The sequence below is a fragment of the Pseudomonas furukawaii genome, from assembly GCF_002355475.1.
GTDB lineage: Bacteria > Pseudomonadota > Gammaproteobacteria > Pseudomonadales > Pseudomonadaceae > Metapseudomonas > Metapseudomonas furukawaii.
Genome location: NZ_AP014862.1, coordinates 1,930,551 through 1,985,685, shown reverse-complemented (window position 1 = coordinate 1,985,685; position 55,135 = coordinate 1,930,551). Strand labels below are relative to the sequence as shown.

Genomic DNA, 55,135 nt, shown 5'->3' with positions numbered 1-55,135 from the left:
GGGACGCTTGCGCCGCCGCCGGGCGTCGCCGAACTGACGACTGGCGAACAAAAGGTTAGGCATTCCTCGAAAGCACAGGTATTGTGTGGGGCGCTGTGATGCACGTGTTCCCGGGAAGCGGTCTGTCGAACAACGATCCCCACTTCATCGGTCGCCGATTAGCTGCACCCAGTGACAGGCTGGAACGTCCAGCCCAGCGATAACCAAGATTCCAGGAGACATTCCAATGTCCGAGCGCCAAACCGGCACCGTCAAGTGGTTCAACGATGAAAAGGGTTTCGGTTTCATTACCACCGATAACGGCCCGGATCTGTTCGTTCACTACCGTTCCATCCAGTCCAACGGCTTCAAGAGCCTGAAGGAAGGCCAGAAGGTCTCCTTCATCGCCGTGCAAGGCCAGAAGGGCATGCAGGCAGACGAAGTGCAAGTGATCTGATCACGAGCCGAAAAAGAACCGGCCTTCGGGCCGGTTTTTTTTTCAGCAGTGGCATTGCAGGACGAACAGAGATATCCAGATGCGCATCAAGACCTCCCACAGCAGCACCCCCAAACCGCCAGCCGCCAGCACCACCCGTGAGGACCTGGAGGCGCAGATCGCCGCCTTCCTCAAGAAGGGTGGCGAGATCCAGGAGATCGAGCGCGGCGTGAGCGCCCAGGTGGCGCCGAGCCGTCATATCCGCATCGGCAACAAGTAAGCCCTCCAGTGCCCGGGCAGGCATCGAACCTGCCGCCGGGCGCTTACCGATCAGCGGGCCGCGGCCGACGTCGGGTCCCACAGGTCTAGACTTCCCCAAGGCCCACTGCGGCCGCGAACCGGGGGAAAAAGGGCCGGCAGGGGGCCCGGCGACAGTCAGATGGGAGGCCTCCCATGCAGCGGCACTACTACATCAGCGACAACCTCAAGGACCTGGAACGGGTCGAGGACGAGCTCGAAGCCCTGGGCATCGACCACGAGCAGATCCATGTGCTCAGCAATCGCGATGCCGAGGTCGGGCGCTACCACCTTCACGATGTCTCCTCCTTCGGCAAACGCGATCTGCTGCATCCGAGCCTGGTGGGCGTCGGCATTGGCCTGGCGCTGGCATCAACCGTGATCCTGGTGGCCTGGCTCGCGGGCTGGACCGGCACCGTCGCGGGCTGGGTGCCTTTCATCTTCCTCGCCGTAGCCTTGTTCGGTTTCTGCACCTGGGAAGGCAGCCTGTTCGGCCTGCAGACTCCAAGCGCGGTGGTCAGGCGCTTCAAGCCCACCCTGGACGCCGGCAAGCATGTTTTCTTCGTGGATGTGAAACCGGCCCAGGAAACCCTCCTTGCGCGGGTCGTCAGCCACCACCCGCTGCTGCGGACGGCCGGCACCGGACAGGCCACCCCGGACTGGGCCGAAAGCCTGCAGCATCGCCTGCATCAGTGGCGCAAGCTGATCTAGCGCGGCCCCTGACCCGGCGTTCCGGAGACGCTGGCCCGCGCCTCGGCCAGCAGCCAGTCGATCAACCGACGCACCTTTTCCGCCGGCGGCGACCTGCGGCTCCAGGCCAGGCGATAGGACCAGGGGGTCGCCAGCCGGCAGCTCTCGCCGAAGGGCAGTACCAGGCGGCCATTGGCGATGTCGTCCGTGGCCAGGGCGGTTGAGCCCAGGGCGAAGCCCTGCCCACTCACGGCGCCCTGGATGGCATGACCGATCAGGCCGAAGCGCATGCCGCCCTTCACCGGCCCCGGCTCACCCACATAGCGGGCGAACCAGTCTTCCCAACTGGGCAGATGCAGATTGGCGGTGTTTCGCCAGTGCGTATGGATCAGCCGCGCCCGCAGCAGGTCGCGGGGCTCGCGGACGGCTCCGTACTGCTCCAGGTAGGCCGGACTGCAGACCGGGAAGAACGCCTCATGGAACAGCAGCTCGCTGGCGGGCATGGGTGTGTCGTCGGTGGTGAAGCGGATGGCCAGGGTGGCCTCGCCCCGCTCGAGGTCCACCAGTTGCTCGGTGGCCTCCAGGCTGAGGGTGATGTCCGGGTTCTCGGCGGAGAACTGGTTGAGTCGGCGCATCAGCCAGTGACTGGCGATGGAAGGGGCGCAGGTGATGTGGATAGGGCCTTCGTCCTGGCCACGCAGTTCATCGGCGCCCCGCGCCAGCAGCTCGAAGGCCTGGGCAACGGTCGCGGCCAGGCGACGGCCATTGTCGTTGAGGCTCACCGTATTGCGCGTGCGGTCGAACAGGCTCACCCCCAGCTCCTCCTCCAGCAGGCGGATCTGCCGACTGACCGCACCGGGCGTCACCGAGAGCTCCTGGGCGGCGTCGGTGAAGTTGCGGCTGCGGGCGGCGACCTCGAAGGTGCGCAAGGCGATCAGGGAAGGAAGGCGCATGGGGTGATTGCTTTGAGTCAAAGTCAAAGCATGATGACAAATCATCGTTTGAATGCAAGGCAGCGGAAGACCATCCTGCCGTCATTCGGGGCCCTGCTGCGGCCCCCCTGCCTTGCGAGTCGATCCGATGAAACCCTCACGCCTGCCCCTGGACTGGTTCGCCTGCGGACTGATGTTCGTCCTCTGCATCTGCTGGGGCTTCCAGCAGGTCGCCATCAAACTGACCCTCGAGGACGTGCCCTCCATCCTGCAACTGGCCATCCGCTCCGGCGGCGCGGCCCTGGTGCTCGGGGTCCTGGTGCTCTGGCGCGAAGGCCGGGGCGCCTTCAGCGACGGCACCCTGCTCCCGGGGCTCACGGTGGGCGCGCTGTTCGGACTGGAATTCCTGTTCATTGCCGAGGCGCTGAACCACACCAGCGCCGCCCATGTATCGGTGTTCCTCTACACCGCGCCGATCTTCGCCGCCCTGGGCCTCCACCTCATGCTGGCGGAGGAACGCCTATCACCGTTGCAGTGGCTGGGCGTGCTGGTGGCTTTCGGCGGCATCGCCTCGGCCTTTCTCGGCAAGGGCGCCGGCCATTCGGGCAGCGGCCTGCTGGGCGACAGCTACGCCATCCTCGGCGCCCTGGCCTGGGGTGCCACCACCCTGGTGATCCGCGGCTCCTCGCTGTCGGATGCCAACCCGGTAAAGACCCTTTTCTATCAACTGGCCGGCGCCGCCGTGCTGCTCTCGGCCACCGCCATCATCAGCGGCCGTACCGAGATGGAACTCACCCAGCGCGCGCTCGTCAGCCTCGGCTTCCAGACCCTGGTCATCGCCCTGGTGAGCTACCTCGGCTGGTTCTGGCTGCTGCGGCGCTACCTCGCATCACGGCTGTCGGTGCTGTCCTTCATGACGCCGCTGTTCGGCATCACCTTCGGCGTACTGATTCTGGGCGAGCGCATCGAATCGTCCTTCGCCATCGGCGCGGCACTGGTGATCGCCGGCATCCTGCTGGTCAGCGGCGCGGAAATGTTGCGCGGCCGCCAGCAGCGCAAGGCCCTGGAGGCGTCCGAGGCATGAACGCCGCCTGGGGAGTCCATCAGCGCCGGCGGATGCGTTCCACCAGCACTCGCCCCTCGCCGTCCAGCCGCCCTCGCACCTCCACGTAGTCGCCCTCACGCGGCGACTTGTCGATCCGGGTACCCGGTCCCACCACCAGGGGGAGGGAATCCAGGGTCCAGCCGGGTCCCAGCACGCCCTGCAGGCGCACCTTGGAACCGGCCAGGCTAGGTGCTGCCCGGCCCTCGGCATCCAGGGCGCCCTGGTCGATCCAGTCCACGATCAGCTGGATCTCCTCCTCGTTCAGGAACGGAGGACCGTCGAAAGGCATCTGCGGCCGGGACTGGCCGCGAATGCGCCGCACCAGTTCACTGGCGGCCGAGCGCCCGGGCACGACCCGCAGCCGCTCGTCCCGGTCGAAGACGCCGGCGTAGCTGTTCAGCAACAATCCCTCGGGCGCCGAGCCCATCAGACCATTGGCCGAATGGCATTTCACGCATCGACTGGCGAAGATCGGCGCCACATGGGCGTAGGTGACAGGCTGGCCCGCCGACGGGCGTTGCAGCGGTGCGGGCGCGAGCTTCGCCGAGGCGGATTGATCGCCCGGCTTGAGGCCGCCGCTGATCCAGGCCTCGAACAGGGCGATTTCCTCGTCGCCGAGAAAGGGCGGTCCGGTCATGGGCATGCGTGGCTGGCTGATGCCCCTGAGGCGCCGGACCAGCTCGCTGCCAGCGGGGTCGCCACGCTTGACCACCTCGCGGTTGGCGCTGCCCTTGAGCAACTCGTCCAGGCTGGTGAGGCGCAGCCCCAGGGGCGCGGCTTCGCCGCTGTGGCACATCACGCAGCGGGCCTGGAGGATGGGACGAATGTCGTCGAAACTCACCTCCTGCGCCGACGCCACGCCCGCCGCCAGCAGGATGCCCAGCATGGCTCCCTTCGCGCCCATCGACTCGCCCCTCCCCTCCCGACCTGGTTCAGGCAAGCCTAGTGAACGCCGACGGATCACGCTGGCCGTTGAACCCCCGAGGGATCCACCGGTCAGTTCTATCGAGGCCGGCGGTCGCCGGCCCAAGGCCTCGGGTTCCTTACAGTCGCCGCTGTGGAACCCGGGGCTTTTTCCTGAGCGCCCGCCTGGAAATGTCCGCATACAGATTCGTCCGGCTGGCAGGTTTCTTCGGCGATCGCTGTAGGCAATCATGGCCGCCGCTCAACGCAACTGGAGAATCACCCCATGAAACCCGCCCCCCGCCTGACCGCCCTGCTGCTCGGCGCCGGCCTGCTGGCCAGCCTCACCGGCTGCGAAATGGCCGAGGAATCAGCCAACAAGCTGGCGGAAAAAGCCGAAGCGGCCGCCCAGGAAATCGCCCGGGAAGCCATTGGCGAAGCGGTCAATGAATTGAACAAGCAGGTGGACGACGTCCAGGCCTCCGCGCGCGAGCTGCTGGGAGAGCCGGAGAAGAAGGAGAAGGCCGCTGAGGATACGCCTCGCGATCCGGCGAACCGGGATGATCGCCAGGGCGGTGAAGCCATGATGCCGGAAGGCGGCGTCGAGACCTGAGCCGCAACCGGGCCGCGCCCCTGGCGCGGCCCCTCCGCCTCAGGCGCGCAGGTAACGCGGCAGCGGCCTGCCGTGCAGTACTTTCAGGGATTCCACCGGCGGCACCTCCCCATACTCCAGCGCCAGGTCGCGGCGTAAGGTGCTGATCAGCCAGTCCAGTTGCGCCGACGCCCCCACGACCCGCTGGAACGAGCGCTCCTCCCGTTGCAGCGTCAACACGAAGCCACCGTCGGGCCTGGCCTTGGTGCTCAGCTCGTAATCCGGAAAGGCCTTGGTCAGTGTGTCGAAATCCAGATCCATGTCTTCTCTCCCAGAAATCAGAATTGCTCCTGCACCCCATTGAAGCGTGCATGCGGGCGGTTCGACACCTGAAACCCCAAATAAATCAGTCGCTTGCAAATTATTTACACACTTTTTCCCATGCATTGCGCACGATCCGGTATCGACCCAGCGTGCAATTTGCACAGGCCATGGAATGCAAAACCCCCGACGGGAGTCGCCTCCGCAGCCGGGGGTTGCCAGTGAAGGCCCAGTAATTCCGGGCCGGCGGGTCGGTTCAGAGCAGCTCGATTCGATCCTCCTCGATGCGGATCAGCCCCTGCTTGAAAAGGCCACCAATGGCCTTCTTGAAATTGCCCTTGCTCACGCCGAAGCGCTGGCTGATGAGTTCAGGGGGACTCTTGTCGGAGAGGTGCAGCACGCCTCCCTCCGCCTTCAGCGCGGCGATGATCTGCTCGCCCAGCCCGGCCACCGCCTGCTGGCCGACCGGCTGCAGGCTCAGGCTGATCTTGCCGTCGGGGCGGATCTCCTTGATGAAGCCCTGCTCGCGCATGCCGTTGCGAACGAACTTGAACACCTCGTTCTTGTGGATGAGGCCCCAGTGCTGGCCCTCGATGATCGCCTTGTAGCCGAGGTCGGTACGCTCCACCACCAGCAGGTCCACCGCCTGGCCGGGGGCATAGCGCGGCGGTACCTGGTCCAGGTAGCGGTCCAGGCGGGCCGTCGCGGTGATCCGGCGGGTGCGCTTGTCGAGGTAGACGTGAACGACGCAGTAGTCGCCCACCTGCAGCGGGCGCTTCTCTTCCGAGTGGGGCAGCAGGAGGTCCTTGGGCAGGCCCCAGTCGAGGAACAGGCCGACACGGTTGATCTCCACCACCTTCAGGCTGGCGAAGCCGCCCACCTGCACCTTGGGCTTCTGCGTGGTCGCGATCAGGCGGTCCTCGCTGTCCAGGTAGACGAAGACGTTGAGCCAGTCCCCCGGTTCCACGGGCTGGTCCTTGGGGACATAGCGCCGGGGTAGCAGGATCTCGCCATCCGCGCCGCCATCCAGGTAGAGACCGAAGTCGGTGTGCTTGGTCACCTGCAGTGAATTGAAACGCCCGATAAGAGCCATGTTCGCGACCTCTGGAAATCGAGGCGGCATTCTACCTGCTGCCCGCGTCCAGGCGTGAGCGCCCCGGACACCTCGCCTTCAGTGCCCGGAATCGTCCGATCATCGTCGGACGACCAGCCTGGGAACACCCTGAATTTTCACTCTGCAAAACTGTCCACTGGTAGCTAGCACGACGATGTTTCAGAATCATGGCGTCGTCACCCCGATTCCCCATGCATTCCGGCATCACCCGACGGATTCTCGCTGCCCTATCTCAGGAGTTCCTGTGCGCCCCATCAGCCGCTGGCTGCCGCAATCCCTTTCGCTCGCCACCCTGGGCACGCTGTTCCTGGTGATCCCCGTGGCCAGTCGCTACGCCCTGGGCTGGTCCAACCCCTTCGGCTACCTGTCGGATCTCGCCATCGGCGGCTTCCTGCTGGTGCTGCTCCATGGCCGCTCACTGCTGCTGGCCCTGCCGCTGATGCTGCTCTGGTGCCTGATGGTCCTCGGCAATGCCGAGCTGGTGGGCGCCGTGGGACGGATGCCGGAACCCGGCGACCTCAAGTACCTGCTGGACCCGCAATTCATCAGCCACTCCACCCAGGGCGGCGGCCTGACCCACCCCATCCTCGCCCTGGCCCTGGGCGCGGCGGTGCTGGCCTCCCTGCTTTGCTGGCGACGCCGCCAGCGCCCGCTGTCATGGAAATGGTTCGCCGCCCCCACCGCCCTGCTGGCCGGCCACATGACCCTGCAATCCACCCACCCCAGCGAGGCCGATCAGTGGCAGCAGTTCAACCTGCCCCACAAGCTGATGGCCAGCGCGGCCAACGGCGGCCAACTGGCCCTGGAGGACTGGCTTGACGGCGACCAGCCGGAAGCGCCGCCGGACATCGCCGGCCTGGCGCGGCTGGACCTGGAGGGCACCTCGCTGCTGGCCGGTCCGGGCCGCGCGCGCAATGTGCTGGTGATCACCCTCGAAGGCATACCCGGCGCCTACATCGCCGCCAACCGCGCCGCGATCAACAGCCGCTACCAGGACGCCCTCATGCCCCGGCTCAGCAGCTGGGCCGAGCGCGCCATGACCACGCCGGACTACGTGCTCCACAGCCACCAGACCATTCGCGGCCTCTACGCCATGCTCTGCGGCGATTACAGCAAGCTGGACTCCGGCACGCCGAAGGGCCTGGAGCTGCTGAACAACCCCGCCCGGGCCAAGGCCTGCCTGCCCTCGCAGCTGCGCCAGCACGGCTTCAGCACCCATTTCCTCCAGGGTGCCGGACTGCGCTTCATGGCCAAGGACAAGGTCATGCCGCAGATGGGCTTCGACAAGACGCTCGGCCGCGACTGGTTTCGCAACAAGGCCTACCTGGAGTTTCCCTGGGGCATGGACGACAGGGCCTTCTTCGAAGGCGCCCTCGGCTACGTGAAGCAACTGCGCCGGCAGAAGAAGCCCTGGATGCTGACCCTGCTCACCGTCGGCACCCACCAGCCCTACTCCGCCCCCCAGGACTACCTAGCCCGCTACCCGGACGCCAAGAAGGCCGCCATCGCCTACCTCGACGATGCGGTGGACGCCTTCCTCACCGACCTGGAAAAGCAGGGCGTGTTGAAGGACACCCTGGTGATAGTCACCTCCGACGAGTCCCACGGCATCGAGAACGTGCGCCTCGCCTCGGCCTGGGGCTTCAACCTGGTGCTGGCGCCCGAACAGGCCGCGCTGCCGCCGATCAAGGGGGGCGTCTACGGGCACGTCGACCTGACCGCCTCGATCCTCGATTACTTCGGCTACCGGGTTCCGCAGAACCTGGCGGGACGCTCGCTGTTCCGCGACTACGAGAACGGCCGCGAGATGATCTCCTACACCAACGGCAAACTGCGCTACCACGACGGCAAGGAGCAGTTCACCGAGTGTGACTTCCGCCAGGTCTGCCGGCGCTACCAGAGCGACGGGTTCATCGCCGATGAAGCCCGCTACCTGGGCAGCTACGGTGGCAAGCAGGCCCGTCTGGTGTCGCAACGGGCGGCGTTGCTGGACCAGTCCCTGCTGGGTGGCAACCCGGGCCAGGAGTACCAGTTCGCGACTCGCGAGCGCATCCGTTTGAAAGAGAAGGCGCGGGATGACTGGGCCGACAACCTGATCGGCGCCCAGTACATGGAGCTTCCGAAGAACAGCCGCACCCGCGTGGAAATGACCATCAAGGTGGTGCAGATGGATCGCAAGGGCGCCGAGCTGCGGCTCAAGGCCAAGGAGTTCGAACGCGATGTGGCCCTGCCCATCCCCGACTTCCCGCCGTTGAAGCCGGGCAAGCCGCTGACGGTGAGCTTCGCCTTCGACAACCCCGAGGCACGCAAGGCCTTCTCCTTCCACCTCCTGGCGGAGGGTCGCGGTGTCATCCAGATTAACGATTTCCGCGTCACCACCGAGCAACTGCCGGAGCCCGCGGTCGCCGTGGACGACCGGGGCCAGGTGGCGCAGAAAGGCCCGCTGTCCCCCCTCACCAGCCTGTTCGGGCTGATGGCCCGTCCCGAGGCGGAACTGGAAGTGCCCGTGGAAGACACCGCCCTGCCCGAGAACACCGAGCTGCGCGTACGGCAGTATCACTGAGCCGCAGCCCTGCGGGAGCGAGGTCGCGAAGCGGGGCCGGTTCGCGACCTCGCCGCTAGGGCAGGGTCGCCCGCGCGGCGTTACGGCTGTGGGCACCGAAGTGGCGGATCAACCGCACCAGCACCTGGTTCAGCTGCCCGTCCTCGGGCAATGGCGCCAAGGTGTTGCCCTGGCTGAAACCTTGCCGAACCTGTGCTCCCGCCAGCCAGTGAGCGATGCGGGCGTCGAAATCATCCGCGAAGTCGTAGGACTCCCGGGACACCACCGCCCGCAACGAATCCTCATCGAAGGCCGGGTAATCCCCATCCGTGCGGCTGTCGGCATAGGCGCGCAGCAGCGGGCTGTCCTGGCCCCCCTCATGCAGCAGCCTGCGCAGCCAGTCGGCCTGATACCGCTCCACCTCGGTGTGCCGGTTGGCGATCCGCTCGATGGCCGCTCGCTTGTCCGCGTCCAGGCCCACCGCCGCCTTCAACGCGATCCAGATCAGCCGGCCCGTGCCCTGTCCCGGCATCGCCTTGGCGTGATAGGGCTGGGTCAGGTCCTGGATGTAATGCAGGCCCCAGCCGAGAAAGCGGTAGCCCCAGTAGGGATGGCCGGTCTCGAACGCGAAACGCGCCAGCCCCAGGTACTGGTAGACGCGCATCTCCGGGTAGGTCCTGGCGAGGAAGGGCGCGGACCGGTAGATGACCTCGTCCTCGTGGTAGTAGCCGATGTGGAAGGGTGCCTGGGAGGAGTACTCGAACCGCGCATCGCCGAAGGGCTGTCGGCCGAAGTCATAGCGACGCCCCACGTCGCCCGGGTTATCGCTGAACAGGTTGATGTCGTGGCCGTAATCCGGCTCGTCGGCAGCGCTGGCCACCACCGCCAGGGCCGGCACGCTGTCACCCGGCGACACCTGGTAGAAGCGCCATTCGCGCCAGATGTCGAGCTTGCGGAACACCAGCACCTGGCTGGCGTCCAGGAGACGGTGCGCGCTCCAGTCCGTGCCGGGAAGGCCCTGGACGAAATAGGCCAGCCTGATCTCAGGGTTCACCCGCAGCGCCATCAGGAACCTGCGGCGGGGATCACCCTGATGGGTGGGAACGAAGCGCAGGTCATCCGGGCGCGCCGGATAGCCGGCGAGGTTCTCGCGGAAGAACTCCTCCTGCTCGTCCAGCAATTGCTCGATGGCCACGCCTTCCTCGGCCAGGAAGGATTCCAGGCTCTCCACCTCCACCGCTGACGCATCCCTGATTTCCGGCATGGCCCCCAACGCCAGGACCGTACCCAGGGCATGGTTGGACCAGGCCAGCGCCGCGTGCGGCAGGCAGGCGAGGCTCAGGCTGAGGACGAGGGCCAGGTACTTCATCCAATGCTCCATGACGGGACTCCAGCGGGGCCCGGCAGGGTAGCAGCGGAGGGGCGCGACTTCAGCGTCCGACGAGGACAGCCGGACTCACCGATCGAGCCGTCGCCCCTCCGGTGCCCGCCGGCTTCCGCCGGACGGGCAGGCGATCAGGGGGCCGTTACTGGATGTCCTCCGGCAGCACCACGATCCAGTTCTTGTCCGCCGTCACCGGCAACCCCTGCTTCGCCTGGGCGTCGGCATGGGTCTTCTGCATGGTGCTGATCTGGTCCAGGTACTTGGCCTTGCGGTTGATCCAGACGTTGATGCCGCCCTTGGACACATCGGTGCCGTGGAACATCATGTAGCCGTCGCTGATGGGGGTGTCGCCCGCCGCCAGGATCGGCTTCTTCCACTCGTCGATGTAGGTGAGGATGGCCGCGTACTTGCCGGACATCCAGGTAGCCGGGGTCCAGAGGTAGGGCGTCAGCTCCAGGTCGAGGTTGGCCTTCTCGTCATAGTGGCCGTCGGTGATCTGCTTGCGGCTGGTGGTGACTGCGCCGGTCTTGCGGTCCTTCAGCAAGGTGGTGACGCCGATGACGTTCTCCGGCTTCACGTTGTAGCCGTACCTGGGGTCGGACGCGACCATGCGCACCAGCTCTTCCAGGGCGGCGGTGATGATGTAGACCTCGATGCCGTTCTCCTGGAGCTTGTTCATCAGCTCCTTCTGGCCGGTGAAGATCTTCGGCGGGTTGATCTCGATGGTCTTCACCTCGTCACCTTCGTAGTAGGTGGCGGGAACCGGCTTGCCATAGGCCATCAGCTCATCCACGTAGCCCTTGAGCTCGCGCAGGGTGAAGCCGGAAAACACCTGGGCCACCCAGGGGTAGCAGACCAGGTCGTCCACTTCGCAGAGGCGGTAGTAGTAGCTGTTCAGGCTTTCCTTGTGACCATTGACGTCCTTGAACGGGATCAGCTTCAGCGAGGGGTCCAGCTTCTCGCGGGTCAGCACGCCCTTCATCTCCAGGAAGGGCAGCAGCGACTCCTCCAGGTCGTAGCGGTAACTGGTGTTGTCCATGTCGAAGACCGCGTAGTTGCCCTGGTTGGCATGCTTGGCGATCAGCGCATCCAGTTGCTTCGCGGCCGGCTCCGGCCAGTGCTTCAGTTCGGTGGCGGCCTGGGCGGCGCTGGCCAACCCCAGGCACAGCAATGCGGACATCAGTGTCTTGGCGATCTTCATCTTCTTTTTCCTTGGATGGGTGTCATGAGGAAGCCCCGAATCCAGCTTCCCGAGCGAACCTAGCAAAGCCTCCGCCCACGACCGCCCCGGGAGCGACCTCGGGCATCCAGATCGCGTCACGGGATCAGTCCCGGGAATGGCGAGCGATTCAGTGGCCGGCGGCCATCCGGAGCTAGACTCAGATCCCCCAGGAATCGCCAGGAGAAACCTCATGCTCAAAGCCGAATACCAGGCCCGTGGCCCGGTGCCCCAGGACGTCATCGACGCGGTGCCGCTCGAACTGCCCCCCATCACCGCCGGCCAGGCGCTGGTGAGGGTGCTGGCGGCGCCCATCAATCCGTCCGACGTGCTCACCCTCACCGGCGAGTACGGCATGCTGCCGCCGCTGCCCGCCATCGGCGGCAACGAGGGTGTGGGCGAGGTGCTGGAAGTGGCGGCCGACGTCACCGGCCTCGAGCCCGGCCAGACCGTGCTGCTGCCGGTGGGATGCGGCACCTGGCGTACCCACCTGATCGCCGAGGCCCAGCAGTTGATACCCCTGCCCAGCGCCGATCCGAAGCAATTGGCGATGCTCACCGTCAACCCGCCCACCGCGTACCTGATGCTGCGGGAGTTCGTCGACCTGCAGCCGGGGGACTGGGTCATCCAGAACGCGGCGAATTCCGGGGTGGGCAGCTACCTCATCCAGCTGGCGAAGATCCGTGGCCTGAAGACCCTCAATGTGGTGCGCCGTGAGTCAGCCGTCGCGGCGGTCGAAGCCGAAGGCGGCGATCGGGTGCTGGTGGACGGCCCCGACCTGCCCAGGCGGGTGCGCGAGGCCACCGGCGGCGCACCGGTGAAGCTGGGCATAGACGCCGTGGGCGGCGCCTCCACCGATCACCTGGCGGCCTGCCTGAGCGAGGGCGGCGTGCTGGTGAACTACGGCCGCATGAGCGGCGAGCCGTGCCAGGTGGGCGTCAGTTCCCTGGTGTTCCGCGATGTCACCCTGAAAGGTTTCTGGCTGGCCCGCTGGTTCCGCCAGGCCAGCCCGCAGCAGCAGAAGCAACTGTTCGGCGAACTGATCCAACTGATCGCCAGCGGCCAGCTCAAGGCCCGCATCGCCGCGACCTACGACATCAGCCAGATCAAGGACGCCGTGGCGGCGGCCGCAGCGGGCGCACGGGACGGGAAAATCCTGCTGGTGCCCTGATCGACCCGGGCCGGCTAAGCCCCGGGGCCTGGCGATCGGCCTTGCACCTCGGCCCCAACCTCAGCCGCTGGCCAGCCAGTAACCCAGCGCGCCGAGGTGCAGGGCCACGATCAGCCAGAACTTCAGCTGGTAGGCGGGCTTGCGGTTCTTGTGGCGGATCAGTCGCTGGGCCAGCAGGCCGCCCGGCCAGCCCCCCAGCAGTTCCAGCAGGTGCAGGCGCGCTTCGGGAATGCGCCGCCGGCCGGCGACGGCCAGGCGCTTGTCCCACCCGTAGCAGGCGAAGCACAGGAGACTCATGACCAGATACAGGACCAACAGGACCTGGGCCGGCCAGGGGATCGCGATGGACACGGGTGGCGACTCCTTACTTCGGATCCAGGCCCACCCGCAGCAGGCGGCCGTCGCCCGCGTCGGTGAGCAGGTAGAGGTAACCATCCGGCCCCTGGCGCACATCGCGGATACGCGTGTCCAGGTCCTCCAGCAGGCGTTCCTCGTGGACCACCTTGTCGCCGTCCAGTTGCAGGCGAATCAGTTGCCGCTGGGCCAGGGCGCCGATGAACAGGCTGTGACGCCACGCGGGGAAGCGCTCCGCGTCGTAGAAGGCCATGCCGCTGATGGCCGGGGAACGCTCCCAGACGTACAGCGGCGGCTCGGTACCGGGCACCGTCTCGCCCTCGGCTTCGGGAATCGGCAACAGCGTGTAGTTGATGCCGTGGGTCGCCCGTGGCCAGCCATAGTTGCGGCCCGCCCGGGGGATGTTCACCTCGTCGCCGCCACGGGGGCCATGCTCGTGGGTCCAGAGCGCGCCGGTCCAGGGATTGAGGGCCGCACCCTGCTGGTTGCGGTGGCCATAGGACCAGATTTCCGGGCGGGCGCCGGCCTGGCCGACGAAGGGGTTGTCCCCTGGCACCCGGCCATCGGGGAACAGGCGGACCACCTTGCCCTGCAGCTTGTCCAGGTCCTGGGCGGTGGGTCGCTGGTTGTTTTCCCCCAGGGCGACGAATAGAAAGCCGTCGCGATCGAACACCAGCCGCGAGCCGAAATGCAGGCCGCTGGAGAGCTTCGGCGCCTGGCGGAAGATCACCTCGAAGCCTTCGAGCCGGGCGCCATCCGCGGACAGCGTGCCGCGCCCCACGGCGGTGCCGGCCAGGCCGCCTTCATCCCCGGCCTCGGCGTAGGAGAGGTAGACCCGACGGTCCTTGTCGAAGTCTGGCGACAGGGCGAGGTCCAGCAACCCGCCCTGCCCCTGGGCGAAGACCCGGGGAACACCGGAGATCGGCGAGGACAGCCTTCCATCGGTGGTCACCAGGCGCAGGCGGCCGGGCCGCTCGGTCACCAGCATCCGGCCATCGGGGAGAAAGGCCAGCGCCCAGGGATACTCCAGCCCCGACGCCACCACCTCGGTGGTGAGGGTACCGAGTTCGCTGGGGTGTTCGTCCGGCGCCGCCTGGACCAGGCCAGTCATCAGGGCCAGCAGGCCCAGCCAGAGGGTTCTCGACATATGCGCTCCCGGGTTGTCCGCAGAATCGACCGGACCGATTGTGCATCAGCCCGGTGGCGGCGCCGACGCCCAACCTTTGCCGCAGATGTCGGGACCGAATCAGTCCTCGACCTTGCGGCGTTTCAGGGGTGCCAGGCCATCGTTGCTGACCACGCGGGATTCCTCGCGGGGCTTGCTCGGCCGGCGTTTGGGCGCGGCGGACTTGGCGCTGGGCTTCTTGTCGCCCTTCTTGTCGGTCTTTTTCTTTTTCACGCCCACGGCCTTGCCGGAGGCCTTCACCTTCTTCGGGCCGTTGTAGCTGCCCTTCAGCTCCTTGATGACGCGACGCTCGAAACTCTGCTTCAGGTAGCGCTCGATGCTCGACATCAGGTTCCAGTCGTTGTGGCAGATCAGCGACACCGCCAGGCCTTCGCCACCGGCACGACCGGTGCGTCCTACCCGGTGCACGTACTCGTCGCCGGAACGGGGCATGTCGAAGTTGATCACCAGGTCCAGGCCCTCGATGTCCAGGCCACGGGCGGCCACGTCGGTGGCCACCAGCACCTTGGTGCCGCCCTGTTTCAGGCGCTCGATGGCCAGCCTGCGGTCCTTCTGGTCCTTCTCGCCGTGCAGCACGAAGGCCTTGTAGCCCGCCGCCACCAGGTGGCCGTAGAAGAGGTCGGCCTGGGCGCGGGTATTGGTGAAGACTATGGCTTTCTGGTAGGTCTCGTTGGCCAGCAGCCAGCGCGCCAGTCGCTCCTTATGCTCCGGGTCGTCGGCCGTGATGATCTGCTGGCGGGTGCCCTCGTTGAGCTGATCGATGCTGTTCAGGCGCAGGTGCAACGGGTCGCGCAACACCTGGTTGGACACCTCGCGCAGGGCGTTGCCGCCGGTGGTGGCGGAGAACAGCAGGGTCTGCTGGCGGTTGGCGCAGAGTTCCGTGATGCGCTGCATGTCCTCGGCGAAACCCATGTCGAGCATGCGGTCCGCCTCGTCCAGCACCAGCACCTCCACTTCGCGGAGGTCCACCGTGCCGGCGTTGAGGTGCTCGATCAGGCGGCCCGGGGTACTCACCAGCACGTCCGGCAGCTTGCGCAACATGGCGGCCTGGACCTTGAAGTCCTCGCCACCCGTGACGATGCCGGACTTGATGAAGGTGAACTGGGAGAAGCGCTCCACTTCCTTCAGGGTCTGCTGGGCCAGTTCGCGGGTCGGCAGCAGGATCAGCGAGCGGATGCGCTCACGGGGCTTGGCCTCGCCGATCAGGCGGTTGAGCAGCGGCAGGACGAAGGCGGCGGTCTTGCCGCTGCCGGTCTGGGCGGTCACCCGCAGGTCGCGCCCTTCCAGGGCCGGCGGAATGGCCGCCACCTGCACCGGCGTCGGCTCGACGAATTTGAGTTCGGCAACGGCCTTGAGCAGACGTTCATGCAGGGCGAATTGGGAAAACACGGGTGCTACCTCGGTCGAGAGCTTGAAAAACAGCTGCATAGGTTACCCGGAGTCGCGCCCGAACGCGCGATTTCCGAATGACAGGGTGCAGGAAACCTGAGGTAGGCTTCGCACCCCGCCTCCACCGCCCGACCCGAGACACCATGACCACCCTGCACATCGCCGCCGCCTGCCTCCTGGACCCCAACGACCGCCTGCTGCTGGTGCGCAAGCGCGGCACGCACGCGCTGATGCTGCCCGGCGGCAAGCGCGAGCCGGGAGAAAGCCCGGTCCAGGCGCTCCAGCGCGAGCTGGAGGAGGAACTCCACCTCCGCCTGGAGGCCGCCACGCTCACCCCGCTCGGCCGGTTCCAGGCGCCCGCCGCCAACGAGGCGGACACCTGGGTGCAGGCGGATATCTTCATCGCCCGCCTGCACCAGCCCGTGGAAGCGGCCGCCGAACTGGAGGAACTGGCCTGGCTGGCGCCCGGTGAGCCCCTGCCGGACAACCTGGCGCCGTTGCTGCGCGATCAGGTGCTAAAGGCCTTGCCTGGCCTGCTTGCGTAGCAGGTTCGCGCTGTCCCAGCCGATCAGCAGCACCGCCAGCCAGATGGGCAGGTAGGTCCAGAGCTGGGCGGGGTTGAACGCCTCACCGAGAAAGGCCACCGCCACCGCGAAGAGCAGCACCGGCTCCACGTAGCTGAGGATGCCGAACAGCCCCAGGGGCAGCAGCCGACTGGAAGCCATCATCGCCGCGAAGGCCAGGGTCCCCAGCAGGCCGAGGCCGGGCATCAGCCACCAGAGCTGGGGCGCCTGGTCGAAGGCGCCGGGAGGCGAGAAGCTGAGGATCAGCCAGATGGCCAGCGGCGCCAGCACCAGCATTTCCAGGATGAACCCGGATAGCGCGTCCAGGCGCATCCAGCGACGCAGCATGAAGTAGGGCGGATAGCCCAGGGCGGTGACCAGGGTCAGCCAGGAGAAGGCGCGGGTCAGCCAGAGCTCGTGGAGCACCCCGGCCAAGGCGCAGATCACCGCCAGCAGTTGCAGGGGCCGCAACCGCTCGGCATAGAACACCCGGCCCGCCAGCACCATCGCGAGCGGCAGCAGGAAGTAGCCGAGGGACACCTCCAGCATCCGCCCCTGCAGCGGCGCCCAGAGGAACAACCCCCATTGCAGGCCGATCAACACCGCCGCCAAGGGCAGCGCCGCCAGCAGCAGCGGCTCACGCCGGAGGCGGCCGAGCACCGCCACGAAGGTCGGCCACTGCCGGGTCAGCAGCAACAGCAGCAGCACTGCCGGAATCGACCAGAGCACCCGCTGGGCGAACACCTGAACCCCGTCGAGGGGCGCCAGCTCACGAACGTAGCCAGGCATCAGGGCAAAGAGTATGGAGGCTGTCACGGACAGCGCGACACCGCGGCCGGAAAGCTTCATCTGCGCCTCGGCGGGTGGGACATAGAAGGAATCATCGGGGCCTCGCAAAACAGCCGGCGAACATACGCCTTCCTTGCGTCCCGCGAAAGATTAGCAACGGGAAATTCTGACCGACCGGGCAGCACCGCCGTCCACATTGTTGAAAACGGCATCCCCGGTGACGGGCCCGCGCTCGTCACGACAGGGGGAACCGCCTGCCCCCATCCAGCAGCAGGGAGCGGGTGCTGGCAGACGCCACCATCATGAAAAAGCCCGATCTGCATCAGATCGGGCAGGGAAGGTGCGCCCAAGGAGCGGTGCGCACCTGCAGGAGCGGGGAGCGTGACCGAATCAGGCCACCTGGGCCAGTTGCGCCTTGGCCGAGGCCAGTCCTTTTTCCTGGAACTCGTTGCCCATGTTCAGGCCTTCGGCATGGATGAAGGTCACGTCATGGATCCCGATGAAGCCCAGGGCCTGGCGCAGGTAGGGTTCCTGGTGGTCCAGCGGGCCGCCGGCGTAGATGCCGCCACGGGCGGTGAGGACGAAGGCGCGCTTGCCGGTGAGCAGGCCCTTCGGACCGGTCTCGGTGTAGGTGAAGGTGACGCCGGCGCGCAGCACGTGGTCAAGCCAGGACTTGAGGGTGCTGGGAATGGCGAAGTTGTACATGGGCGCGGCGAGCACCAGCACATCGGCATCCAGTACTTCCCCGGTCAGCAGGTTGGAGCGGGACAGGGCGGCCTGCTCGGCGGCGCTCTGCTCCTCGGCGGGCTTCATCCAGCCCCCGAGCAGGTCGGCATCCAGGTGCGGCACCGGCTCGGCGGCCAGGTCCCGAACCACCACCTCGTCCACCGGATGCGCCGCCTTCCACTGGGCGATGAAGTCCTGGGTGAGCTGGCGGGAAACGGAACCGTGCTGGCGGGCGCTGCTTTCGATGACGAGTACGCGGGACATGGGGGCTACCTCCATCGGGGGTTGATCGTGTCGATGGGGCGCAGGTTATGACGTCATTAATCGATTAAAAAGCGTAAATTTCCACTTCAATCAATCTATAAAGTTGATTTATTGCAGGCCGGGCACTAGGCTGCTTCCTGTGCCCTCCCCCGAGTGGATCAGCGAGGATTGCAGGTCAGCTTGATCCGCAGCTTGATCACCGCACGATTGAAATTGGCGGTCAGGTAGGCGCTCTTGCCCGCCTCGATCACGGCCTTGCGCACCTTGGGGGTTTCCGGTCCGTTGACGAACACCACCCGGCATTCGGCGGTCGAGCCACCGATGTTCTGGATATTGATGGCGGCCAGGTTGTTGTCGATGTCGGTGGTGTCGTAGACGATCTCCGCGCCGTTGACCTGCTTCTCCACCTCGATGGGATAGGCGAAGGCCAGGGCGGGCAGCAAGGCGATCAGGGCACAGCAGCGTTTCTTCATGGGGCGTTCTCCAGGGCAGAGGGCGCCAGAGTAGCAGAGCGTTACACGGGGCAGCAGCGTCATGGACGCGCCCGATTCGCCGATATCAGTGACAAGAGGAGCAGCAGAGCATGAAAGCCCCCCGCGTAACCCTGGACCAGTGGCGCACCCTGCAGGCGGTGGTGGACCACGGCGGCTTCGCCCAGGCGGCGGAGGCCACCCATCGCTCCCAGTCCTCGGTGAGCTACACGGTGGCGCGCATGCAGGAACAGCTGGGGGTGCCGCTGCTGCGCATCGAAGGCCGCAAGGCGGTGCTGACCGAGGCCGGCGAGGTGCTGCTGCGCCGCTCCCGACAACTGGTGAAGCAGGCCAGCCAGCTGGAAGACCTGGCCCACCACATGGAGCAGGGCTGGGAGGCGGAAGTGCGCCTGGTGGTGGACGCGGCCTACCCCAACGCCCGCCTGGTGCGCGCCCTCACCGCCTTCATGCCGCAAAGCCGTGGCTGCCGTGTGCGCCTGCGCGAGGAAGTGCTTTCCGGCGTCGAGGAGGTGCTGCTGGAAGGGTCGGCGGACCTGGCCATCACCGGCCTGGACATCCAGGGCTACCTGGGGGCCGGCCTCAGCGACGTGGAGTTCGTCGCCGTCGCCCACCCGGACCACCCGCTGCACCGCCTGCAACGCCAGATCAACTTCCAGGACCTGGAAAGCCAGCTGCAGGTGGTGATCCGCGACACCGGTCGCACCCAGCCGCGCGACGTCGGCTGGCTGGGCGCGGAACAGCGCTGGACCGTGGGCAGCCTCTCCACCGCCGCCAACTTCGTCAGCAGCGGCCTGGGCTTCGCCTGGCTGCCGCGGCATATCATCGAGCGCGAACTGCATGAGGGGCAGTTGAAGCCGCTGCCCCTCGAACAGGGCGGCAACCGCTATGCTTCGTTCTACCTCTATTCCAACAAGGACAAGGCCCTGGGGCCGGCGTCGCAGATCCTGGTCGAACTGATCAAGACCTTCGACTCCGTCCCGCTGGACGCCCCCTTCGCCGCCCCGCTCCCCAGCGCCTGACTGGAGGTCGCCCCGATGTCCTATTTCGAGCACGACGGCTGTCAGTTGCACTACGAGGACTATGGCCGCGGCATGCCGGTGGTGCTGGTCCACGGCCTCGGCTCCAGCATCCGCGACTGGGAGTACCAGATCCCCGCCCTGGCTGGCCGCTACCGGGTCGTGGCCCTCGATGTGCGTGGCCACGGCCGCTCCGACAAGCCCCGGGAGCGCTACAGCATCGCCACCTTCTCCGAGGATCTGGTGGCCCTGATCGACCACCTGGGCCTGGTGGACGTGCATCTGGTGGGGATCAGCATGGGCGGCATGATCGGCTTCCAGCTGGCCGTGGACCACCCGGAGCTGCTGCGCAGCCTCACCATCGTCAACAGCGGCCCGGAAGTGAAGGCACACACCCCCGGGGATTACTGGCAGATCGCCAAGCGCTGGAGCCTGTCCCGACTGCTCAGCCTGGAGCAGATCGCCAAGGGGCTCGGCCGCCTCCTCTTTCCCCTGCCGGAGCAGGCTGACCTGCGCCGCAAGGTGGAAGAGCGCTGGCCGCAGAACGACAAACGCGCCTACCTCGCGGCCCTCGACGCCATCATCGGCTGGGGCGTGCGGGAACGGCTGCGGCGCATCCAGTGCCCGACCCTGGTCGTCACCGCCGACCGCGACTACACCCCGGTCGCCCTGAAGGAGGCCTATGTGAAGGAACTGCCGGCTGCGCGCCTGGTCGTCATCGAGAACTCCCGCCACGCCACTCCCCTGGACCAACCTGAACGTTTCAACACCACCCTGCTCGACTTCCTCGACGAAGTGGAGCGCAACAAGGACCAAGCACCATGCTGAAAAAACTGCTCCTGGGCGCCGCCGCCCTGCTCGTCTCGCTCAACCTGATGGCCGCCGACAAGCCCCACGTACTGCTGACCACCAGCGCCGGGGAAATCGAGGTGGAACTGGATGCCGACAAGGCGCCCGTCAGCGTGAAGAACTTCCTCGACTACGTGGACGCCGGTTTCTACAACGGCACCGTGTTCCACCGGGTGATTCCCGGCTTCATGATCCAGGGGGGCGGCTTCGACACCCAGATGGAACAGAAGGAAACCCGCGAGCCGATCCGGAACGAGGCCGACAACGGCCTGCGCAACGCGCGCGGCACCCTGGCCATGGCCCGCACCCAGGACGTGAACTCCGCCACCAGCCAGTTCTTCATCAACCACAATGACAACGCCTTCCTCGATCACGGCGCCCGCGACTTCGGCTACGCCGTGTTCGGCAAGGTGGTGCGCGGCATGGATGTCGTGGACCAGATCGCCAAGGTCCCCACCGGCAACCGCGGCATGTTCCAGAACGTGCCCCTGCAACCGGTGGTGATCATCTCCGCCAAGCGTCTCTGACGCACGCGTCGGTCCGGGCAGGACGCCCGGGCCGATCCCCTCCCGGATGGATTCGTCATGCTCTTCCAACGCTTCGAGCGCCTGATCGACGTCTTCCGCCCGGCGCCTGACCAGATGCCCCCGCGCAGCGTGCTGCGCTTCTATATCCACTACCTGCGCCAGGTCTGGCCGCTGTTCGCCGCCCTGCTGCTGGTGGGCCTGGCGGTCGCCCTGATCGAGGTTGCGCTGTTCAGCTTCCTCGGCCGTATCGTCGACCTGGTCCAGGCCACGCCCACGGGCGAGCTGTTCCGGCGACACGGCGCGGAACTGGCCTGGATGACGGTGGTGGCGCTGGTCCTGCGGCCCCTGTTCAACGTCCTGCATGACCTCTTGGTGCACCAGAGCATCACCCCCAGCCTGACCAACCTGATCCGCTGGCAGAACCACCGCTATGTGCTCAAGCAGAGCCTGGGATTCTTCCAGAACGACTTCGCCGGACGCATCGCCCAGCGCATCATGCAGACCGGCAACTCCCTGCGGGATTCCTCTGTCCAGGCCGTCGACGCCCTCTGGCACGTGGTGATCTACGCCCTCAGCTCGCTGGTGCTGTTCGCCGAGGCGGACTGGCGCCTGATGCTGCCGCTGATGGCCTGGATCGCCGGCTACGTCGCCGCCATCGCCTGGTTCGTGCCCCGGGTCAAGCTCCGCTCCATCGCCTCCTCGGACGCCCGCTCGCAACTGATGGGGCGCATCGTCGACGGCTACACCAACATCACCACCCTCAAGCTCTTCGCCCACACCCGGGAAGAGGAGGACTACGCCCGCGCCGCCCTCGACGAGCAGACCCGACGGACCCAGGCCATGGAGCGGGTCATCACCACCATGGACGCCACAGTCACCACCATGGGCGGCCTGCTGATCGTCGGCACCTGCGGCCTCGCGCTGTGGCTCTGGGACCAGGGGCTGATCAGCGTCGGTGCCATCGCCCTGGCCACGGGACTGGTGATCCGCATCATCAACATGTCCGGCTGGATCATGTGGGTGGTGACCGGCATCTTCGACAACATCGGTCAGGTCCAGGACGGCATGCAGACCATCTCGGTGCCGCGCCAGGTGGTGGACCGGGCCGATGCCCAGCCCCTGCGGGTGGAACGGGGCGAAGTGCGCTTCGAGGAAGTGAGCTTTCACTACGGCAAGGGGAGCGGCGTGATCGAAGGCCTGGACCTGGTGGTGCGGCCTGGCGAGAAGATCGGCCTGGTGGGCCCGTCCGGCGCCGGCAAGTCCACCCTGGTCAACCTCCTGCTGCGGCTCTACGACCTGGAGGGCGGGCGCATCCTGATCGATGGCCAGGACATCGCCGGGGTGACCCAGGAAAGCCTGCGGGCGCGCATCGGCATGGTCACCCAGGACACCTCGCTGCTGCACCGTTCCATCCGCGACAACCTGCTCTACGGCCACCCCGGCGCCAGCGACGCCGACCTGCAGGATGCGCTGCGCAAGGCCCGCGCCGACGGCTTCGTCCCGCAACTGTCGGACGCCAGCGGTCGCCATGGCCTGGACGCCCACGTGGGCGAGCGCGGGGTGAAGCTCTCCGGCGGCCAGCGCCAGCGCATCGCCATCGCCCGGGTGCTGCTCAAGGACGCCCCGATCCTGATCCTCGACGAGGCCACCTCGGCCCTCGACTCGGAGGTGGAGGCCGCCATCCAGGAAAGCCTGGAAAGCCTGATGCAGGGCAAGACGGTGATCGCCATCGCCCACCGCCTGTCCACCATCGCCCGCATGGACCGCCTGGTGGTGCTGGACCACGGGCGCATCGTGGAAAGCGGCACCCACGCCGAGTTGCTGGCCCACGGCGGCCTCTACGCACGGCTCTGGCAGCACCAGACCGGCGGTTTCGTCGGGGTGGAATAGCGCGCCTGGCCCCTGCAAGGGGATCTCTCGCAGCAGGCGTCCGGTTGGTATCCCGCTAGACCCGATCCGGAAAAATTTCCGAACCTGCGACAAACGGTCGCAACCTCTCAAGCACGGGCACGCCCGGGCGATCAAAAAGCGACCAGGCCGGGACCGCCGGAAAGGACCGCTGAACTAACCGTTCTCGACGGGTCAGATGAAGTCCCTTGTCAGCGAAACCCAACAGAGGAATACAAGCCCTATGAAAATGGCCTCGGTTGTCAGCGCCCTGCTCTCCAGCCTCGCGCCCAGCGTATTCGCCCAGGAAGGCCTGCAGAATCCGGGAACCGGTGTCGCGCCGGTGGATTATCACTACGGAATGGAAATCGACGTCCAGAAGGTGCTGCACCGCACCGATACGTCCGACAAGATCGGCGTCGTCCCCGTGACCCTCGTCTACGAAGACAGCGAGGGCGAAATCCACAAGATCCGCTTCCTCGAATGGGGCGGCACCAGCGGCAGCAACGCCACCAGCCAGATCAGCTGATCAGGCCCGCCGAAACGGCAGCAGGTCCCGCGCCTCCTCGGCGTAGGCCCGCACCCCCGCCCGCTCCTGCACCAGGAAATCCTCCACCGCGGCCCGCAGCCCCGGATGGACCAGCCAGTGCCAGGAGCGGGTGATCACCGGCTCGAAGCCCCGGATCAACTTGTGCTCTCCCTGGGCGCCGGCATCGAAACGCTGGAGCCCGGAAGCGATGGCCAGCTCGATGCCCTGGTAGAAACAGGCCTCGAAGTGCAGCCGGTCGAACTCCGCCAGGCACCCCCAATAGCGCCCGTAGAGGGTGTCGCCTCCCAGCAGCGAAAAGGCCATGGCCACCGGCCGACCCTCCTGCCGCGCCAGCACCACGCGAATCGCCTCCGGCATCCGCCCGGCCAGCAGGCTGAAGAACATCCGGGTGAGATAGGGCGCCTGCCCCCGCACCCGGTAGGTGTTGGCGTAGCAGGCATGGATGAAGTCCCAGTCCGCCTCCAGCAGCTCATGGCCGGAGAGCCACTGGAACTCGATCCCCTGCCCCGCCACCTGATCCCTTTCCTTGCGAATCTGCTTGCGCTTGCGCGAGCTCATCGCATCGAGGAAGTCCTGGAAATCCCGGTAGCCGTGGTTGCGCCAGTGAAACTGGCAACCCAGGCGCTCCAGCCAGCCGGTGCGCCCGGCCAGGTGCCGGTCGACAAGATCGTCGGTGAAATTGATGTGCAGGCCGGACAGGTCGTCGTCGATCACATCGGCCACCGCCGACTCCAGCAACTCCACCGCCGCGCCGTCGTCCACCGCCAGCAGGCGCGCGCCACTCACCGGCGTGAAAGGCACGGCCACCAGCAACTTGGGGTAATAGCGGATGCCGGCTCGCTGGCAGGCGTCGGCCCAGGCCCAGTCGAACACATACTCACCGTAGGAATGGCCCTTGAGATAGGCCGGCATGGCCGCCCGCAACCCGCCCTGCCCATCCCGCAGCACTTGATGCGCCGGATCCCAGCCGCTGCGACCGCCGACGCTGCCGCTGTCTTCCAGGCTGGACAGAAAGGCGTGACGCAGAAAAGGCTGCTCATCCGGCAGCAGGGCATCCCACTGCAGGGGGTCGAGTTCGTTCAGGCGGGAGAGTGTCTGGATCGGCATGGCGCCAGTCTGGCGCGGGCCGCGAAGGAAGAAAAGCGGGAACAAAAAAATGGGCGACCGAAGTCGCCCGAGGTGCCTTGCGTGCCTGTAAACCCGGAGTGACTCAACGCGACTTGCGTTTGTGGGAGTCCTTCCAGATGAAGTAACCAACGCCGGCGAAGAAGGCGACCATAAGACCCACGGTGCCGATGCCTGCGAGTACCACTGTATCGACGAACATGATCTGCCTCCTGCGTTTGGCGTTGTTGCTTCGATGGGTTCAAGTTACCGCCGGCCCCCGGTTTGAAAATTGACCTGGATCAATGGCCGCCGAGGGCCTGAGGGGAGCCTGCCGCGATACTGATCCAGGTCAATTTTCAGGGGGTGTGGGGAGGGAGGGACTTCCCGGGGAAAGGGGCCGTCCGTAGGGTGTGCCATGCGCACCGCCCAGATTCCGCCTTGCCCCCGGATCTCATCCTGACAACGGCTGAGCGCAGCCGAGCCCCGGTGTCCCGGACGGGGTGCGCAGGGGTTTCACTTGTAGCGGAGCCACCCTGCAGGCTCCGCGACTCGACTCGTCACCAGCAGCGCCGATGGCTCGTTGTCACGCTTCAGGACGGCCGTGCGCCGCGCCCGAGAGAACGGGGCTCAGCGCTTCTTCGGCTTCTTGCCTTTCTTGCCCTTGGGCAGGGGCATGGCCTGCTCGAACGCCTTGCGCATGTCGTTCAGGCGCCGGTCATGGACATCATGGATGCGCTTGTCGCGCTCGGCGCCGAAGTCGATCAGGTTGTCGTCGTTGCTCATCTGCGGATCCAGCGGAAGGTGAGGTTGAGGCGAGGGGCGCAGGGGGTGCGGGTCCTGGCCACCTGATGCTGCCAATAATGCTGCGTCGGCCCGCTCATGACCAGTAGGGCGCCATGCCCCAGCTCCAGGGAGTGCTCGATGCGGCCGCTGCCCTTGCGGCGCAGGTCGAAGCGCCGGGTGCCGCCGAGGTTGAGGGACGCCACCAGCGGGTTGCGCCCCAGCTCGGGCTCGTCATCGCTGTGCCAGCCCATGGCGTCCTGGCCATCGCGGTAATGGTTGAGCAGCACGCCATTGAGCGGCTGTCCCACCGCCTCCACCACCCGTGCGCGAATCTCCGCCAGCAGTGGCGTCCAGGGCAGCGGGTCGTGGGTCAGGCCGGAATAGCGGTAGCGTGCCCCGGGGTCGCCGTACCAGGCGACCTGCCGGGGCACTGGATGGTAGCGCCCATGAAGCTGGACGCAGGGCTGCTCCCAGGGTGTCTCGAGCAGGAGCCGGGCCAGCCAGTCGCTGGCCTCCGTCGCGTCGAGGAATCGGGGCTCGAAGCGCAGTTCGGCATCGGGAAGCTGGAGAGGCATATCGTCGAACAGGTCCAACGGCGTCGGCTCCTGAGGTGGGGAGAACAGTCTGCGACCGTCAGACCTCGATATCCACCCAGAGCCCCTGCCTCGGCAGCTCCTCCAGCCCCGCGCGGTCCTCCGTGGCCACCTCGCCGTCCGCCAGCTCCTGGGGCGTGTAACCGCGCCGCTGTCGCCGCCGCTGCTCTTCGCGCAACAGCTCCTCCGCCTCCTGGGGATGGCGCTTGTCCAGGTTGACCGCGCTCTCCTGGGCGCTTTCCTGAAGGGGTGTGACAGGGGGGATATCCGGGCGCGGCTTGACCGCATCGTGCTGGGCGGAGACCGGAAGCAGGCTCTGGGGAATGGGCGGCAACATGGGATGGGCCCTCCTTTAGTCAGTCTGTCGGCCGTTGCGGGTGCTTCTTTACCGGCGGTCGCTACACTTTGGCGGATGGTCGGTCCGACTCCGGCGTCGCCCTGCGCCCTCGGTTCCGTTAACATACGCGGCTTTTTTCATCTCAGGGAGACACGCATGGCGCAGCAGTATCAACCGGGGCAACGCTGGATCAGTGACAGCGAAGCGGAGCTGGGGCTCGGGACCATCCTGACACTGGATGACCGACTGCTCACCGTGCTCTACCCGGCCACTGGCGACACCCGCCAGTACTCGCTGCGCAACGCGCCCCTGACCCGCGTGCGCTTCGCCCCCGGCGACGAGATCACCCATTTCGAAGGCTGGAAGCTGAACGTCCAGGAAGTCGAAGACGTCGACGGGCTGCTGGTCTACCACGGCATCACCGCGCAGAACGAGCCGCGGACGCTGCCCGAGACCCAGCTGAACAACTTCATCCAGTTCCGCCTGGCCAACGACCGCCTGTTCGCCGGCCAGATCGACCCGCACAAGTGGTTCGCCCTGCGCTACCACACCCTGGAGCACCGTTCGCGCCTGCTGCAGTCCCCGCTCTGGGGGCTCTCCGGCGCCCGCGCCCAGCCCATCGCCCACCAGTTGCACATCGCCCGTGAAGTCGCCGACCGCGTCGCGCCCCGCGTCCTCCTGGCCGACGAAGTGGGCCTGGGCAAGACCATCGAAGCGGGCCTGGTGATCCATCGCCAGCTGATTTCCGGCCGCGCCAGCCGCGTGCTGATCCTGGTGCCGGAGAACCTCCAGCATCAGTGGCTGGTGGAGATGCGCCGCCGCTTCAACCTGCAGGTGGCCCTGTTCGACGCCGAGCGCTTCGCCGAAAGCGACGCCAGCAACCCCTTCGAGGACAGCCAGTTGGCGCTGGTCTCCCTGGAGTGGCTGAAGTCCAGCGAGCGCGCCCAGGACGCCGCCTTCGCCGCCGGCTGGGACCTGCTGGTGGTGGACGAAGCCCACCACCTGGTCTGGCACCCGGAACAGGCCAGCCCCGAATACCGCCTGGTGGAGCAACTGGCCGAGGTCGTCCCCGGCGTGCTGCTGCTCACCGCCACCCCGGAGCAGTTGGGCCAGGAAAGCCACTTCGCCCGCCTGCGCCTGCTGGACCCGAACCGCTTCCACGACCTGGAAGCCTTCCGCGCGGAAAGCGCCAACTACCGCCCGGTGGCCGAAGCCGTCCAGGAGCTGCTGGACCAGGGCCGCCTGAGCGACAAGGCCGAAGCCACCATCAAGGGCTTCCTCGGCGAGGAAGGCGAAGACCTGCTCAAGGCCCTGGCCGCCGGCGACGCCGAGGCGGCTCCGCGCCTGGTGCGCGAGCTGCTGGACCGCCACGGCACCGGCCGTGTGCTGTTCCGCAACACCCGCGCCGCCGTGCAGGGCTTCCCCGAGCGCCAGCTGCACCCCTACCCGCTGCCGAACCCCTCCGAGTACATGGAGCTGCCCATCGGCGATCACCCGGACCTCTACCCGGAAGTCAGCTTCCAGGCCCAGCAGGACGGTGCGGACGAGAACGAGCGCTGGTGGCGATTCGACCCGCGCGTCGAGTGGCTGATCGACACCCTGAAGATGCTGAAGAAATTCAAGGTGTTGGTCATCTGCGCCCACGCGGAAACCGCCCTGGACCTGGAAGACGCCCTGCGGGTGCGTTCCGGCATCCCCGCCACCGTCTTCCACGAGGGCATGAGCATCCTCGAGCGGGACCGTGCGGCCGCCTACTTCGCCGACGAGGAGTTCGGCGCCCAGGTGCTGATCTGCTCGGAAATCGGCTCCGAGGGCCGCAACTTCCAGTTCGCCCACCATCTGGTGCTGTTCGACCTGCCGGCCCACCCTGACCTGCTGGAACAGCGCATCGGCCGCCTGGACCGCATCGGCCAGAAGCACACCATCCAGTTGCACGTGCCCTACCTGGAGAACAGCCCCCAGGAGCGTCTCTTCCAGTGGTATCACCAGGCCCTGAACGCCTTCCTCGCCACCTGCCCCACCGGCAGCGCCCTGCAGCACCGCTTCGGCCCGCAGCTGCTGCCGATGCTGGAAGGCGGCGACGACGGTGCCTGGGACACCCTGGTGCAGGAAGCCGAAGCCGAGCGCAAGCGTCTGGAAGGCGAGATGCACAACGGCCGCGACCGCCTGCTGGAGCTGAACTCCGGCGGCGCCGGCGAAGGCGAACGCCTGGTGGAAGACATCCTCGAGGTGGACGACCAGTTCGCGCTGCCTATCTATATGGAGAGCCTGTTCGAGGCCTTCGGCATCGACAGCGAGGACCATTCCGAGAACGCCCTGGTGCTCAAGCCCGGCGAGAAGATGCTGGACGCCGGTTTCCCCCTGGGCGACGACGAAGGCGTGACCGTCACCTACGACCGCAACCAGGCCCTGTCCCGCGAGGACATGCAGTTCCTCACCTGGGAACACCCCATGGTGCAGGGCGGCATGGACCTGGTGCTGTCCGGCTCCATGGGCAACACCGCCGTGGCGCTGATCAAGAACAAGGCGCTGAAACCCGGCACCGTGCTGCTGGAGCTGATCTACGTCAGCGAGGCGGTCGCTCCCCGCGCCCTGCAATTGAGCCGCTTCCTGCCGCCCAAGGCGCTGCGCTGCCTGCTGGACGGCAACGGCAACGACCTGGCGGCCAAGGTCGGCTTCGACACCCTGAACGACCAGTTGGAATCGGTGCCCCGTGGCAGCGCCAACAAGTTCGTCCAGGCCCAGCGTGACGTGCTGGCCAAGCAGATCAACGCCGCCGAGGCCAAGGTCGCGCCGCGCCACATCGAACGCGTCACCGAGGCCCAGCGCCGCCTGAAGGCCGAGCTGGACGAGGAGCTGGCCCGCCTGACCGCGCTCCAGGCGGTCAACCCGACCGTTCGCGACAGCGAGCTGGAGGCCGTCCGCCACCAGCGTGACGAAGGCCTGCAGCTGCTGGACAAGGCGGCCCTGCGCCTGGAGTCGATCCGGGTGCTGGTGGCCGGCTAAACGGCTCCCGGGACGTAGGAGCCGGCTTGCCGGCGAAGGACGCGGACCGCTTCGCGGGCAAGCCCTCACCACCGACCGCCCTCAGGCCGCCGCCAGCCCCGCGCGCATGATCGCCGCATCGCGGACGAAGCAACGGGACGCCTGGAACAGCGCCAGCAGGGTCAGGGTCAGGGCCACCGGCACCAGGTACAGGGCGTTGTGCAGGCCCTCCGCCTTGAAGGTCTCGTTCATCTCGGTGGCGCCCGCCGCCAGCATGGCCACCTGGGAGTAATGGTCGGACAGCAACCCCACCACCACTGGCCCCAGTCCACCGCCCAGCAGGTACAGCCCGGCGAAGAACAGCGCCATCGCGGTCGCCCGCAGGCGCGGCTCCACCACGTCCTGGATGGCGGTGTAGACGCAGGTGTAGAAGTTGTAGGCGAACAGCCAGCCGACACTGAACACCCCGACGAACAGGCCGATGTCGATACGCCCGGCGATCAGCGCGTAGCCGGTGCAGGCCGCCGCCACCGCCATGCTGAAGGCCGCCAGCAACAGGCGCCCCCGCTCGGACTTCTGATGCACCTTGTCCGCCACCCAGCCGCCCAGCGTCAGCCCCACCAGTCCGGTGAGCCCGGTGATCACCCCGGTGGCGATGGCCGCCTGCTCCAGGGGCATGAGGAAGTAGCGTTGCAGCATCGGCACCAGGAAGGAGTTGGTGGCGTAGGTGGCGAAGTTGAAGGTCAGGCCCGCCAGGGTCAGCCACCAGAAGGTGCGAATGGCCAGGACGCGACGCAATGGCCTGTCCAGGGGGGCGACGGCGGCCGACCGCACCGCTTCGGCGGCGCCCCGGGCCGGCTCCTTGATGAAGAACATGAACACCGCGAGGATCAGCCCCGGAACCGCCGCGATGAAGAAGGGCGCGCGCCAGCTGTCGAAGGCCTTGACCATGGCGCCGATAGTGAAGAACGCCAGCACCAGTCCCAGCGGCAGGCCGAGCATGAAGATGCCCATGGCCCGCGCGCGCTTGTGGGCCGGGAACAGGTCGCCGATCAGCGAGTTGGCTGCCGGCGCGTAGCTCGCCTCGCCGATCCCCACGCCCATGCGTATCAGCAGGAAGCTCCAGAAGTTCCAGGCCAGGCCATTGACGGCCGTCAGCGCGCTCCAGATCGCGAGCCCCCAGCCCATGATCTTCCGCCGCGCGCCGGTGTCCGCCAGCCGCCCCAGGGGTACGCCGGCAACGGCATAGACCAGGGTGAAGGCGGTACCGATCAGGCCCAGCTGAAAATCGCTCAGGCTCCACTCATGGCGCACCGGTTCGATGATGATGGCCGGGATGGTGCGGTCGAAGAAGTTGAACAGGTTCGCCAGGAACAGCAGGAAGAGCACACGCCAGGCATTGGTCGCTTGAGGGGTTTGCTGCATGGGACATCGGTCTCGTTATTGTCGTCAGGTGCCCGGGTAACCGTATGGCGGGCGCGAAGCAGCAATCTAGAGGCTTCCCTCGGCGGCTGTCTGCGACCATTCGTAGTCTTTATGTAACCCGATGCTGAAAGGGGGCCGCCCCCGCCCCGACCGACCATCCCGTCGTATCGACCACTCGGCGCCAGGCCACGCCCGGCGGGGGCTCGGCGAGCACGCTGGCTATACTGGCAGCATTGTGCCAGCAACCCCCTCACACCTCCCCCCGTTCAACCGTCAGCAAGGGAATGCGCTCTATGGACTGGCTGGGCCTGCGCTTCGGCAATGAACTTCCGGCGGACGGCCAGGTTCTCCTGGCCTGCAGCCACAACACCTGGCTGGTGCTGCTGGCCTTCCTGGTGGCCTCGGCGGCGGGCTACTGCGCGTTCGACATGGCCGAGCGGGTGGCCAACGCCCAGCAGCCCGAGAATCGCCGACGCTGGAGCTGGCTGGGCGCCGGCTGCCTGGGTGGCGGCATCTGGGCGATGCACTTCATCGCCATGCTGGCCTTCGAAGCACCGGTGAGCATCCAGTACGACATCCCCACCACCGCCCTCTCCCTGCTACTGGTCACGAGCGCCTGCCTGGTGGGCATGCATATCCTCGGCCGCCCCCGCATCACCACAAGCCAGCACCTGTCGGCCGCCCTGGTGATCGGCCTCGGCATCACCGCCATGCACTACACCGGCATGGCCGCCGTTCGTTCTCCCGCCACGCTCCACTACCAACCCACCCTGGTCGCACTGTCAGTAGCCATCGCCATTGGCGCCAGCCTCGCGGCCACGCTGCTATCCGCCTTTTTCCGGAACCCGGACGAAGGCCGCCACCTGCTGAAGATTCCCGCCAGCCTGGCGATGGGCATGGCCATCTTCAGCATGCACTTCACCGGCATGCAGGCCTTGCAGATGACCGTTCCCGTCGGTACGGCGCTGATCCCGACCGCCACCGACAACGCCCAGGGCCTGGGCCTCGGCCTCGCGGTGATCGCCGGCATGGTGCTGCTCTTCTCCCTCGGCGTGGCCTGGACCGACAAGAAGCTGCAGAGCAAGGAGATCGACCTGCAACGGGTCAACGGCCTGCTGCGGGAGCTGGAACAGGTGAAGGTGGCCCTGCAGAACGTGGCCCATGTGGACCCCCTGACCAGCCTGCCCAACCGTCGCGCCTTCAACGAGTTCTTCGCCGAGAAACTGGAGCAGCATGCCCGGCACCAGCATTCCCTGGCGGTGATGTTCCTCGACATTGATCACTTCAAGCGGGTCAACGACAACCTGGGACACGACGCCGGCGACCAGTTGCTCAGGGAAGTCTCGGAGCGGGTCCGTGCGGCGCTACGCCGCGAGGACATGCTCGCGCGCCTGGGCGGCGATGAGTTCTGCGTGCTCGCCAGCCTGGAGAACCTGGCCGAAGCCAAGGCGCTGGCCCAACGCATCATGGAGCAGATGAAGGCCCCCATCACACTCGCCGGTCGCACCTTCAGCATGACCACCAGCATCGGCATCAGTCTCTACCCCGATGATGGCGAGACCTGCGAGGAACTGCTCAAGCACGCGGACCTCGCCCTCTACCAGGCCAAGAGCAGCGGGCGCAACAACCTGCATTTCTTCAGCCGGCACCTGAAGAACAAGGCCACCTTCGAACTGCAGCTGGAAGAGGAGCTGCACCTGGCCCTGAGCCGGGACAACGGCCTCTTCCTCACCTACCAACCCATCCTCGACCTGCGCAATGGCCAGGTGGTCAAGCTGGAGGCACTGGTGCGCTGGCAGCATCCACAACTGGGATTGCTGCCGCCGGACCGGTTCATCGGCGTGGCCGAGGCCAACGGCTTCATCGCCGAGCTGGACGCCTGGGTGCTGCGCCGCGCCTGCCAGGACCTGGCCATCCTCGCCGGCGAGGGGTTTCCCGACCTGCGCGTGGCGGTGAACTGCTCGGCGCTGAACCTCTGCCGCGACGACCTGGTGGACGAGGTGAAACACACCCTCCAGGCGCATGACATCCACCCCAGGCGGCTGGAACTGGAGGTCACCGAGAACGCCCTGATGAGCAACGTCAACCAGGCCCTGTACCTGCTGGAGTGCATGCGCAGCCTGGGCCTCTGCATCTCCATCGACGACTTCGGTACCGGTTACTCCTCCCTCGCCTACCTCAAGCGCCTACCGCTGGACACCCTGAAGATCGACCGCTCCTTCATCATGGACCTCCCCGGCAGCCACGCCGACATGGAGATCGTCCAGGCCATCATCGGCATGGCCCATACGCTGCACTTGCAGGTGGTGGCGGAGGGCGTGGAAAGCCGCGAGCAACTGGACTTCCTGAAAAGCCACGGGTGCGACTTCATCCAGGGCTACCTGATCAGCCGTCCCCAACGCCTGGATGGCATCACCGACTTCCTGCGACAGCAACAGGGCTCCGTCGCCAGCAACGTACTGCCCCTGCGGCCCAATCCCACCTGAAGCGCGCGGATTGGTTCGCGGGCAAGCCCGCCTCGTGGGAGCCGGCTTGCCGGCGAATGGCGCGGCCCGGTTCGCGGACAGGCTCCTAGCGCGCGGGACGCCGCTGCCGCAGGTACTCCAGCACCGCCTCTTGCTCGCCGGCGAACTCGATCCGCGACGCCTTGTTCTCCCGCTGGTAGGCGTACATCGGGTCGTAGTATTCCCGCAGCAACCCTTCGATCCAGCCACGGTGCAGGTCCACGGCCCCGCTGGCCCGCTGCTCCGCCAGCGCCTGGTCCATCAGCGCCGCCATGCGCTGGTGACGCTCGCCGCCCAGGCGCTTGAGGATGTTGTCGAGGCTCTGCCGCAGGCGCTCGGCGAAGCGGGGGAAGCCCTCCTCATCGCCGTGGGCGTCGATGAACTCGGCACAGAGGTTCACCACGTAATCCCGCAGGATGCGCTCCACCCGGTCCTCGAAGCTGTCTTCCAGCCAGACCATGGGGAAGCGTTGCATGCCCTGGTAGAGCTCCAGCGGCAGCGAGCAGCTGCCGACGATGCGCCCTTCGTCCTCCAGCACGAACTGTTCGTGCCCGGCGGCGCGCTTCTTCAGGATGTCGATGGCCAGCCGGTTCTCGAAATCGATCTGCGCCGGCTGTGGCGTGGCGCGCTTGCCGAAGCTGGAACCCCGATGGTTGGCGTGGCCTTCCAGATCCAGGCTGTTGGCCAGCTCGGCGACCACATCGGTCTTGCCGGTGCCGGTCAATCCACCCACCAGGACGAAATCGCACTGCCCCACCGCCTGCTGGGTGGTTTCCACCAGGAAGGCGCGCAGGGCCTTGTAGCCGCCGCTGACGCGGGGGTAATCGATTCCCGCCTCGCTTTTCAGCCACTGCTGGACGATCTGCGAACGCAGCCCGCCCCGGAAGCAGTAGAGATAGCCCTGGGGGTTGGCCCGCGCGAAAGCGGCCCAGGCCTCGATGCGCTCGGCCTTGGTGGCGCCACTGACCAGTTGATGGCCCAGCTCGATGGCGGCCTGCTGGCCATGCTGCTTGTAACAGGTGCCGACCCTCTGCCGCTCGATGTCCGTCATCAGCGGCAGGTTCACCGTATGGGGGAAGGCGCCCTTGGCGAACTCCACGGGCGCGCGGGCGTCCATCATCGGCCGATCGTTGAGAAAGATATCGCGGTAGTTCGAGGTATCCGGGCGCATCAGACCACCTCGACCGCGAGACGCTGTCGCTCGCGCATCTGGCCGATGGGCGCCAGGGCCAGGCCCAGCTCCTCGGCCACGGCGAGAAACTCCGCCTCCCCCTCGGGCTCCACCGCCAGCAGCAGGCCGCCGCTGGTCTGCGGGTCGCACAGCAGGAGTTTCTGCACCTCGGAAAGCGGCGCCAGGCGGTGGCCGTAGCTCTCGAAGTTGCGCAGCGTGCCGCCGGGCGCGCAGCCTTGCTCCAGGTAATGCTCGACGCCCGGCAGGCTCGGTACCCTGGCGAAATCCAGCTGGGCGGTCAGGCCGCTGCCATCGGCCATCTCCACCAGGTGGCCGAGCAGGCCGAAGCCGGTCACATCGGTCATGGCCTTCACCCCCGCCAGCTTGCCGAAGCGGCTACCGGGCTTGTTCAGGGTGCACATCCAGTCGCGGGCGAGGCCGATGTCCGCCTCGCGCAACTTGCCCTTCTTCTCCGCCGTGGTGAGGATGCCGATGCCCAGGGGCTTGGTCAGGTACAGCTTGCAGCCGGCGGTGGCGGTGTCGTTGCGCTTCATATGGCGCTTGTCCACCACGCCGGTCACGGCCAGGCCGAAGATGGGCTCGGGTGCGTCGATGGAGTGCCCGCCCGCCAGCGGGATGCCCGCCTCGTCGCACACCGCGCGCCCGCCCCGGACCACCTCCCGGGCCACTTCCGGCGGCAGCACATTGACCGGCCAGCCGAGGATGGCAATGGCCATCAGCGGATCGCCGCCCATGGCGTAGATATCGCTGATGGCGTTGGTGGCGGCGATGCGGCCGAAGTCGTAGGGGTCGTCGACTATGGGCATGAAGAAATCGGTGGTGGACACCACGCCGCGCTCCTCATCGAGGGCGTAGACGGCGGCATCATCCCTGGAGGCGTTACCCACCCACAGCTTGGGGTCGAGGTTCTGCGCGCCGCTGCCGGCGAGGATCACATCCAGCACCTTGGGCGAGATCTTGCAACCGCAGCCAGCGCCGTGGCTGTACTGGGTCAGGCGAATAGGGTCGGTCATGGGGTCTCTCTAGTCGTATCGTTCGGGACAGCTGCGGGGCGAGGCCGAGTGCCTTCGCTCCCGCCGCGATATCCGGCGCAAACAGGAAAAAGCGGGGTCAGGCCCAGCGGGCCTTCCATTCCGGCAGCCAGCCCAGGCTGTCGGCGGTGACGCCGCTGGGCTTGTACTCGGCGCCCAGCCAGCCGGGGTAGTCGTCCTCCTGCAAGGCGCGCAGGACCGGTTCGAAATCGACCTGGCCGCTGCCCGGCTCGCCCCGGCCGGGTACATCGGCGAACTGCACATGGCCGATGCGCCCCGCCAGGAGGCGAATGCCCGCCGCCATGTCCACGCCCTGCCGGGCCATGTGGTAGAGGTCGTACTGGGCCTGGAGGTTGGGGTGGTCCACATCCCGCAGCAGGCGGTCCAGCTGCTCTGGCGTATTCACCAGGAAGCCGGGCATGTCCAGCGGGTTCACCGCCTCGCAGACCACGCCGATGTGCAGCACGGCGAAGGCCTCGGCGGTCTTGCGCAGGTTGCTGGCCAGGCAGGCCAGTGCGCGCTCGCGGCTGAGCCCATCGGCCAGGCGCCCCGGCAGCACGTTGACGAAGCGCGGGCGGGTCATGGCGGCATAGGCCAGGGCCTGCTCCAGCGCGGTATCGAACTGCTCCTGGCGCTCGGGAACGGCGGCCAGGCCGGGGCCGCCTTCCATCAGGTCGCCGGCGGGCAGGTTGAAGAGGATCAGGGGCAGGCCGGCCGCCTCCAGCACTTCCTTCATGCGAATGGCCGGCAACTCGTAGGGAAACTGCACCTCGACGCCGTCGAAACCGGACACGCGGGCAGCGATGACCCGCTCGATCAGCGGGCGGTCGGTAAACAGCAGGGACAGGTTGGCGGCGATCTTCATTCACGGTTCTCCCGATACATTTCCACCAGCGTAGCCGGATCACGCTCCAGGTTGCCCTGGCTGCCATGCAGGCGCATCAACTGGGCGGCGAGGCCGCTGAGCGGTGTCGCCGAATCGTGCTCGCGGGACAGGCGCACGGCCGTGTCCAGGTCCTTGAGCAGGGTGCGCACATGCCACTTGATGGGCTCGAAATGGCTCTCCGCCATCTGCGGGGCGAGGATCTGCAACGGCCGGGAATCGGCGAACCCGCCCGCCAGCGCCGGCGCGATCAGGCGGGCGTCCACCCCGGCCTTCTCCGCCAGGGCCACCACCTCGGCGATCACCAGCGCGTTGCAGGCGACGATCATCTGGTTGCACACCTTGGTCACCTGGCCGGCACCCACCGCGCCCATCCGGGTCAGGCGCTGGCCCAGGTGGGCGAGGATCGGCCGCACCCGCTCCACATCGTCCTCATGCCCGCCCGCCATGATGGCCAGGGTGCCGGCTTCGGCGCCGGGCGTGCCGCCGGACACCGGCGCATCCATCCAGCGCATGCCGGTACGGGCTTCCAGTGCAGCGGCCATTTCCCGGGTGGCGGCCGGCTCCAGGCTGGAGAAGTCCACCAGCAACTGCCCGGGCCTCGCGCCCTCGACGATGCCGCCCTCGCCGAACACCACCTTGCGCACCACGCGGGTATCCGCCAGGCAGAGCATGAGGATATCCGCCCCGGCGCAGAGCTCGGCGGGCGTCCCCACCTGACGGGCGCCAGCGGCGACCAGCGGGGCGCACTTCTCCGGGGAGCGGTTCCAGACGGTCAGCGGATAGCCGGCAGCCAGCAGGCGGCGGGTCATGGGCAGGCCCATCAGGCCGATGCCGGCGAAGGCGATGGAAGGCAGGGAAGCGGTCATGCCGGGACTCCAGGCGATGGGTGAAGGCGCACATCTTAAACGCCTGATGCGTGACGTGAAGCTTCCAAGTGCACCGGCGGCCACTATAATCCGCCAGCCTTTTCCGCTATTGAACCGGAGAATCCCATGTTCAAACGCTCCCTCGCCCTCGTGGCAGGCGTCGCCCTGTCCCTGTCCACCCTGATGTCTCAGGCCGCCGAGGTCCTCAAGGTCTCGGCCATTCCCGACGAAGCCCCCACCGAACTGCTGCGCAAGTTCAAGCCCCTCGGCGCCTACCTGGAGCAGTCGCTGGGCATGAAGGTCGAATTCGTCCCCGTCGCCGACTACGCTGCGGTGGTCGAGTCCCTGGCGGCCGACCGCCTGGACATGGCCTGGCTGGGCGGCTTCACCTTCGTCCAGACCCGCCTGAAGACCGGCAACGCCATTCCCCTGGTGCAGCGTGAGCAGGACGAGAAATTCACCAGCAAGTTCATCACCGCCGACGCCAGCGTGAAGAGCCTGCAGGACCTCAAGGGCAAGACCTTCGCCTTCGGCTCCGTGTCCTCCACTTCCGGCAGCCTGATGCCGCGCTACTTCATGCAGCAGGACGGCATCAATCCCGAGCAGTTCTTCTCCCGCGTCGCCTACTCCGGCGCCCACGACGCCACCGTGGCCTGGGTGCAGGCCGGCAAGGTGGACGCCGGCGTGCTCAACGCCAGCGTCTGGCAGAAACTGGTGGACGCCGGCAAGGTCGATACGGCCAAGGTCAAGGTGATCTCCACCACCCCGACCTACTACGACTACAACTGGACCGTGCGCGGCACCCTCGACCCGGCCCTGGCGGAGAAGATCAAGCAGGCCTTCCTCGCCCTCGACCCGGCCAACCCGGAGCACAAGGCGATCCTCGACCTCCAGGCCGCCACCCGCTTCATCCCCACCAAGCCTGAGAACTACACCGGCATCGAGGAAGCCGCACGCTCGGCCGGCCTGTTGAAGTGAGCCTGGCGCTTTCCGGCGTGGACCTGGTCCACGCCAACGGCCAGCCCGCGCTCAGGGGAATCGATCTTTCCATCGCCAGCGGAGAACGGGTCGCCATCATCGGCCCCTCCGGCGCCGGCAAGACCAGCCTGCTGCGCCTGCTGGCCACCGGCCTGAAACCCGCCGCCGGGCAGTTCGAACTGCTCGGCGTCGCCCCCTGGTCGCTCTCCGGCCGCGAGCGCCAGCGCCTGCGCACGCGCGTCGGCCTGATCCACCAGGCCCCGCCCCTGCCGCCCCGGCAGCGGGTGGTCACCGCGGTGCTCGCCGGCAAGCTCGGCCAGTGGCCACTGGCCAAGGGCCTGCTCAGCCTGCTCTATCCCCTGGACAGCGCCGGCGCCCAGGCCGCCCTGGCTCGGCTGGACCTGGCCGACAAGCTCTTCCAGCGCTGCGACCAGCTCTCCGGCGGTCAGCTGCAACGGGTCGGCATCGCCCGGGTGCTCTACCAGGCGCCGGACCTGATCCTCGCCGACGAACCGGTGTCCGCCATGGACCCGGTGCTGGCCGACCACACCCTCGGCGTGCTCTGCGCCGACGCCAGCCGTCGCGGCGTGACCCTGCTGGCCAGCCTCCATGCGGTGGAACTGGCCCTGGCGCACTTCCCCCGCATCGTCGGCGTGCGGGACGGGCGCATCGCCTTCGACCGTCCCCGGGCCGAAGTGACCCAGGCCGACCTGGACGCCCTCTACGCCAACGAACAACTGCGGGGCGACCTGCCGGCCTCGCCGCCCGTGGCGCCGACCGTGCTGAATATCCCGCGATGCTGAGTAGCGCCCCTCGCGACCCGGCGGCCCTGCCCCGCCTGCTGCTCAGCCTCCTGGCCCTGGCCCTGCTCTGGCCCGGCCTCGAACTGAGCGAGCTGAACCCGGCCGTGCTGCTGAACGAGGACAACGCCCGCACCATGGGGCAGTTCGTCTCGGCCTTCTGGCCACCGGAGCACGGCGAGGAATTCCTGCTTCTATTAGGGCGTTCCACCCTGGAAACCCTGGCCATCGCCACCGCCGGCATGAGCCTGGCCCTGCTCATCGCCCTGCCCGCCTCCTTGCTGGCCAGCCGCGCGCTGTCCTTGTCCGCCGTGCATCGCGCCGGCCGCCCGGCCTGGTGGGCCCAGGCCCTGCGCTGGCCGGTGCGCGGCCTGCTGATCTTCCTGCGCAGCGTGCCGGAAATCGTCTGGGCGCTGCTCTTCGTCCGCGCCGTGGGCCTCGGCCCCACCGCTGGCGTACTGGCCATCGCCATCACCTACGGCGGCATGCTGGGCAAGGTCTATGCGGAAATCTTCGAATCGGTGGACCCGCGCCCGGCCCGCGCCCTGCTCACCGCCGGCACCCCGCGCCTGGCCGCGTTCGCCTACGGTGTGCTGCCCAACGCGGCGGCGGAAATGATTTCCTACACCGTCTACCGCTGGGAATGCGCCATCCGCGCCTCGGTGGTGATGGGCTTCGTCGGCGCCGGCGGACTGGGCCAGCAGATGGACCTGTCCATGCGCATGTTCGCAGGCGGCGAAGTGGCCAGCATGCTGCTCACCTTCCTCGCTCTGGTGCTGCTGGCCGACCAGCTCAGCCGTTTCTTGCGCGGGAGGTTCGCATGAGGTCGGGCAACCTGCTGGTGATCCTGCTCCTGCTGGCGGCGGTATTCGCCTCCTTCGCCTGGCTGGGCATTGACCTCGGCGCCCTGGTGAGCGGCGACTCGCTGTCGCAGATGGGCCGCTACGCCGCGCGCTTCCTGCAACCGGACCTCTCCGCACCGCACCTCGCCGCCATCGGCCAAGGCGCCCTGGAAACCCTCGCCATGTCGGCCCTGGGCACCCTGCTGGCGGCCCTGCTCGGCCTGCTCCTGGCCCTGCCCGCCTCCGGCCGCTTCGGGCTTGTAGCCCAAAGCGCCTCACGATTCGTGCTGAACGCGCTGCGGGCCGTGCCGGAACTGGTCTGGGCCGCCCTGATGGTGCTCGCCGCCGGTCTCGGTCCCAACGCCGGCACCCTGGCCCTCGCCCTGCACACGGCGGGCGTGCTCGGCCGGCTGTTCGCCGAAGCCCTGGAAAACACCCCGCCCGAACCCGCCGAAGCCGTGCGCCTGGCCGGCGGCGGGCGCATCGCCGCCTTCTGCTACGGCACCCTGCCCAGCGTCTGGCCGCAGCTGGTGGCCTACATGCTCTATCGCTGGGAAAACAATATCCGCATGGCCAGCGTGCTCGGCTTCGTCGGTGCCGGCGGGCTGGGGCAGATGCTCTACATGAGCCTCTCGCTGTTCCAGGAGGCCCAGGCCGCCAGCGTCATCCTCGCCATGCTCGCCCTGGTGCTGGCGGTGGACGCCACCAGCGGCTGGATGCGCCAGCGCTGGGTCAGCGCCTAGGGTGCCGTTGCCGGCGAATCACACGGGCGCGGTTCGCGAGCAAGCTCGCTCCTACAGACCTGTGTGGCGCCGGGCTTCGTAGGAGCCGGCTTGCCGGCGAAGGCGCGGCCCCGTTCGCGAGCAAGCTCGCTCCTACAGACCTGTGTGGCGCCGGGCTTCGTAGGAGCCGGCTTGCCGGCGAAGGCGCGGGGCGATTCGCGAGCAAGCTCGCTCCTACGGGCAAAGAGCGGCGGTCAGAAGCCGTCCTTCTCCAGGTGATCGAAGTTCACCGTTTCGCCGGGCGCGGCGCCCAGCACGCGGCGGATGTCGGCGAATACCTGGTCGTATTCCTGGTGGTTACGCATGATCAGGGTGTTGTTGGGGTGCAGGCCGTTCTTCACGGCCACCTTGGAGATCACGCTGGCGAAGTTGAAGGCGGTGTCGCGGTGCATCTCGAACTCTTCCTCGAAATGCCGGCCGTCGATCTCGCCCACCATGCGCAAGTGCAGCATGGTGCCTTCCTTGGGGTTCGGGCGCGCTTCGTAATAGACGTCGATGGAGAACTGCTGCCCCGGAAAACCGGGCAGGCTGGCCCGGTGCACATGGCCTGGTTCGAACATGATGATGCTCCCTGTAGCTGACTGGAATGGGGAAGGTGAAATCAGTCTAGCTCGCCCAACAGGCTTTGCCGCAGCGCCCCGAAGCGGTGCGGCGGTTGACCCGGGGCACAGTCCTGGATCAACTCGACAAGGCTCTGGAATGGGCCTTTCAGTGGCGCGTAGGCGCCTCGTCCCGCTCCTGGATCAGCACCCAGGGCGCCACCACCACGGCCCAGAGTTTCGGGTCCCGGGCCAGCAGGTCCTGCGCGCGGTTCTCGTCCACCTTCGACAGCTTGCCTTCGGTCAGCAGCGCCGCGACGCGGGTCTTGTCGTCCTCGGCCACCGCCAGGGCAACGCCCACCAGGTCTTCGGCGCCATCGACCCAGAGCAATGCGCCACGGGCGAAGAAGGGCTGCAGCTCCTCCCAGGTAATGGCGGCGGTTTCGCCGAGCAGCTTGGCATAGAGGGTGCTAGCGTTATCGTTCATGGCGTGTTTCGTGTGGGTTGGTAACAAAGGGATTGGGGGGCGCAATGATAGCGTCGGTCAACATTCACACAAGCCCGGCCTGACGTTCCCCACTCCGCACAAGACACGCCGTATTTCTATACGTTTGTTTCGATATAGCGACACGAGCTCATTCCGCCATCACCCCCCTGCTTTTCAAGCCGCAAATCGGCAATCTACACTGTTCCGGTACAGTTGCCGGGGGGTGACGGCGGGGAGCAATTCCCTGTCCCGTAGCTTCGGCAAACAGGACAACAACAACGAAAAACACAAGAGTGGAGCACTATGAACAAGGCTACCAAGCAGATTTCCAAACTGTTCGCCGCCATGGCTCTGGCCGGCGTCGCCAGCTACTCCGTAGCGGCCGACACCATCAAGATCGCCCTGGCCGGTCCGGTAACCGGTGCGGTTGCCCAGTACGGTGAGATGCAATTCATTGGCGCCAAGATGGCGATCGAGCAGATCAACAAGGCCGGCGGGGTGAACGGCGCTCAACTTGAAGGTGTGGTCTACGACGACGCGTGCGACCCGAAACAGGCCGTCGCCGTGGCCAACAAGATCGTGAACGATGGCATCCACTACGTGGTCGGCCACCTCTGCTCCAGCTCCACCCAACCCGCCTCCGACATCTATGAAGACGAAGGCATCCTGATGATCACCGCGGCCTCCACCAGCCCGGACATCACCTCCCGTGGCTACCAGCTGGTGTTCCGCACCATCGGCCTGGACAGCCTGCAGGGCCCGACCGCCGGCAATTTCATCGCCGACCACGTCAAGCCCAAGGCCGTTGCCGTCCTGCACGACAAGCAGCAGTACGGTGAAGGCATCGCCACCGCCGTCAAGCAGACCCTGGAGAACAAGGGCGTGAAAGTCTCCCTGTTCGAAGGCATCAACGCCGGCGACAAGGACTTCTCCACCATCATCTCCAAGATGAAGCAGGCCGGTGTGGACTTCGTCTACTACGGCGGCTACCACCCGGAGCTGGGCCTGCTGCTGCGCCAGTCCGCCGAGAAGGGCCTGAAGGTCAAGTACATGGGTCCGGAAGGCGTGGGTAACAAGGAACTCTCGGCCATCGCCGGCGAAGCCTCCGAAGGCCTGCTGGTGACCCTGCCGAAGTCCTTCGACCAGGATCCGAAGAACCAGGCCCTGGTAGAAGCCTTCAAGGCCAAGAACGAAGACCCGAGCGGTCCGTTCGTGTTCCCGGCCTACGCCGCTGTGAAAGTCATCGCCGACGGCATCGTGAAAGCCGGCGAAGACGACACCACCAAGGTGGCGGCCGCCCTGCGCGCCAACACCTTCGAAACCCCGACCGGCAACCTGGCCTTCGACGAGAAGGGCGATCTGAAGGACTTCAGCTTCGTGGTGTACGAGTGGCACAAGGACGGCACCAAGACCGAAGCTAAATAAGCTTCCCGCCTGAACGCAAAGCCCACTGCCTCAAGCAGTGGGCTTTGTTTATCCGTGTTTTATCGGACTCCGCCGCGCCACAAGCGTCGCTTTACGTGATGTCCGAGGGAGTTAGGGAATGCCTGATCTCTACCACTATCTACAAACGCTGGTTAACGGCCTGACCGTTGGCAGCACCTATGCCCTGATCGCCATCGGCTACACCATGGTCTACGGCATCATCGGCATGATCAACTTCGCCCACGGCGAGGTTTACATGATTGGCTCGTACGTAGCCTTCATCGTGATTGCCGGGCTCACCATGCTCGGTCTGGACAGCCTGCCGATCGTCATCTTCGCGGCCTTCGCCGCCAGCATCATCGTGGCGAGCGCGTATGGATACAGCATCGAGCGGGTCGCCTACCGGCCCCTTCGCGGCAGCAACCGCCTGATCCCGCTGATCTCCGCGATCGGCATGTCGATCTTCCTGCAGAACGAAGTGCTCCTGACCCAGGACTCCAAGGACAAGGCCATCCCCAACCTGATCCCGGGCAACTTCATCCTGGGTGAAAGCGCCATGAACGGCGTGGTCATCTCCTACATGCAGATCCTGATCTTCGTGGTCACCTTCCTGGTGATGTACGGGCTGACCCTGTTCATCTCCCGTTCGCGCCTGGGCCGCGCCTGCCGTGCCTGCGCCGAAGACATCCGCATGGCCAACCTGCTGGGCATCAACACCAACAACATCATCGCCCTGACCTTCGTCATCGGCGCCACCCTGGCCGCCGTGGCCGCGGTGCTGCTGGGCATGCAGTACGGCGTGATCAACCCGCACATCGGCTTCCTCGCCGGCATCAAGGCCTTCACCGCAGCCGTGCTCGGCGGCATCGGCAGCATTCCGGGCGCCATGCTCGGCGGCCTGGTCCTCGGTGTGGCCGAAGCCTTCGGCGCCGACCTCTTCGGCGACCAGTACAAGGACGTGGTGGCCTTCAGCCTGCTGGTGCTGGTCCTGCTGTTCCGCCCGACGGGCATCCTCGGCCGTCCGGAGGTTGAAAAGGTATGAGTACTCGTCTCAAGACCGCATTCTTCAGCGCGCTGCTGGTGCTGGCCGTGGCCTACCCCATCCTCGGCCTGAAGCTGAGCGTGGTCGGCGTGGGCCTGGTGGTGACCGGTGCCGACAACGCCACCCTGCTGGCCATCGGTGCCTGCGCCGTGGCGATGTTCTTCTGGCAACTGCTGCGCGACAAGGTGCAGGGCGCCTGGGCCGCCGCGCCCAAGCTGCCGGGCCTGTCCAAGAACGCCAGCAACTTCCTCACCCTGCCCTCGACCCAGCGCTGGTTCATCCTCGGCCTGATCGTCCTGGCGCTGGTGTGGCCGTTCTTCGGCTCCCGCGGCGCGGTGGATATCGCCACCCTGATCCTCATCTACGTGTTGCTGGGCCTCGGCCTGAACATCGTGGTGGGCCTGGCGGGCCTGCTGGACCTGGGTTACGTCGGCTTCTACGCCGTCGGCGCCTACAGCTACGCCCTGCTGTCGCACTACTACGGACTGGGCTTCTGGATCTGCCTGCCGATCGCCGGCCTGATGGCCGCCACCTTCGGCTTCATCCTCGGCTTCCCGGTGCTGCGACTGCGCGGTGACTACCTGGCCATCGTGACCCTCGGCTTCGGCGAGATCATCCGCATCCTGCTGCGCAACATGACCGAGCTCACCGGCGGCCCCAACGGCATCAGCAACATCGACAAGCCGACCCTGTTCGGCCTGTCCTTCGAGCGCCGCGCCGAGGAAGGCCTGCAGACCTTCCACGAGTACTTCGGGTTCGCCTACAACTCCATCAACAAGGTGATCTTCCTCTACCTGGTCGCGCTGCTGCTGGCCCTGCTCGCACTGTTCGTGATCAACCGCCTGCTGCGCATGCCCCTCGGCCGCGCCTGGGAAGCCCTGAGGGAAGACGAGATCGCCTGTCGCGCGCTGGGCCTGAACCCCACCGTGATCAAGCTTTCCGCCTTCACCCTGGGCGCCTGCTTCGCCGGTTTCGCCGGCAGCTTCTTCGCCGCCCGCCAGGGCCTGGTGACGCCCGAGTCCTTCACCTTCATCGAGTCGGCGATCATCCTCGCCATCGTGGTGCTGGGTGGCATGGGCTCGCAGCTGGGCGTGATCCTCGCGGCCATCGTGATGATCCTGCTCCCCGAACTCATGCGTGAATTCAGCGAGTACCGGATGCTGATGTTCGGCGCCCTGATGGTGCTGATGATGATCTGGCGCCCGCAAGGCCTGCTGCCGATGCAACGTCCCCACCTGGAGCTGAAACAATGAGCCGCCCGATTCTCGAAGTAAGCGGCCTCACCATGCGCTTCGGCGGCCTGCTGGCCGTCAACGGGGTGGGCCTGACCGTCAATGAAAAGCAGGTGGTGTCCATGATCGGCCCGAACGGCGCCGGCAAGACCACCGTGTTCAACTGCCTCACCGGCTTTTACCAGCCCACCTCCGGCAGCATCCGCCTGGACGGTGAGCAGATCGAGGCCCTGCCGGGCCACAAGATCGCGCGCAAGGGCGTGGTGCGGACCTTCCAGAACGTCCGCCTGTTCAAGGAAATGACGGCGGTGGAAAACCTGCTGGTGGCCCAGCACCGTCACCTGAACACCAACTTCCTCGCCGGCCTGCTGAAGACCCCGGGCTTCCGCCGGAGCGAGCGCGAGGCCATGGACTACGCCGCCCTGTGGCTGGACAAGGTCAACCTCACCGACGTGGCCAACCGCCCCGCCGGCACCCTGGCCTACGGTCAGCAGCGTCGCCTGGAAATCGCCCGCTGCATGATGACGCGCCCGCGCATCCTCATGCTGGACGAACCCGCCGCCGGCCTGAACCCGAAGGAAACCGACGACCTCAAGGCGCTGATCGCCATGCTGCGCAACGAGCACAACGTGACCGTGCTGCTGATCGAGCACGATATGAAGCTGGTGATGAGCATTTCCGACCACATCTACGTGATCAACCAGGGCACTCCCCTGGCGGACGGCACGCCGGAGCAGATCCGCAACAACCCCGACGTGATCAAAGCCTACCTGGGGGAGTCCTGAGTCATGTTGACCTTCGAAAAGGTGTCCACCTTCTACGGCAAGATCCAGGCCCTGCACGACGTCAGCATGGACGTGAAGAAGGGCGAGATCGTGACCCTGATCGGTGCCAACGGCGCCGGCAAGTCCACCCTGCTGATGACCCTGTGCGGCTCGCCGCGCGCGGCCAGCGGCAGCATCCGCTACGAGGGCGAGGAACTGGTGGGCCAGGAATCCTGCGACATCATGCGCAAGAGCATCGCCGTCGTGCCGGAAGGCCGCCGGGTGTTCGCCCGCCTGACCGTCGAAGAGAACCTGGCCATGGGCGGCTTCTTCACCGAAAAGGGCGATTACCAGGAGCAGATGGACAAGGTGCTGCACCTGTTCCCGCGCCTGAAGGAACGTTTCGAGCAGCGCGCCGGCACCATGTCCGGCGGTGAACAGCAGATGCTCGCCATCGGCCGCGCGCTGATGAGCAAGCCGAAGCTGCTGCTGCTGGACGAGCCCTCCCTCGGCCTCGCGCCCATCATCATCCAGCAGATCTTCGACATCATCGAACAGCTGCGCAGGGATGGCGTGACCGTGTTCCTCGTGGAGCAGAACGCCAACCAGGCGCTCAAGCTGGCGGACCGTGGCTATGTGCTGGAGAACGGCCGCATCGTCATGCAAGGCAGCGGCCACGACCTGCTGAACGACCCCAAGGTACGCGACGCCTACCTGGGCGGCTGACGCTTCCTGCGGTACGGAAAACGGCCCCTCGCGGGCCGTTTTTCTTTTCCTTCGCCCCCACCGGCATCCGTAGGGTGCGCCACGCGCACCGGAACCCCGGTGCCGTGCTTGCGGTGCGCAGGGCGCACCCTACCCAAGGCTCGCCCTTGAGCCATCGCAAGGCAATTACCCGCCGCAGGGGCTACCCTGTGCAGCTACCTGATAACGAGGAGTCCGCATGAGCCTGTCCCTGTTGAGCCGCTACGCCTTCTTCGCCTTCTGCGTGCTGTTCACCCTGTTCAGCCTGCCCTTCACCGACCACGACTGGATCTGGCCCTTCACCCTGCTGACCGCCGCCCTGAGCGTCCTGGGGATCTTCGACCTGCTGCAGGTGCCCCACGCCGTGCGCCGCAATTACCCGGTGCTGGGCAACATTCGCTACCTGGTGGAAAGCATCCGCCCGGAGATCCGCCAGTACCTGCTGGAGAGCGACGACGACCGACTGCCCTTTTCCCGCGCCCAGCGCTCGCTGGTCTACGCCCGCGCCAAGAACGAGGGCGCCGACAAGCCCTTCGGCACCCTGATCGACGTCTACCGGACCGGCTACGAATTCATCGGCCACTCCATGCGACCGGCGCCCCTGGCCGACCCCGGCAGCTTCCGCGTGGTGGTGGGCGGTCCCCAGTGCACCCAGCCCTACTCGGCCTCGGTGTTCAACATCTCCGCCATGAGCTTCGGCTCCCTCAGCGCCAACGCCATCCGCGCCCTGAACCGGGGGGCCAGGCTGGGCAACTTCTACCACGACACCGGCGAGGGCAGCATCAGCCCCTACCACCGGGAGAACGGCGGCGACCTGGTCTGGGAACTGGGCAGCGGCTACTTCGGCTGCCGTACCAGCGACGGCCAGTTCGACCCGGAACGCTTCGCCGCCCAGGCGACCAATCCCCAGGTACGGATGATCGAGATCAAGTTGAGCCAGGGTGCCAAGCCGGGACACGGCGGCATCCTGCCCAGGCACAAGGTCACCGAGGAAATCTCCCTGACCCGGGGCGTGCCCATGGGCGAGGACTGCATCTCGCCGTCTCGCCACAGCGCCTTCTCCACACCCATCGAGATGATGCGGTTCATTGGCAGGCTGCGTGAACTCTCGGGCGGCAAGCCGGTGGGCTTCAAGTTCTGCCTGGGCCATCCCTGGGAATTCATGGGCATCGCCAAGGCCATGCTGGAGACCGGCATCCTGCCGGACTTCATCGTGGTGGACGGCAAGGAAGGCGGCACTGGCGCCGCCCCGCTGGAGTTCACCGACCATATCGGCGTGCCCCTGCGCGAAGGCCTGCTGTTCGTCCACAACACCCTGGTGGGGCTGAACCTGCGGGACAAGATCAAGATCGGGGCGAGCGGCAAGATCATCAGCGCCTTCGACATCGCCAGCGTGCTGGCCATCGGCGCCGACTGGGCCAACTCGGCCCGAGGCTTCATGTTCGCCATCGGCTGCATCCAGTCCCAGAGCTGCCATACGAACAAGTGCCCCACCGGCGTCGCCACCCAGGACAAGCTGCGCCAACGCGCCCTGGTGGTGCCGGACAAGGCCCAGCGGGTGCAGATGTTCCACCGCAACACCCTGAAAGGCCTGGCCGAGATGCTCGCCGCCGCCGGCCTGGAGCACCCCAACCAGCTGGAACCCCGCCATCTGGTGCGCCGCGTCTCGGACAAGGAGATCCGCCTGTTCTCGCAGATCCACGTCTTCCTCAAGCCGGGCGACCTGCTCAAGGACAGGATCGAGGCGGACTTCTACGAGCGCATGTGGGCCATGGCCCGGGCGGACAGCTTCGAGCCGGCGACGCCCTGGTAGCGCCGCCGCCCGCGAACGACCGACGCCCAGGGGTGCGTTGCGCGCACCGGCCCCGGCACCGAATCAGACCGCCCGCACCACATGCTTGAGTTCCTGGAAGGCCGCCAGGCCCCAGGGGCCGAGCTCGCGGCCGATGCTGCTCTGCTTGTAACCACCCCAGGCGGTCTGGGGGAAGATCACCTGGGGCGAGTTGATCCACACCATGCCGGCCTGCAGGGCGTTGGCCACCCGCTCGGCGGCGTCGAGATCACGGCTCACCACGCTGGCCACCAGGCCGAACTCGCTGTCGTTGGCCAGGGCGATGGCCTCCTCCTCGCTGGCGAAGCTGCGCACACAGAGCACCGGGCCGAAGATCTCCTCGTTCCACAGGGCACTGTCCTTCGGTACCTCGGAGAACACCGTGGGCTGGAGGAAGAAGCCGCGTTCGAGGCCCGCCGGACGCTCGCCGCCGCAGACCAGGCGCGCGCCGGATTCGATGCCGCGCTGGATATGGCCACGCACCCGCTGGTACTGGGCCTGGTTGACCAGGGCGCCCATCTCCACGCCCTCGCTGAAGGGATCGCCGACGCGGATGGCGGCGGCTCGGGCGCTGATCCGGGCCAGGAAGTCCGCCACCAGGGGCTCGGCCACCAGCACGCGGCTGGTGGCGGAACACATCTGCCCGGCGTTGAAGAACGCCCCGCCACAGGCCAGCTCCACCGCCAGGTCCAGGTCGGCCTGCTCCAGCACCAGCAGCGACGACTTGCCGCCCAGCTCCAGGCTGATGCCCTTCACGGTCTCGGCCGCCCGCTGCATCACCTGGATGCCGACCGCGTTGCTGCCGGTGAAGGAAACCTTGGCCACTTTCGGGTGGGACGACAGCGGTGCACCGACGGCAAGCCCCGTGCCGCACACCAGGTTGAACACGCCCGCCGGAACGCCCGCGTCATGGATGATGCGCGCCAGCTCCAGCTCCGGCAGCGGCGTGACCTCGGAGGGTTTGAGCACCACCGCGCAACCGGCGGCCAGGGCCGGGGCCAGCTTCCACGCAGTGGTCACCATGGGGAAGTTCCAGGGCACGATCAGCCCCACGACGCCGCAGGGTTCACGGCGCAGGCGCGCGGCGAAGTCCTCGCTGGGCAGCTCGACGGGGCTGTTCTGCCGGGCGTCCAGGCCCTCGGCCAGGCCGGCGTAGTACTCGAAGGTGCCGATCACATCGTCCACGTCGATGGCCGCCTCGAACAGCGGCTTGCCGTTGTTCGCCGACTGCAGCCGGATCAGGGTATCGCGACGCTCGCGCACGCCCTCGGCGATTCGCCGCAGCAGGGCACCACGCTCGGCACCGCTGCTGCGGGCCCAGCCCGGGAAGGCCTGGCTGGCGGCCAGCACCGCAGACTCGACATGCTCGGCATCGCCGCTACCGATGCGTGCCAGAACGGTTTCGGTGGCCGGGTTCACCACCTCCAGCTCGACACCGCCAGGCAACCACTGGCCATTGATGTAGACGCCGGCCTGGGTGTCAGTGAAGGGGGGCAGGGTATTCGACATGGTATTGGCTCCTGGAAAGGCGAGGCGATGGGGTCTTGCCCGAGCTATCGGCAGACCCCTTGGATGGCGCCCATTGAGCCGTCACCCCCAGGGACTGACAAGGCAAAAATCGTCATACTAGCCATGACTCAAGATCATGGCTCATCCAATGAAACGCCTGCCTCCCCTGCCCGCCCTGCATACCTTTCTGATCACGGCACAATGCTGCAACTTCACCCGCGCGGCCGAGTTGCTGCACATCACCCAGGGGGCGGTCAGCCGGCAGATCGCCGGCCTGGAGGCGCACCTCGGCTACCCGCTGTTCCTGCGCCAGGCCCGGGGCCTGGCGCTGACCGATCAGGGGCGCGAGTTCTACCCGCGCATCCAGCAGGTGTTCGCCCTGATCGATGAAGCTGTCGAGGAGGTCGGCGCAAGGCGCAAGGCCCTGCAACTCAAGGCCCCCACCTGCGCCATGCGCTGGCTGCTGCCACGACTGATGAAATGGCAGGCCCTGCGCCCGGACGTGCCGGTGGAACTCACCACCACCATCGCCTACGGCGTGGACTTCCGCCGCGAGGAGTTCGACGCCGCCATGATCTACGCCCAGGCCCCCGGCCACGGTGTGGTGGCGCGCCACCTGTTCGACGAGCGACTGACGCCGGTCTGCACCCGCCAGGTACTGGAAGGCCCACTGCCGCTGGACACACCGGCGGACCTGGAGCGCCACGTCCTGCTGCACCCCGCACGGGACAAGCACGACTGGGAAAACTGGCTGCGGGCCGCAGGGCACAACCCTGGCCCCCTCTCCGGCGGCCACCACTTCGACACCCTGGACCTCGCCCTGTCCGTCGCCAGCCAGGGCACGGGAATCGCCCTGGGGGACTGGTCCCTGATCGGCGATGAACTCGACAAGGGTCACCTGGTCGCGCCGTTCGACCTGCGGGTCCCCACCGGCGGGGCCTACTACCTGGTCTACCCGGAGCGGCGCGAGCCCGACCCGAAATTGCGGGAGCTGCTGGACTGGCTCTGGCGTGAAGCGCATGTCGACAAAATAGATTGATAGCCAGTTGCCATTTATTGCCTGTTCAGTCAATTATTGTCGCGCACCACCCTGGTGCATACCGAGACGCAAGCAAGGATCGCTGCCCCTCCCGCCCCGAGTCGATTGTGCGAAGGATCGCCCGCGCCATCCCGCCCCTTCTCCTCGCCGCGAGACCGGCCAAGGTCCCCGCAGGAGAGCCCCCCTTGTCCATACAACGCCTGTTCTCGCTGATCTTCAGCGCCATCATCCTCTGCACCGCCCTGCTCTGCCTGCTGGTGGTCCTGCTCATCGGCAACCAGCGGCAGCTGGGCGAACGCCAGGAGAACCGCTACCAGTCCTACCTGCTCGCCGACGAACTGCGGCAGAGCTCCGACGACCTCAGCCGCATGGCGCGCACCTACGCGGTCACCGGCGACGAACGCTACGCGCGGCTCTACCAGCAGGTGCTGGCCATCCGCAATGGTCAGCAGGCACGTCCCCTGGACTACCAGCGCCCCCACCTCGACTTCCTCGCCGCCGACCAGGACGTCGCGCGCGGTGACGGCCAGGCCGTGGCGCTGCAGGAGCTGATGCGCCGCCGGGGTTTCAGCCAGGACGAGCTGGCCAAGCTGGCGGAGGCGGAACGGGCCTCCAACGAACTGGCCGGCCTGGAGGCCCAGGCTTTCGAGGCGGTCCGGGCCGGCGACCTGGCAAGGGCCGGCGAGCTCGTCCACAGCCCGAAGTACCACCAGGAGAAAGCCCGGATCATGCACCCGGTGGATGACTTCTTCGTCATGCTGGATCAGCGCACCCAACGGGAAGTGGACGAGCTGCATGCCACCGGCAGCACCTACATGACCCTGGTGAGCGCCATGGTCCTGCTGCTGATCCTGATTTCGGTGATCGGCATCTTCAGCATCCGCCGCAAGGTCAGCGGTGCCCTGCTGCGCCTGTCCGGGGACGCGCGCCGGGTGGCCGACGGCGACCTGGCCACCCAGCTGGATGCCCGCAGCTCCGGGGAGTTCGGCGTGCTGTCCCACGCCTTCGGGCAGATGGTCGGCAAGCTGCGGGACATCGTCAGCAATGTGGTGCACTCCAGCAGCCAGCTGAGCGTCTCCGCCGAGCGGCTCACCCGCACCTCGCAGGAGACCCTGGAGAACATCCGCCAGCAGGAACTGCACACCGTGGAAGTGGCCACCGCCATCACCGAAATGGCCGCCACCGTGCAGGAAGTGGCACGCCACTCCAGCCAGACCGCCGAGGCCGCGCAGCAGGCGGACCGCTCCGCCAGCAGCGGCCGCCAAGTGGTGGATGCGATGGTCGGCACCATCCAGCGCCTCTCCGGCGATATCGGCGAGGCGGCGGAAGTGGTCCAGGACCTGGCCACCAACACCGCCAGCATCGGCGGCATCCTCGACGTGATCCGCGGCATCGCCGACCAGACCAACCTGCTGGCCCTGAATGCGGCCATCGAGGCGGCCCGGGCGGGTGAGCAGGGTCGCGGCTTCGCCGTGGTGGCGGATGAAGTGCGCAGCCTCGCCAAGCGCACCCAGGACTCCACCCGGGAAATCCAGGAGATGATCCAGCGTCTGCAGGAGGGTGCGCGCCAGGCCGTGGAGGCCATGGCCCAGAGCCGCGACCAGGCGGAAGCGGGCGCCCGCCAGGCGGACGACGCCGGCCAGGCCCTGGAAAGCATCACCCACGCCAACCGGGTGATCAGCGACATGGCGGTGCAGATCGCCAGCGCCGCCGAGGAACAGGCCGCCGTGGCCCACGACATCAGCCAGCGCATCGAGCTGATCCGCGACCTGGCCAGCCACAATGCCGAGGGCTCCGACCAGGTCAGCAGCGCCACCCAGGGCCTGGCGCGGCTGGCGGACGGCCTGCACGCCCAGGTCAGCCACTTCAACCTGGGGCGGACCTGACCCTGGCCCCGGGGGTGCTCGTGCCGGTGCGCACGGCGCCCCCCGGATGGCCAGACCGGGATCAGCCCAGGGCGATCACCGCCTTGAGCATGGTCTTGAAGGTCTCCACCTGCTCCGGGCTGAAGCGCGCGAACACCTTGTCCTGCTGCTCACCGGCGATGCGCCAGAGCGCTTCCGCCTGCTCCACCCCGGCGGGCGTCAGCAGCACGCGGTCGTCGGCGTCCGCCACCATGCCCTTGCGCTTGAGGATGGCCACCGCTTCCTCGATCTCCCGCATGGGCATGGCCACCTCCCGCTGCAGGTCCGCCAGGCCCAGACCCGCGTCGTTCTCCAACACCATCAGCATGCGCGCCTCGCTGGTGCGCAGGCCGCTGGACAGTTGCCGCGGCTGGTAGTCGGACTGGTAGCCACGCACTGCCTGGGTCATCAGGTAATAGAGATTGTGCGAGAGCCGGCCCTGGAAGGCACTGGAGGCGGGCTGGCCGTCGTCCTTGCGGGTCATGCGGGTATGGGGCAGGACCATGGAGTAGGCGCCCTGGTGATAGAGCAGCGGCGAACGGCCGAAGTCGTCGAAGCGCACCACCTTGCCGATGAGGATCCAGTGATCCCCGCCTTCCACCCGCTGGTGCAGCTCGCACTCGAAACGCGCCGCGCAATCGGGCAACAGCGGCGTGCCGCCGATACCGGACTCGACCGCGATCCCCTCGAACTTGTCGTCGCGGGGCCGAGCGAACTGGTTGGACAGCTCGATCTGGTCGGCGGCGAGGATATTCACCGCGAAATGGCGGGCCCGCTCGAACACCGCCAGGCTGCTGGAGCGCTTGTCGATGCTCCAGAGGATCAGCGGCGGCTCCAGGGACACCGAGTTGAAGCTGTTGGCGGTGACGCCAACGCGGGTGCCATCGGGGGCGGTGGCGGTGACCACGGTGACGCCGGTGGCGAAGTTGCCCAGCGCACGGCGAAAGGCACGGGAATCGAACAGGGTTTCCTGGGAGGACATGACGCAACTCCTGGCGGTCGCCTCATGGGACGGCCGCGCGATGATTCGAACAAGTGGCACGCAGGTGGGAATGGCGGAGCGACAGCTCACACCATGGAAGGATCAGGCTCCAGCCCCATCAGCTCACGGCCGAGGATCTGCGCGCAGACGTCGTAGTCGGTGTAGGCGTGGGCACCGGTCATGTGGGAGTCGCGGAACAGGCGCTGCATCTCGTTGCTCTCGAACCAGGAGGTGCCGCCGGCGGCCTCGAACAATCGGTCCACCGACTGGATGCACATCTTCACCGCATAGGCCTGGTTGGTACGCCAATAGGCCAGGGTCTCGCGGCTCGGGTACTGGTGGCGCTCGCCATGCTCGGCATGTTCCTGCCAAGTCTTCTCCAGGAAGGCGCGGGCGGCGGCCACCTGGTGGGTGGACTCGGCCAGGCGCATCAGGGCCGGCGTGGCGGTGCCGACGCTGGCGCCGGTGTAGGCGCGGACGCGGTTCTTCGTCTTCTCCTTGTAGGCCTCCAGCATGCGCTCGGCGATGCCCAGGCTGATGGCCGCGAAACCGCTGGCGAAGTACGGGCGGTAGGGCGCGTAGAAGATCTTGCTGTCGGGGTAGAGGCCGAAGCCGTCGGAGCGGCCTTCCATCATGTCCCTGGCGGCCTGGATGCGGTAGTTGGGGACGAAGGCGTCCCTGATCACCAGGGTCTTGGTGCCGCTGCCCTTCATACCGGCGGCGAACCAGTCGTCGCGGATCTCGTAGTCGCTGCGGGGCAGCACGGCGAAGCAGTACACCGGCTCACCTTCGGCGTTCTTGCGACGGCAGCCGACGATGGCCCATTCGGCATGGTCGCTGCCACTGCTCCAGCCCATCTCGCCGTTGAAGATCACCCCGCCCTCCACCTCCTCCACCTTGCCGAAGGGCGCGATGGAACTGCTGGCGGTGGCATCGGGGTTCTCGCCCCAGACCTCGTCCTGCAGGCGCGAGGAGAACATCGCCAACTGATGGCTATGGGTGCAGAGCAGGCTGAACGCCCAGGCGGTACTGGCGCAGGCGCCGGCCAGGGCCACCACGCAGTCGGCGAACTCCGGCAGGGAGATTTCCAGGCCGCCGTAGTGCTTCGGTTGCAGCGCGCGGTGCAGGCCGATGCCCTTGAGCAGCGCGATGTTCTCATCCGGCACCCGACGCAACTGCTCGGCCCGGGCCGCGTTGGCGGCAATGGCCGGCAGGATGGCCTTGAGGTCTTCGAGAAGGGGGTTTGGCTT

Annotated in this window: 54 protein-coding genes (1 of these 54 running past the window's edge); 27 read left to right on the top strand and 27 right to left on the bottom strand. The window is 67.0% G+C overall.

All coding sequences use genetic code 11. The features are described 5' to 3' along the window. Positions 1-226 precede the first annotated feature (226 nt). The 3 genes from KF707C_RS09220 (at position 227) to KF707C_RS09210 (ending at position 1,423) form a co-directional block, all read left to right on the top strand. The gene (locus tag KF707C_RS09220) at positions 227-436 is read left to right on the top strand and encodes a cold-shock protein (protein WP_004422170.1); all 210 of its coding nucleotides are present in this window, start codon (positions 227-229) and stop codon (positions 434-436) included. A gap of 79 nt (positions 437-515) precedes the next feature. Beyond that, a complete protein-coding gene (locus KF707C_RS09215) occupies positions 516-695 on the top strand; it encodes a hypothetical protein (RefSeq protein ID WP_004422168.1) in 180 nt (59 codons plus the stop codon). Positions 696-868: 173 nt separating this feature from the next. After that, the gene (locus KF707C_RS09210) at positions 869-1,423 is read left to right on the top strand and encodes a hypothetical protein (protein ID WP_004422165.1); all 555 of its coding nucleotides are present in this window, start codon (positions 869-871) and stop codon (positions 1,421-1,423) included. Here KF707C_RS09210 and KF707C_RS09205 read toward each other — a convergent pair. Beyond that, positions 1,420-2,355: a LysR substrate-binding domain-containing protein gene (locus tag KF707C_RS09205; protein ID WP_004422163.1), complete on the bottom strand. Its 936-nt coding sequence runs from the start codon at positions 2,353-2,355 to the stop codon at positions 1,420-1,422. The two genes, KF707C_RS09210 and KF707C_RS09205, sit on opposite strands and share 4 nt — an antisense overlap. 127 nt (positions 2,356-2,482) lie before the next feature. Between KF707C_RS09205 and KF707C_RS09200 the strand changes: the two genes are divergently transcribed. Next, complete coding sequence (locus KF707C_RS09200; protein WP_004422162.1) at positions 2,483-3,418, top strand: DMT family transporter; 936 nt, start codon at positions 2,483-2,485, stop codon at positions 3,416-3,418. Between the two features lie 19 nt (positions 3,419-3,437). Here the strand turns inward: KF707C_RS09200 and KF707C_RS09195 are convergent, their stop codons facing one another. After that, on the bottom strand, positions 3,438-4,343 hold the full coding sequence (locus tag KF707C_RS09195; RefSeq protein WP_100244220.1) for a c-type cytochrome domain-containing protein: 906 nt from the start codon (positions 4,341-4,343) through the stop codon (positions 3,438-3,440). A gap of 285 nt (positions 4,344-4,628) precedes the next feature. Here KF707C_RS09195 and KF707C_RS09190 point away from each other — a divergent pair, with 285 nt between their 5' ends. Then, positions 4,629-4,955 carry a hypothetical protein gene (locus KF707C_RS09190; protein ID WP_004422159.1) on the top strand — a complete coding sequence of 109 codons (327 nt, stop codon included), beginning with the start codon at positions 4,629-4,631 and terminating at the stop codon, positions 4,953-4,955. 39 nt (positions 4,956-4,994) lie between these two features. Here the strand turns inward: KF707C_RS09190 and KF707C_RS09185 are convergent, their stop codons facing one another. Both KF707C_RS09185 and KF707C_RS09180 read right to left on the bottom strand, forming a co-directional pair. Further along, entirely contained in the window at positions 4,995-5,255 is a 261-nt protein-coding gene (locus tag KF707C_RS09185; protein WP_004422157.1) for a DUF3509 domain-containing protein, read from the bottom strand. Between the two features lie 256 nt (positions 5,256-5,511). Beyond that, positions 5,512-6,348, bottom strand: a complete 837-nt coding sequence (locus KF707C_RS09180; RefSeq protein WP_036994096.1) for a CvfB family protein — start codon at positions 6,346-6,348, stop codon at positions 5,512-5,514. A 265-nt stretch (positions 6,349-6,613) separates the two neighbouring features. Here KF707C_RS09180 and KF707C_RS09175 point away from each other — a divergent pair, with 265 nt between their 5' ends. Then, the gene (locus KF707C_RS09175; protein WP_004422153.1) at positions 6,614-8,932 is read left to right on the top strand and encodes an LTA synthase family protein; all 2,319 of its coding nucleotides are present in this window, start codon (positions 6,614-6,616) and stop codon (positions 8,930-8,932) included. Positions 8,933-8,987: 55 nt separating this feature from the next. Here KF707C_RS09175 and KF707C_RS09170 read toward each other — a convergent pair whose 3' ends face one another. Together KF707C_RS09170 and KF707C_RS09165 are read right to left on the bottom strand one after the other, a co-directional pair. Continuing rightward, positions 8,988-10,280, bottom strand: coding sequence for a phospholipase C/P1 nuclease family protein (locus KF707C_RS09170; protein ID WP_004422151.1), 1,293 nt, complete (start codon positions 10,278-10,280; stop codon positions 8,988-8,990). Positions 10,281-10,437: 157 nt separating this feature from the next. Continuing rightward, complete coding sequence (locus KF707C_RS09165; RefSeq protein WP_004422150.1) at positions 10,438-11,496, bottom strand: HAD family hydrolase; 1,059 nt, start codon at positions 11,494-11,496, stop codon at positions 10,438-10,440. Positions 11,497-11,707: 211 nt separating this feature from the next. Between KF707C_RS09165 and KF707C_RS09160 the strand changes: the two genes are divergently transcribed. Next, positions 11,708-12,685 carry a zinc-dependent alcohol dehydrogenase family protein gene (locus KF707C_RS09160; RefSeq protein ID WP_004422148.1) on the top strand — a complete coding sequence of 326 codons (978 nt, stop codon included), beginning with the start codon at positions 11,708-11,710 and terminating at the stop codon, positions 12,683-12,685. A 60-nt stretch (positions 12,686-12,745) separates the two neighbouring features. Here KF707C_RS09160 and KF707C_RS29580 read toward each other — a convergent pair whose 3' ends face one another. The 3 genes from KF707C_RS29580 to KF707C_RS09145 form a co-directional block, all read right to left on the bottom strand. Next, complete coding sequence (locus KF707C_RS29580; RefSeq protein ID WP_004422146.1) at positions 12,746-13,036, bottom strand: DUF1294 domain-containing protein; 291 nt, start codon at positions 13,034-13,036, stop codon at positions 12,746-12,748. A 13-nt stretch (positions 13,037-13,049) separates the two neighbouring features. Then, positions 13,050-14,186: a PQQ-dependent sugar dehydrogenase gene (locus KF707C_RS09150; protein ID WP_004422145.1), complete on the bottom strand. Its 1,137-nt coding sequence runs from the start codon at positions 14,184-14,186 to the stop codon at positions 13,050-13,052. 99 nt (positions 14,187-14,285) lie between these two features. Continuing rightward, positions 14,286-15,614, bottom strand: coding sequence for a DEAD/DEAH box helicase (locus tag KF707C_RS09145; protein WP_004422143.1), 1,329 nt, complete (start codon positions 15,612-15,614; stop codon positions 14,286-14,288). A gap of 143 nt (positions 15,615-15,757) precedes the next feature. Here KF707C_RS09145 and KF707C_RS09140 point away from each other — a divergent pair, with 143 nt between their 5' ends. Continuing rightward, positions 15,758-16,159 carry an NUDIX hydrolase gene (locus KF707C_RS09140; RefSeq protein WP_004422142.1) on the top strand — a complete coding sequence of 134 codons (402 nt, stop codon included), beginning with the start codon at positions 15,758-15,760 and terminating at the stop codon, positions 16,157-16,159. Here KF707C_RS09140 and rarD read toward each other — a convergent pair. The 3 genes from rarD to KF707C_RS09125 form a co-directional block, all read right to left on the bottom strand. Next, positions 16,130-17,026 (bottom strand): EamA family transporter RarD, encoded by an 897-nt coding sequence (gene rarD, locus KF707C_RS09135; protein WP_004422140.1) that lies wholly within the window; start codon positions 17,024-17,026, stop codon positions 16,130-16,132. The genes KF707C_RS09140 and rarD overlap by 30 nt on opposite strands. Positions 17,027-17,356: 330 nt before the next feature. Continuing rightward, positions 17,357-17,956, bottom strand: coding sequence for an FMN-dependent NADH-azoreductase (locus tag KF707C_RS09130; protein ID WP_004422139.1), 600 nt, complete (start codon positions 17,954-17,956; stop codon positions 17,357-17,359). 158 nt (positions 17,957-18,114) lie between these two features. Further along, complete coding sequence (locus KF707C_RS09125) at positions 18,115-18,429, bottom strand: hypothetical protein (RefSeq protein ID WP_004422137.1); 315 nt, start codon at positions 18,427-18,429, stop codon at positions 18,115-18,117. A 110-nt stretch (positions 18,430-18,539) separates the two neighbouring features. On the opposite strand from KF707C_RS09125, the gene KF707C_RS09120 reads away from it, so the two are divergent. The 5 genes from KF707C_RS09120 (at position 18,540) to KF707C_RS09100 (ending at position 23,255) form a co-directional block, all read left to right on the top strand. After that, positions 18,540-19,466, top strand: coding sequence for a LysR family transcriptional regulator (locus KF707C_RS09120; protein ID WP_004422135.1), 927 nt, complete (start codon positions 18,540-18,542; stop codon positions 19,464-19,466). 15 nt (positions 19,467-19,481) lie between these two features. Continuing rightward, complete coding sequence (locus tag KF707C_RS09115; RefSeq protein ID WP_004422133.1) at positions 19,482-20,291, top strand: alpha/beta fold hydrolase; 810 nt, start codon at positions 19,482-19,484, stop codon at positions 20,289-20,291. Next, positions 20,285-20,839, top strand: a complete 555-nt coding sequence (locus KF707C_RS09110; protein WP_004422131.1) for a peptidylprolyl isomerase — start codon at positions 20,285-20,287, stop codon at positions 20,837-20,839. Before KF707C_RS09115 ends, KF707C_RS09110 begins: the two co-directional genes overlap by 7 nt. Before the next feature lie 57 nt (positions 20,840-20,896). After that, positions 20,897-22,729, top strand: a complete 1,833-nt coding sequence (locus KF707C_RS09105) for an ABC transporter ATP-binding protein (protein ID WP_004422129.1) — start codon at positions 20,897-20,899, stop codon at positions 22,727-22,729. 241 nt (positions 22,730-22,970) lie between these two features. After that, positions 22,971-23,255: a DUF2790 domain-containing protein gene (locus KF707C_RS09100; protein WP_004422127.1), complete on the top strand. Its 285-nt coding sequence runs from the start codon at positions 22,971-22,973 to the stop codon at positions 23,253-23,255. Here KF707C_RS09100 and KF707C_RS09095 read toward each other — a convergent pair whose 3' ends face one another. From KF707C_RS09095 to KF707C_RS09080, 5 genes are all read right to left on the bottom strand, one after another. Further along, positions 23,256-24,383 carry a GNAT family N-acetyltransferase gene (locus tag KF707C_RS09095; protein WP_004422125.1) on the bottom strand — a complete coding sequence of 376 codons (1,128 nt, stop codon included), beginning with the start codon at positions 24,381-24,383 and terminating at the stop codon, positions 23,256-23,258. Between the two features lie 103 nt (positions 24,384-24,486). Continuing rightward, positions 24,487-24,603 carry a cytochrome c oxidase subunit CcoM gene (ccoM, locus tag KF707C_RS30010; RefSeq protein WP_003456538.1) on the bottom strand — a complete coding sequence of 39 codons (117 nt, stop codon included), beginning with the start codon at positions 24,601-24,603 and terminating at the stop codon, positions 24,487-24,489. A gap of 407 nt (positions 24,604-25,010) precedes the next feature. Continuing rightward, the gene (locus KF707C_RS29440; protein ID WP_003456537.1) at positions 25,011-25,166 is read right to left on the bottom strand and encodes a hypothetical protein; all 156 of its coding nucleotides are present in this window, start codon (positions 25,164-25,166) and stop codon (positions 25,011-25,013) included. Then, a complete protein-coding gene (locus KF707C_RS09085) occupies positions 25,163-25,759 on the bottom strand; it encodes an alpha-ketoglutarate-dependent dioxygenase AlkB family protein (RefSeq protein ID WP_003456536.1) in 597 nt (198 codons plus the stop codon). The genes KF707C_RS29440 and KF707C_RS09085 overlap by 4 nt, the downstream gene beginning before the upstream one ends. 40 nt (positions 25,760-25,799) lie before the next feature. After that, positions 25,800-26,096: a hypothetical protein gene (locus KF707C_RS09080; RefSeq protein WP_003456535.1), complete on the bottom strand. Its 297-nt coding sequence runs from the start codon at positions 26,094-26,096 to the stop codon at positions 25,800-25,802. Positions 26,097-26,252: 156 nt separating this feature from the next. Between KF707C_RS09080 and rapA the strand changes: the two genes are divergently transcribed. Next, positions 26,253-29,102: an RNA polymerase-associated protein RapA gene (gene rapA / locus KF707C_RS09075; protein ID WP_003456532.1), complete on the top strand. Its 2,850-nt coding sequence runs from the start codon at positions 26,253-26,255 to the stop codon at positions 29,100-29,102. Between the two features lie 81 nt (positions 29,103-29,183). Here rapA and KF707C_RS09070 read toward each other — a convergent pair whose 3' ends face one another. Then, positions 29,184-30,506, bottom strand: coding sequence for a spinster family MFS transporter (locus KF707C_RS09070; protein WP_003456529.1), 1,323 nt, complete (start codon positions 30,504-30,506; stop codon positions 29,184-29,186). Positions 30,507-30,799: 293 nt separating this feature from the next. On the opposite strand from KF707C_RS09070, the gene KF707C_RS09065 reads away from it, so the two are divergent. Beyond that, positions 30,800-32,992 (top strand): putative bifunctional diguanylate cyclase/phosphodiesterase, encoded by a 2,193-nt coding sequence (locus tag KF707C_RS09065; protein ID WP_003456527.1) that lies wholly within the window; start codon positions 30,800-30,802, stop codon positions 32,990-32,992. Between the two features lie 85 nt (positions 32,993-33,077). Here the strand turns inward: KF707C_RS09065 and mnmH are convergent, their stop codons facing one another. The 4 genes from mnmH to KF707C_RS09045 form a co-directional block, all read right to left on the bottom strand. After that, positions 33,078-34,181, bottom strand: a complete 1,104-nt coding sequence (mnmH, locus tag KF707C_RS09060) for a tRNA 2-selenouridine(34) synthase MnmH (RefSeq protein WP_003456526.1) — start codon at positions 34,179-34,181, stop codon at positions 33,078-33,080. Then, on the bottom strand, positions 34,181-35,215 hold the full coding sequence (gene selD, locus KF707C_RS09055; RefSeq protein ID WP_003456525.1) for a selenide, water dikinase SelD: 1,035 nt from the start codon (positions 35,213-35,215) through the stop codon (positions 34,181-34,183). Before selD ends, mnmH begins: the two co-directional genes overlap by 1 nt. A gap of 97 nt (positions 35,216-35,312) precedes the next feature. After that, entirely contained in the window at positions 35,313-36,098 is a 786-nt protein-coding gene (locus KF707C_RS09050) for a hydroxypyruvate isomerase family protein (RefSeq protein ID WP_003456524.1), read from the bottom strand. After that, on the bottom strand, positions 36,095-36,985 hold the full coding sequence (locus KF707C_RS09045) for an NAD(P)-dependent oxidoreductase (protein WP_003456523.1): 891 nt from the start codon (positions 36,983-36,985) through the stop codon (positions 36,095-36,097). Before KF707C_RS09045 ends, KF707C_RS09050 begins: the two co-directional genes overlap by 4 nt. 126 nt (positions 36,986-37,111) lie before the next feature. Between KF707C_RS09045 and KF707C_RS09040 the strand changes: the two genes are divergently transcribed. Genes KF707C_RS09040 through phnE form a run of 4 tightly spaced genes read left to right on the top strand, consistent with a single transcriptional unit; the run spans position 37,112 to position 40,348 of the window. After that, the gene (locus tag KF707C_RS09040; protein ID WP_003456522.1) at positions 37,112-37,963 is read left to right on the top strand and encodes a putative selenate ABC transporter substrate-binding protein; all 852 of its coding nucleotides are present in this window, start codon (positions 37,112-37,114) and stop codon (positions 37,961-37,963) included. Beyond that, on the top strand, positions 37,960-38,766 hold the full coding sequence (locus tag KF707C_RS09035; RefSeq protein WP_003456521.1) for a phosphonate ABC transporter ATP-binding protein: 807 nt from the start codon (positions 37,960-37,962) through the stop codon (positions 38,764-38,766). Before KF707C_RS09040 ends, KF707C_RS09035 begins: the two co-directional genes overlap by 4 nt. Next, entirely contained in the window at positions 38,760-39,587 is an 828-nt protein-coding gene (locus KF707C_RS09030; protein ID WP_003456520.1) for a PhnE/PtxC family ABC transporter permease, read from the top strand. Before KF707C_RS09035 ends, KF707C_RS09030 begins: the two co-directional genes overlap by 7 nt. Further along, entirely contained in the window at positions 39,584-40,348 is a 765-nt protein-coding gene (gene phnE, locus KF707C_RS09025) for a phosphonate ABC transporter, permease protein PhnE (RefSeq protein ID WP_003456519.1), read from the top strand. The genes KF707C_RS09030 and phnE overlap by 4 nt, the downstream gene beginning before the upstream one ends. A gap of 233 nt (positions 40,349-40,581) precedes the next feature. On the opposite strand, the gene KF707C_RS09020 is transcribed toward phnE, so the two are convergent. Further along, the gene (locus KF707C_RS09020; protein ID WP_003456518.1) at positions 40,582-40,947 is read right to left on the bottom strand and encodes a DUF5064 family protein; all 366 of its coding nucleotides are present in this window, start codon (positions 40,945-40,947) and stop codon (positions 40,582-40,584) included. A gap of 148 nt (positions 40,948-41,095) precedes the next feature. Further along, complete coding sequence (locus tag KF707C_RS09015; protein WP_003456516.1) at positions 41,096-41,413, bottom strand: DUF2288 domain-containing protein; 318 nt, start codon at positions 41,411-41,413, stop codon at positions 41,096-41,098. Positions 41,414-41,716: 303 nt separating this feature from the next. On the opposite strand from KF707C_RS09015, the gene KF707C_RS09010 reads away from it, so the two are divergent. The 6 genes from KF707C_RS09010 to KF707C_RS08985 all read left to right on the top strand — a co-directional run bounded on the left by KF707C_RS09010 (position 41,717) and on the right by KF707C_RS08985 (position 48,433). Beyond that, the gene (locus KF707C_RS09010; protein ID WP_003456514.1) at positions 41,717-42,838 is read left to right on the top strand and encodes a branched-chain amino acid ABC transporter substrate-binding protein; all 1,122 of its coding nucleotides are present in this window, start codon (positions 41,717-41,719) and stop codon (positions 42,836-42,838) included. Between the two features lie 118 nt (positions 42,839-42,956). Beyond that, positions 42,957-43,880: a high-affinity branched-chain amino acid ABC transporter permease LivH gene (gene livH / locus KF707C_RS09005; RefSeq protein WP_003456513.1), complete on the top strand. Its 924-nt coding sequence runs from the start codon at positions 42,957-42,959 to the stop codon at positions 43,878-43,880. Further along, positions 43,877-45,133, top strand: coding sequence for a high-affinity branched-chain amino acid ABC transporter permease LivM (locus tag KF707C_RS09000; protein ID WP_003456511.1), 1,257 nt, complete (start codon positions 43,877-43,879; stop codon positions 45,131-45,133). The genes livH and KF707C_RS09000 overlap by 4 nt, the downstream gene beginning before the upstream one ends. Next, on the top strand, positions 45,130-45,897 hold the full coding sequence (gene livG / locus KF707C_RS08995; RefSeq protein ID WP_003456507.1) for a high-affinity branched-chain amino acid ABC transporter ATP-binding protein LivG: 768 nt from the start codon (positions 45,130-45,132) through the stop codon (positions 45,895-45,897). The genes KF707C_RS09000 and livG overlap by 4 nt, the downstream gene beginning before the upstream one ends. 3 nt (positions 45,898-45,900) lie before the next feature. Beyond that, positions 45,901-46,602, top strand: a complete 702-nt coding sequence (locus tag KF707C_RS08990; protein ID WP_003456506.1) for an ABC transporter ATP-binding protein — start codon at positions 45,901-45,903, stop codon at positions 46,600-46,602. 217 nt (positions 46,603-46,819) lie between these two features. Continuing rightward, positions 46,820-48,433 carry an FMN-binding glutamate synthase family protein gene (locus KF707C_RS08985; protein WP_003456505.1) on the top strand — a complete coding sequence of 538 codons (1,614 nt, stop codon included), beginning with the start codon at positions 46,820-46,822 and terminating at the stop codon, positions 48,431-48,433. Between the two features lie 63 nt (positions 48,434-48,496). Here KF707C_RS08985 and KF707C_RS08980 read toward each other — a convergent pair whose 3' ends face one another. After that, a complete protein-coding gene (locus KF707C_RS08980) occupies positions 48,497-49,960 on the bottom strand; it encodes an aldehyde dehydrogenase family protein (RefSeq protein ID WP_003456504.1) in 1,464 nt (487 codons plus the stop codon). Between the two features lie 148 nt (positions 49,961-50,108). On the opposite strand from KF707C_RS08980, the gene KF707C_RS08975 reads away from it, so the two are divergent. Next, the gene (locus tag KF707C_RS08975) at positions 50,109-50,999 is read left to right on the top strand and encodes a LysR substrate-binding domain-containing protein (RefSeq protein WP_036994072.1); all 891 of its coding nucleotides are present in this window, start codon (positions 50,109-50,111) and stop codon (positions 50,997-50,999) included. Positions 51,000-51,184: 185 nt separating this feature from the next. Beyond that, positions 51,185-52,885 carry a methyl-accepting chemotaxis protein gene (locus tag KF707C_RS08970; RefSeq protein WP_003456501.1) on the top strand — a complete coding sequence of 567 codons (1,701 nt, stop codon included), beginning with the start codon at positions 51,185-51,187 and terminating at the stop codon, positions 52,883-52,885. A 61-nt stretch (positions 52,886-52,946) separates the two neighbouring features. Here KF707C_RS08970 and KF707C_RS08965 read toward each other — a convergent pair whose 3' ends face one another. Both KF707C_RS08965 and KF707C_RS08960 read right to left on the bottom strand, forming a co-directional pair. Beyond that, complete coding sequence (locus tag KF707C_RS08965; protein WP_003456500.1) at positions 52,947-53,885, bottom strand: p-hydroxyphenylacetate 3-hydroxylase reductase component; 939 nt, start codon at positions 53,883-53,885, stop codon at positions 52,947-52,949. A gap of 86 nt (positions 53,886-53,971) precedes the next feature. Continuing rightward, positions 53,972-55,135 carry the 3' portion of a p-hydroxyphenylacetate 3-hydroxylase oxygenase component gene (locus KF707C_RS08960; RefSeq protein WP_003456499.1) on the bottom strand. Its footprint extends 6 nt past the window's final position, so only the last 1,164 of its 1,170 coding nucleotides appear in the window; its start codon lies beyond the right edge, outside the window; the stop codon is at positions 53,972-53,974.

Excerpts from the sequence above, each read along its gene's own strand:
- KF707C_RS09220 (WP_004422170.1), top strand. The coding sequence starts at position 227 with ATGTCCGAGCGCCAAACCGGCACCGTCAAGTGGTTCAACGATGAAAAG.
- KF707C_RS09215 (WP_004422168.1), top strand. The coding sequence starts at position 516 with ATGCGCATCAAGACCTCCCACAGCAGCACCCCCAAACCGCCAGCCGCC.
- KF707C_RS09210 (WP_004422165.1), top strand. The coding sequence starts at position 869 with ATGCAGCGGCACTACTACATCAGCGACAACCTCAAGGACCTGGAACGG.
- KF707C_RS09205 (WP_004422163.1), bottom strand. The coding sequence starts at position 2,355 with ATGCGCCTTCCTTCCCTGATCGCCTTGCGCACCTTCGAGGTCGCCGCC.
- KF707C_RS09200 (WP_004422162.1), top strand. The coding sequence starts at position 2,483 with ATGAAACCCTCACGCCTGCCCCTGGACTGGTTCGCCTGCGGACTGATG.
- KF707C_RS09195 (WP_100244220.1), bottom strand. The coding sequence starts at position 4,343 with ATGGGCGCGAAGGGAGCCATGCTGGGCATCCTGCTGGCGGCGGGCGTG.
- KF707C_RS09190 (WP_004422159.1), top strand. The coding sequence starts at position 4,629 with ATGAAACCCGCCCCCCGCCTGACCGCCCTGCTGCTCGGCGCCGGCCTG.
- KF707C_RS09185 (WP_004422157.1), bottom strand. The coding sequence starts at position 5,255 with ATGGATCTGGATTTCGACACACTGACCAAGGCCTTTCCGGATTACGAG.
- KF707C_RS09180 (WP_036994096.1), bottom strand. The coding sequence starts at position 6,348 with ATGGCTCTTATCGGGCGTTTCAATTCACTGCAGGTGACCAAGCACACC.
- KF707C_RS09170 (WP_004422151.1), bottom strand. The coding sequence starts at position 10,280 with ATGAAGTACCTGGCCCTCGTCCTCAGCCTGAGCCTCGCCTGCCTGCCG.
- KF707C_RS09165 (WP_004422150.1), bottom strand. The coding sequence starts at position 11,496 with ATGAAGATCGCCAAGACACTGATGTCCGCATTGCTGTGCCTGGGGTTG.
- KF707C_RS09160 (WP_004422148.1), top strand. The coding sequence starts at position 11,708 with ATGCTCAAAGCCGAATACCAGGCCCGTGGCCCGGTGCCCCAGGACGTC.
- KF707C_RS09150 (WP_004422145.1), bottom strand. The coding sequence starts at position 14,186 with ATGTCGAGAACCCTCTGGCTGGGCCTGCTGGCCCTGATGACTGGCCTG.
- KF707C_RS09140 (WP_004422142.1), top strand. The coding sequence starts at position 15,758 with ATGACCACCCTGCACATCGCCGCCGCCTGCCTCCTGGACCCCAACGAC.
- rarD (WP_004422140.1), bottom strand. The coding sequence starts at position 17,026 with ATGAAGCTTTCCGGCCGCGGTGTCGCGCTGTCCGTGACAGCCTCCATA.
- KF707C_RS09130 (WP_004422139.1), bottom strand. The coding sequence starts at position 17,956 with ATGTCCCGCGTACTCGTCATCGAAAGCAGCGCCCGCCAGCACGGTTCC.
- KF707C_RS09125 (WP_004422137.1), bottom strand. The coding sequence starts at position 18,429 with ATGAAGAAACGCTGCTGTGCCCTGATCGCCTTGCTGCCCGCCCTGGCC.
- KF707C_RS09120 (WP_004422135.1), top strand. The coding sequence starts at position 18,540 with ATGAAAGCCCCCCGCGTAACCCTGGACCAGTGGCGCACCCTGCAGGCG.
- KF707C_RS09115 (WP_004422133.1), top strand. The coding sequence starts at position 19,482 with ATGTCCTATTTCGAGCACGACGGCTGTCAGTTGCACTACGAGGACTAT.
- KF707C_RS09110 (WP_004422131.1), top strand. The coding sequence starts at position 20,285 with ATGCTGAAAAAACTGCTCCTGGGCGCCGCCGCCCTGCTCGTCTCGCTC.
- KF707C_RS09105 (WP_004422129.1), top strand. The coding sequence starts at position 20,897 with ATGCTCTTCCAACGCTTCGAGCGCCTGATCGACGTCTTCCGCCCGGCG.
- KF707C_RS09100 (WP_004422127.1), top strand. The coding sequence starts at position 22,971 with ATGAAAATGGCCTCGGTTGTCAGCGCCCTGCTCTCCAGCCTCGCGCCC.
- KF707C_RS09095 (WP_004422125.1), bottom strand. The coding sequence starts at position 24,383 with ATGCCGATCCAGACACTCTCCCGCCTGAACGAACTCGACCCCCTGCAG.
- ccoM (WP_003456538.1), bottom strand. The coding sequence starts at position 24,603 with ATGTTCGTCGATACAGTGGTACTCGCAGGCATCGGCACCGTGGGTCTT.
- KF707C_RS29440 (WP_003456537.1), bottom strand. The coding sequence starts at position 25,166 with ATGAGCAACGACGACAACCTGATCGACTTCGGCGCCGAGCGCGACAAG.
- KF707C_RS09080 (WP_003456535.1), bottom strand. The coding sequence starts at position 26,096 with ATGTTGCCGCCCATTCCCCAGAGCCTGCTTCCGGTCTCCGCCCAGCAC.
- rapA (WP_003456532.1), top strand. The coding sequence starts at position 26,253 with ATGGCGCAGCAGTATCAACCGGGGCAACGCTGGATCAGTGACAGCGAA.
- KF707C_RS09070 (WP_003456529.1), bottom strand. The coding sequence starts at position 30,506 with ATGCAGCAAACCCCTCAAGCGACCAATGCCTGGCGTGTGCTCTTCCTG.
- KF707C_RS09065 (WP_003456527.1), top strand. The coding sequence starts at position 30,800 with ATGGACTGGCTGGGCCTGCGCTTCGGCAATGAACTTCCGGCGGACGGC.
- mnmH (WP_003456526.1), bottom strand. The coding sequence starts at position 34,181 with ATGCGCCCGGATACCTCGAACTACCGCGATATCTTTCTCAACGATCGG.
- selD (WP_003456525.1), bottom strand. The coding sequence starts at position 35,215 with ATGACCGACCCTATTCGCCTGACCCAGTACAGCCACGGCGCTGGCTGC.
- KF707C_RS09050 (WP_003456524.1), bottom strand. The coding sequence starts at position 36,098 with ATGAAGATCGCCGCCAACCTGTCCCTGCTGTTTACCGACCGCCCGCTG.
- KF707C_RS09045 (WP_003456523.1), bottom strand. The coding sequence starts at position 36,985 with ATGACCGCTTCCCTGCCTTCCATCGCCTTCGCCGGCATCGGCCTGATG.
- KF707C_RS09040 (WP_003456522.1), top strand. The coding sequence starts at position 37,112 with ATGTTCAAACGCTCCCTCGCCCTCGTGGCAGGCGTCGCCCTGTCCCTG.
- KF707C_RS09030 (WP_003456520.1), top strand. The coding sequence starts at position 38,760 with ATGCTGAGTAGCGCCCCTCGCGACCCGGCGGCCCTGCCCCGCCTGCTG.
- phnE (WP_003456519.1), top strand. The coding sequence starts at position 39,584 with ATGAGGTCGGGCAACCTGCTGGTGATCCTGCTCCTGCTGGCGGCGGTA.
- KF707C_RS09020 (WP_003456518.1), bottom strand. The coding sequence starts at position 40,947 with ATGTTCGAACCAGGCCATGTGCACCGGGCCAGCCTGCCCGGTTTTCCG.
- KF707C_RS09015 (WP_003456516.1), bottom strand. The coding sequence starts at position 41,413 with ATGAACGATAACGCTAGCACCCTCTATGCCAAGCTGCTCGGCGAAACC.
- KF707C_RS09010 (WP_003456514.1), top strand. The coding sequence starts at position 41,717 with ATGAACAAGGCTACCAAGCAGATTTCCAAACTGTTCGCCGCCATGGCT.
- livH (WP_003456513.1), top strand. The coding sequence starts at position 42,957 with ATGCCTGATCTCTACCACTATCTACAAACGCTGGTTAACGGCCTGACC.
- KF707C_RS09000 (WP_003456511.1), top strand. The coding sequence starts at position 43,877 with ATGAGTACTCGTCTCAAGACCGCATTCTTCAGCGCGCTGCTGGTGCTG.
- livG (WP_003456507.1), top strand. The coding sequence starts at position 45,130 with ATGAGCCGCCCGATTCTCGAAGTAAGCGGCCTCACCATGCGCTTCGGC.
- KF707C_RS08990 (WP_003456506.1), top strand. The coding sequence starts at position 45,901 with ATGTTGACCTTCGAAAAGGTGTCCACCTTCTACGGCAAGATCCAGGCC.
- KF707C_RS08985 (WP_003456505.1), top strand. The coding sequence starts at position 46,820 with ATGAGCCTGTCCCTGTTGAGCCGCTACGCCTTCTTCGCCTTCTGCGTG.
- KF707C_RS08980 (WP_003456504.1), bottom strand. The coding sequence starts at position 49,960 with ATGTCGAATACCCTGCCCCCCTTCACTGACACCCAGGCCGGCGTCTAC.
- KF707C_RS08975 (WP_036994072.1), top strand. The coding sequence starts at position 50,109 with ATGAAACGCCTGCCTCCCCTGCCCGCCCTGCATACCTTTCTGATCACG.
- KF707C_RS08965 (WP_003456500.1), bottom strand. The coding sequence starts at position 53,885 with ATGTCCTCCCAGGAAACCCTGTTCGATTCCCGTGCCTTTCGCCGTGCG.